The sequence below is a fragment of the Pandoraea horticolens genome (genome assembly GCF_902459555.1).
Lineage (GTDB): Bacteria > Pseudomonadota > Gammaproteobacteria > Burkholderiales > Burkholderiaceae > Pandoraea > Pandoraea horticolens.
This window is the reverse complement of the sequence record NZ_CABPSM010000003.1, coordinates 1-55,390: the sequence shown is the minus strand read 5'-3', so window position 1 is coordinate 55,390 and position 55,390 is coordinate 1. Positions and strand designations below refer to the sequence as shown.

The window sequence follows — 55,390 nt, the reverse complement described above, 5'->3', positions numbered from 1 at the left end:
CGACGCCCTCGAAGCGCGTCGGCGTCAGCTGCTCGACGCGCTCACCCAGATCCTGCCGCCGCATTGCATTCTGCATCGCCGCGAAGACACCACGCCTTACGAGTGCGATGGTCTCGCCGCGTATCGCCGCGTGCCGCTCGCGGTCGTGCTGCCCGAGTCCGAATCGCAGGTCCAGCGCATTCTGCAAGCCTGCCATCAGTTGGGCATTCCGGTGGTGCCACGCGGCGCGGGCACGAGCCTCTCTGGCGGCGCGATGCCCATCTCCGATGGCCTGGTGCTCTCGCTCGCCAAGTTCAAGAAGATTGTCGAGATCGATCCTTACGCGCGAACGGCGACCGTGCAGCCGGGCGTTCGCAATCTGGCGATCTCGGAGGCGGCTGCGCCTTACGGCCTGTATTACGCACCTGATCCGTCGTCGCAGATCGCCTGCACCATCGGCGGCAATGTGGCGGAGAATTCGGGCGGTGTGCACTGCCTGAAGTACGGCCTGACGGTGCACAACGTGCTGCGCGTGCGTGCCATCACGATGTCCGGCGAAGCGATCGAATTCGGCTCGCTCGGCCCCGATGCGCCCGGACTCGACCTACTGTCGGTCTTCATTGGCAGTGAGGGGATGTTCGGCGTGGTGACGGAAATCACCGTCAAGCTGGTGCCCAAGGCACAGACAGCGCAGATGATCATGGCGAGCTTCGACGATGTGGAGACCGGTGGCAACGCCGTGGCGGCGATCATCGCGGCCGGCATCATCCCCGCCGGACTCGAAATGATGGACAAGCCGGCTACGCAAGCCGTCGAGGAGTTCGTTCACGCCGGATACGACCTTGAAGCGGCGGCGATCCTGCTGTGCGAATCGGACGGCACGCCGGAAGAAGTCGCCGAGGAGATCATGCGCATCTCCCATGTACTGCGCACGTCGGGCGCGACACGCTTGCAGATCTCCCGCAGTGAGGAAGAGCGCCTGCGCTTCTGGTCGGGACGCAAGAATGCGTTCCCTGCGGCCGGACGCATTTCGCCAGACTATTACTGCATGGATGGTACGATTCCTCGCCGGGCGATTGGGACGTTACTCAAACGCATCGAAGGTCTGGAACAACAATACGGATTGCGCTGTATTAACGTCTTTCACGCGGGAGACGGCAACATGCATCCGCTCATTCTTTTCAACGGCAACGACCTCGACGAATGGCATCGCGCCGAAGCGTTCGGTTGCGACATTCTCGAAGCGTGCGTCGAACTCGGCGGCACCATCACGGGCGAACACGGCGTGGGCATCGAAAAAATCAACTCGATGTGTGTGCAGTTCTCGGCTGAGGAGCGCGATGCCTTCTTCGGCGTGAAGCGCGCGTTCGATCCGGTCGGGCTGCTCAATCCGGACAAGGGAATTCCCACGCGAGCCCGTTGCGCCGAATACGGCAAGCTGCACGTGCGCGGCGGCCTGCTGCCGCACCCCGACCTGCCGAGGTTCTGATATGCGCCCGCTGTCAGATTGGATGCCGCACGATTGGCGGCAGCGGCTGTACATCATCATCTTCGAGGCCGATACACGCGAAGGGCGGCTGTTCGACATCGCGCTGCTTATCGCCATCGTGCTGTCGGTACTCACGGTAATCGTCTCAAGCGTGCCTGCCGTGCAGGCTACGGCGTCGCTGCCGATGGCGATTCTCGAATGGTTCTTTACCCTGCTCTTTACGGCCGAGTACATCGCGCGGCTGCTGAGCGCGCATCGACCGCTGCGTTACGCGCTGTCGTTCTACGGCATTATCGATCTGCTCTCCATTCTGCCGACGTATCTCGCGATTCTCGTGCCCGAACTGCATGGGCTGATCGACGTGCGTTTGCTGCGTCTGATGCGCGCGTTCCGAATTCTCAAGCTCACGGCGTATGTGAACGAAGCCGGCGTGCTCAGCATCGCGCTCTACAACGCGCGCCGCAAAATCCTCGTGTTTCTCGGATTCATCTCGATCATCGTGGTGATCTTCGGCACGCTCATGCACATCATCGAGGGACCGGAGCACGGCTTCACCAGCATTCCGGTGGGCATCTACTGGGCCATCGTCACGCTCACGACCACCGGCTATGGCGATGTGGTGCCGGTCACCGGACTGGGCAAGGCGATCACTGGGTTCGTGATGCTGCTCGGTTACAGCGTGATTGCGATTCCCACGGGCATCATGGGTGCGGAAATCCATTCGGTCATGCGCAAGAATGCCATCACCACGCGCACCTGCCAGCAATGCCTTACCGAAGGGCACGACGCCAATGCGAGCTACTGCAAGCACTGCGGCAGTGAGCTGCCCCCCTATCAATCCGACACGCCACCGCCGCCAGAACCGAGCTGATGACCGACACGAACGACACTCTCGAGAACTTCCGCGCCGTCATCGAACATGCCACGGCACGCCGTGCACCGCTTCAGCTTCGTGGCGGCGGCACCAAGGCGTGGTACGGCCAACAGCGCGTGGGGGACGTGCTCGACACACGCGCCTACAGCGGCATCGTGGCCTACGACCCGGCAGAGTTGGTCATCACGGCGCGCTGCGGCACGCCGCTCGCCGACATCGAGGCGGCGCTCGCCGAGCGTAATCAGTTGCTGCCCTTCGAGCCGCCCTACTTCGGGCCGGGCGCGACGATCGGCGGTGCGGTGGCGGCCGGGCTCGCCGGGCCTCGCCGTAGTGCCGTGGGTGCCGTGCGCGACTTCGTTCTCGGCGCCAAATTGATGGACGGGCGCGGTCATGTGCTGAACTTCGGCGGTCAGGTGATGAAGAACGTCGCGGGTTACGATGTCTCGCGCATGCTCGCCGGTTCGCTGGGCACGCTGGGCCTGATTCTCGAAGTGTCGCTCAAGGTGTTGCCGCAGCCGTTTGCCGAACTGACGCTGCAATTCGAAATGAACGCCGTTGATGCCGTGCGCAAGCTCAATGAATGGGGCGGGCAACCGTTGCCGATCACAGGCAGTGCTTGGCGCAACGATTTGCTGGTGATTCGTCTGGCGGGAGCATCGGCAGCGATCAAGGCCGCGCGCGTGAAAATGGGCGGGGAGTTGGTCGACGCCATTCACGCCGCCAAGTTCTGGCACGCGATCCGCGAGCAGACGGACAACTTCTTCGCCGATGCGGGACCGGGCCAGGCGCTGTGGCGTCTGGCCGTGCCGTCGACCGCCGAACCGCACCGCTTACCTGGCAAACAACTCATCGAGTGGGGCGGCGCACAGCGTTGGTGGATTACCGACGCCGACGCGCAGATCGTGCGATCGGCGGCGCGGCAAGACGGTGGACACGCCACGCTCTTCCGCTACGGTGAGCCCGGCGTGGGTGTGTTCACGCCCCTGCCCGCACCGCTCATGCGCATCCACCGCAATCTGAAGTCGGTGTTCGACCCGGCGGGCATCTTCAATCCGGGGCGGATGTATCCGGAGTTCTGAGCGCATTCACGGCAATATGCGGCGGTATGCCGCGATGTGCTGCGATGTGCCGGGCCTTACCCTCCCGGCCGCTCAGCCATTCGTATCCAGCAAGCGCGAGACTTCCGTCGCCAGTGTGCGCACCGCCTTCTCGACCTCTCGCGTGAACGGCTGACCGCCGTTGATGCGCAGGAAGTGGTCGTAGCGCGACGAGTTCGAGAAAAGACTGCCCGGCGCGACACGAATCCCCTTGGCGAGCGCCGCATCGAACAGTCGCTCCGAACTGACGCTGCCCGGCATTTCCACCCACAGGCTTAGTCCACCGGCAGGCAATGTCAGACGTGTGCCCGCCGGGAAATGGGTGGCGATCGCCTCTGCCATCGCCGCCCGATGCTCGCGTAGCTGCGCCCGCAAGCGGCGCAGGTGACGATCGTAACGAGGGGAATCCATGAATTCGCCCATCGCGATCTGCGCGAGCGCTTCGTTCGGGCGCGTCTGCGCGTACTTGAGCATCTCCACTCGCCACTGCCACTTGCCGCCCGCGATCCAGCCGAGCCGCATGCCCGGCGCCATCGTCTTGTGCAGCGATGCGCAGTGAATCACGTTGCCCGATGTATCCCATGAGCGGATGGCGGCCGGAATATTGCCATCATCGCCCAGCGCCGAGTAAGTGTCGTCTTCGATGATCGCCACGCCGCGCGACTCCGCCCACTTCACAAGCTGCGCCTTGTGCGAATCGGGCATGACCGACCCGAGCGGATTCTGGAAATGCGGCACGACGATCACGGCCTTGATGTTGTCGTAGGTCTCGCTCGCCAATTGAAGCGCTTCGAGCGAGATCCCCGTCTGCGGACTCGTGGGAATTTCGAGCGCCCGCATGCCCATGCTCTCCAGTGTTTGCAGCAGCGCGTAGTACGTCGGCGATTCGACGGCGACCACGTCGCCCGCTGATGCCACCGCACGCAACGCGAGATTGACCGCCTCGATACAGCCGTGCGTGACGACGATTTCCTCGGGATTGATGTTCATGCGCGCTTCGAGCGCGCGCCGGGCGATCGCGCAACGGAAACGCGCTTCTCCGCCACCGGGCGGCGGCGTGCCGTAGAGCAGCGGGTTGTCGCGCAACGCCCGGATGGTGGCCTGCTGAAGTTCGTTGACCGGGTAGAGCGACGGGGAGCCATGGGCGACCGCGAAATTGACTTTGACGTCCGCCTGAAGCCCCCTCGCGAGGATCGACGACACGCGCTGATTGATGCCCACGTACTGCATCAGATCGGGCACCCACGGACGCGGCTCGGCCACCGGCACGAGGCTCGCCCGGGCAGGTGTGCGCACGAAGTAACCCGAACGCGGACGTGCCTCGAGCACCCCCTGCGCCTCAAGATGACGGCACGTCTGCAAGGCCGTCGACAGACTGACCTGATGCCGCTCCATCAAGGTGCGCACACTCGGCATGCGGTCGCCCGGCACGAGCGTGCCCGCCTCGATGGCGTGGCGGTAATGGTCGGCTAGCTGACGATAAAGCGGCGTGCGATCCTCCGAAGCCGCTGGCGACGGCGTGGCGGCGGGAGATGCCTTCGGGGTGTCCGCGATGAGCGGCTCGGTGTCCGGGGCGGCGAGCGTGGGAGTAACGGCGTCCATGCGCAGATGATCGGATATTGCACGCGACCATAACAGATACAGATTCGTTGAATCGGCATCGTAACAGATTGCCGGAAGCCGCTCTGTTACGCGCGAAACAGCGCAACTGTGTGCCTACCGGGAGCGTCTGGCGACCGATACGCTGTACCCATCTGTTCAACACCCCGGAGCCCCTCATGGCAAAGCCCCAGTCGCCCCTCTTTTCCTCCGATTCGACGCGGGTACGAGATATCGGCGACGCCAGGCGCGCTGACTGGCCTCTGTCCTCGCCACGCGTCGCCTTGCCTGCCAACGCCGAAAGCGGCTCGCCTGCCCGGCTCCCGTCACACCTCTCGTTAGCACACGGGCAATCGTTTTACGCCTATATGGGCCTTGGCACGGTGCTCCATATCGAACGCGGGGATGTTCTGCTTACGGCAGCGCCGCGCTGGCTGGCGGCGAGCTTTTGGCGGAGCACCGTCCCGCTCTCAGCCGGACAGGTTCACGTTGTCGAGACCTCCGGCTGGGTGACGTTGAGCGCTGGCACGGGTGCCCGCATCGCCCTGCGTGAAGCGGCAGACGACTCCGCTCGTCCTGCCGCACTGCGCTCGCATGCCGCCCGTCTGCGGCAAGTCATTCGTTAACATTTCGGGTTTTGAGCCAGCCTGCCCGCCTGAGGACAGCCTGACGCGGACATCTCGCTCAGGCCGGCAGCAGCTTCTCGATGTCCGCACGGATGGCTTCGGGTTTCGCCGTCGGCGCATAACGCGCCACCACGTTGCCCTGCGCGTCGACGAGAAACTTCGTGAAATTCCACTTGATTGCCTTCGTCCCCAGCACGCCTCGCTTTTCCTGTGTGAGATAGGCGTAGAGCGGTGCGGCGTCCGGCCCTTTGACGTCGACCTTGGCGAACATCGGGAACGTGACGTGAAAGCGTAGATCGCAGAAGCTGCGAATGGCCTGTGCGTCGCCCGGCTCCTGCTTGCCGAACTGGTTGCACGGAAACGCGAGCACCTCGAAGCCGCGCGGGCCGAGTTGTTCGTAGAGCGTTTGCAGACCAGCGTACTGCGGCGTGAAGCCGCACTCGCTCGCCGTGTTGACGATCAGCAGCACCTTGCCACGGTACTGCGACAGGCTGACGGTTTCGCCCGACAGCGTCTGGACTGAAAAATCGTACACATGCTGCGAATTCGCGCTCATCTGTGGCTCCCTGTCGATGTTGGCACCGCAAAGTCTGCCACAAGCCGCGTGTCGTGACCGTTCGGCGTGCGTCAGGCGCACCGAACAGCGCAAACGGCGCGGGTAGCACCTCGTTTTTTCCGGGGTAGCACCTCGGGCGCAGGCACAGCTATAATCGTTGACCTGCAACGCCGTTGCAACGCCCCCCGCGCCAACGACACCGCCCTACAGACGCCCTACCGACGCCCGAACCTGCCTCATGTCGACCATCGCAGCACACCTCGACGACGTCCTCTCCCGGATCGCCCGTGCCACTGCCGACGCCGGCCGCCCGGCGGGTAGCGTGCATTTGCTCGCCGTCTCGAAGACGTTTGGCGCCGACGCCGTGCGCGAAGCGCTCGCCGCCGGACAGCGCGCTTTCGGCGAGAACTACGTGCAGGAGTCGCTCGACAAGATGGCCGCACTCTCAGGAGAGACGGTCGACGGCCAACCGCTCGAGTGGCATTTCATCGGCCCATTGCAAAGCAACAAGACGCGGCCGGTGGCGGAGCATTTCGACTGGGTGCATTCGGTCGATCGACTGAAGATCGCCGAACGACTGAGCGCCCAACGGCCAGCGAACCTCCCGCCCCTGCAAGTCTGCCTGCAAGTCAACATCAGCGGCGAAGCGAGCAAGAGCGGCGTCGCGCCTGCGGATGTGCCCGCGGTCGCGCGCGCCATCGCCGCCCTGCCGAATCTGCGATTGCGCGGCCTGATGGCAATTCCTGAACCCGAAGACGATCCGGCTCGCCAACGCGCACCGTTCAAGGCCGTACGCGAGTTGTTCGACGCGCTGCGCGCCAATGGACTAGCCCTCGACACGCTGTCGATGGGCATGTCAGGCGATCTCGAGGCGGCGATTGCCGAGGGTGCGACAATGGTGCGTATCGGCACCGCTATTTTCGGTGCGCGCGATTACGGCCCCCGGGCCTGATCGCGGCGCGCCCCGGCGGCGAGCGCCTCGTGACGGCTCGCCGCAGCAAGAGGTAATGACATACGCAACGCAAAGGATGGTTATGAGAATTGCATTCATCGGCGGCGGCAACATGGCCAATGCCCTGATCGGCGGACTCGTCAAGCGCGGCACTGCCCCGCGCGACATTCTCGCGATCGACGTCAACGAATCGACCCGTGAAAGCCTCGCCAAACAGTATGGCGTCGAGACCGCCAGCGCCCCCAATGATCGCCTGCGCGATTACGACACGCTCGTGCTGGCTGTCAAACCGCAAGTCCTCAAAGACGTCGCGCAAGCCCTCCAACCGCACCTGAACGGCCAACTGGTCATCAGCATTGCCGCGGGCATTCGTGCGTCCGATCTGGCGCGCTGGCTCGGCGGCCATAACCAGATCGTGCGCTGCATGCCGAACACGCCCGCACTGATCGGCATGGGCATCACCGGTCTGGCCGCGCTCTCGGGCGTCGATTCCGACCAGCGCAAGCGTGCCGAGAATGTGCTGGGCGCCGCAGGGCAAATCGTCTGGGTTCAAAAAGAAAGTCAGCTCGACGGCGTGACGGCGATCTCGGGCAGCGGTCCGGCATACGTGTTCTATTTCATCGAAGCGCTGGAGCAGGCAGCTCAGGAACTGGGCTTCACGCCCGAGCAGGGACGCCAGTTGGCCATCGCCACGTTCACCGGGGCATCGCAACTGGCCGCGCAATCGAGCGAGCCGGTGAGCGTGCTGCGTGAGCGCGTGACGTCCAAGGGCGGCACGACGTTTGCCGCGCTTAGCTCGTTCGAGCGCGACGCCATCAAGGCAGCCATCGTGCGCGGCGTCCATGCGGCGAACACCCGCGCCAAGGAACTCGGCGACGAGTTGGGCGACGCCTGACACACGCCCTTCAGACGCAGCAAAGACAAACGGCCCGCATGCGGGCCGTTTTGTTGGGTATGTTTGCCTGACGATGCGTGAGCGTGACGCAGAGGATGCTGCACCGGCGCTTATGCCGTCAGCAGGTAATGTCCGGCAATGCCCGCGAATACGGCGGCACCGAGCCAGTTGTTATGGCGGAACGCCGCGAAGCACGGCATACGCTCGCGTCCGCGAATCAGGAAGTAATGGTAAATGGCGAAGCTCACCGCCACGGCCATGCCCAGCCAGAACGGCCAGCCGAAGCCCAGATATACGCCGACGCCCGTCTGAATGCCGAGTGCGCCGGCGTAACAGAGCATGATCGCCAGCACGTCGAAGCGTCCGAACGTGATCGCCGACGTCTTGATGCCGATCTTCAGGTCGTCGTCGCGATCGACCATCGCATATTCGGTGTCGTACGCCACCGACCAGAACACATTCGAGAGCAGCAGCACCCATGCGACGACCGGCACCTGATCCTGCACGGCAGCAAAAGCCATCGGAATGCCGAAACCGAACGCTACGCCGAGATAGGCCTGCGGAATCGCCAGAAAGCGCTTGGTGAACGGATAGGTGCCCGCGACGAACAGCGCGGGAATCGACAGCCACTTGGTCAGCGCGTTGAGCGGCAGAATCAGCAGGAAGCTCACGAGTGCGAGCGTCGCAGCCACGGCGAGCGCTTCCCATGCACGAATGCGTCCCGACGTGATCGGACGCTCTTTCGTGCGTTTGACGAACCTGTCGAAGTCGCGGTCGGCGTAATCGTTGATGGCGCAGCCCGCCGAGCGCATCAGGAACGTGCCGAGCGTGAAGATCGCAAGCAGCAGCAGGTCGGGATGCCCGTTCGATGCGATCCACAGCGCCGCGAGCGTCGGCCACAGCAGCAGCACGGTGCCGATCGGCTTATCGAGGCGAACGAGGCGGAAATAAAGCGGCAGGCGTTGAGCAAGCAACATGGGCGTTACACAGAAAGACTTGTGGCGACATTGTAGGCCACGGGCCGAAGGCTCGCCAATCGGGACGCGCCAGTCACCCGTTGCGTCACCATATCCAGAACATCAGCAGCCAGAGCCAGTTGACTAGCGCCAGCGCCGCCACGACACCCGCCATGCCGGCCAGACGGCGCCCGAACGAGCGTGCGTGACGGCCGGTCACGCGCCAGCCCAGCCACAGGCTCCACAGCGTGGTCGCGGCGAGAATGGCCGCCCGCACGTCGTTGGCCCAGTACACCGGCAGATGCTCGGCACGCAACAGGCTGATCGTCGTGGCCGACAGGCCGATGAACACCCCGGCCCCGGCGATCGGAATGAGCGACTGCACCAGATGATTGAATCGCGACGTCTGCCACGGTCCCATCGCCCGGTTGGCCAGCGCGAAGAGAATCGTGAAGGCCAGGCCCAGCAGCAGGCCGTTGCCCAGGATGTACGTGACGACCATGCCGCCGTCGAGCCACGTGAAGACGTCGCTCTGATCGGGGTAATTGGTGAACACGAACCACGGGGCGTTCGTCTCGAACGGCCACATGATGTTGTGATCAATGAGCCACGTGGCCAGCATGGTCTTGGTGGCGACGAACCACGGATTCACCGTCCAGTGGAACGCGCCGATGGCCACGCCAAGCAGACCGTACATGACGAGCACGCTGTCCCACACGCTATTGTTCTCGGTCGCACCGAACTTCACGATCTCTTCGCTCGGCGAGCGGCTTGTGAGTTCGATGGCGTCGCGATGCCCGGCGCAACGCCCACACATATGGCACTGCGCCCCCCCCTTCATGTTGCGCAGCGGCACGAGCGGCGCGCAGTTGATCGGCATGATCTTGTGGCCGTTGGTGTGATACGACCGGCGCCAGGCGTCTTCGTTGACCTTGAAGTGGAACGGCGCCAGACGCGCCAGCAACGAGAATACGCCGTTGACCGGGCACAGATACTTGCACCACACACGCTTGTCGCGCCCATAGAAATAGCCGATCACCATCGCGCCGACGGTCGAACCGCCGAGCACCAGCAGCACTGCCTTCGGATATTGGTAGACGCTGACCATCTGACCGTAGAGGGTCGTGCCGGCGAAGGCCACGAACGGCCAGCCGCCCCAGCGCATCCAGCGGGGAATGGCGCGCCCGCGCCCATGGCGGCTCGCGAATTCCGAGAGCGTGCCTTCCGGACACAGCACACCGCACCAGACACGGCCCATGAGCACCATGCTGATGAGCACGAACGGCCACCAGATGCCCCAGAACGTGAACTGCGCAAAGACAGTGAGGTTATCGAGGATGTGTGCCGTTTCGTCAGGCAACGGCATCATGACCGGCACGCAGATGAGGAACGCATAAACCAGCACGACGCCCCACTGCACGCCACGTATCAGCTTGCCGTGGTGTTGCATCCAAAGGCCCAGTCGGGCCAGTCGATTCGGGACAGGTATGGCGATGCTCATGCTCAACTCGTACGTCGGGGGATGACCTACCGGCTGACGGCGCTTGTCGATTCGGCGGATCTTGCGGATCCTGCCCGGACGCTTCCGTTCAGACCGTTGTGGCGCAGCGGCAGGGACGCATTCCCTGCCGCTGCGCATGACCCGCTCAGGCGGGTTTGATTTGCCTGGGCGAAGCGCCTGCCCGTTTGAGCAGCGCCCACGTGAATATCCAATACACAGCGTACACCAACAGATTCATGCCGGCCGGATGCGCGCGATACCCCGTCAGGGTGGCGACGAGGCTGCCGAACGGGCTGGCATCGTCAAGAATCGCGGAAGTATCCCACAGTTGATCGACCAGCGCCGGTACCAGCTCGAGCGAGATCAGACGATCAAGCCCCGACTCGAGCAGCCCCGCCGCCAGGAACAGCAGCATGATTTCGGTGACGCGGAAGAACAGGCGCCACGAGAAGATCTTTCCGCCCAACTGCAACAGCCAGAACGTGAAAAGCGCCAGCACGAAACCGATCAGCACCGCGAGCCACATCGACAGCGGCACGCTGCCTTGCTGGCCGAAGCCGATGCCGTACAGAAAGATGGCCGTCTCGCTGCCTTCGCGGGCAATGGCCAGCGCCACCAGCACGAGCACGCCCCACCATGTGCCCCGATCCTGGTTTTTCTGCAGCGACGATTCCATGTCGCGCTTGAGCGTTCGCCCGTGACGCTTCATCCAGAAGACCATCTGCACGATCAACACACAGGCGATCAATACCATGGCGGTCTGGAAGTAATCCTGCGCATCACCCGAAAGCACTTCGGTGAAACCGACCAGTGCGGCGCCCAGCGCCGCGGCCGCTGCGATCCCGAGCGCGACGCCGGTCCAAAGATAGGGCAGGCCACGCTTAGCACCGTGCTCCGGGTTCGCCAGCCAGGCATGGAGAATGCCGACAACCAGCAATGCCTCGACGCTTTCGCGCCAGACGATGAACATGACCTGACCCATCGTGTGATTCCTCTCGTGATGCGTGTCTTACCGTGTGACTGAAACGACTTCCGCATGGCTTACTTGGCGACGATCACGCCTTGCGCCTGCTGATGGAAATCGTCGAAAAACTTGTACTCGCCCGGCTGCAGCGGTGAAATCACCACAAACGACTGCGCGCCCGGCGCCAGCACCTTTTCCTTGCGCAGTTGCAGACTTTCAAACTCGACGGCATTCGTTCCGGTGTTGTGCACCTCGATCTTGATGCGCTTGCCGGCCGGCACCTCGATGCGCGCCGGGTTAAGCTTGCCGTTGTTCATTTCCAGCCTGAAGGTGGGCAAGTCGTCGGCACGAGCAAGCGACACGCCGCCCAATGCCAACAAAGTCACCACCAGGGCCGCCATCGTGGCCAGCAGGCGCGCGATGCGCTGATTCATCCTTGTGCTCCAAACGAAAACAGCGCTGGCCCCAGGCCAACGCTGAATCAGGGTTATGCAGGCTTAGTAGCCACCCTTCTTGCCAATACCCGAGAAAGTGAAATCGGCTTCCTTGGTAATCGGCTTGAACCACGGACCCACGCCCGTTTCCTTGTCGACGTGACGGCCGAAGCACCACGGGCCCATGCCGCCATGCGTAGCGTGCGCGCCAGCGGCTGCCGTGCCGCCCATCTTGCAACCGAACTCCTGCAGCGTGCCCGGCGCGTTGACGACCATCGTCAGCTTGTACTTGCCGACGCCCGCCAGCTTGACGTTATCGCCATAGTGCGGACCATCGCTCGCGACCATCGGCATCATCAGGCCTTTGACGGCGGCGCCATCCGGCTTGCCGTCCTTCATCTTTTGCAGCTCGTACGTGATCTCAAGCCCCGGAATCCAATCGCCTTCGGCATAGCCGTTCGGGTTCTTGGCAATCGCATGAATATCCGCCTCGAGGTGGATGTCCGACTTGGCGGCATCGTGCATCATGCCGGCCGGTTCCATCGTGACCGGCTGGAGATACACCGTATTGATTTCCATGCCCGCCGCATTAAACGGTTTGCCAATGGGAAACTCGGCAGCCTGAGCCAGGGTAGCCGCACCGGCAAGCAACACCGCTGCCACGAGGGATTTCACACGCATACGCACTCCAGATGGATGAGGAAGTTAATGCAAACAATTCTCAATAATTTTAACACCTTCGCCACTGTCAGACAAACGTGCGAAGTCAAGGCGAGACGGGGATAAGCGGGAAATTCGAGGGGTGTGCGAGCACCGGCGGGGTCGCACAGCAATTCTTAGTGGCCGTTTACGGAAAATTACCGGCGGCAGAATTGCACGATTTGCCGGAGATTTTGAGTCCCGTGGGCACATAGCGGCCTTGTCATCCGCCGTCATCGGCGCATGCCACCGCGCGACACCTTGGCGACCACGTGCTGGTAACAAAGGAACCGGTCGAACCAACGCGGCTGACGGCCCTGCAACGTTCAAGGCAGCACACCGCCCCGATCGATTTTCCGGGCCAGCACGACCGACGTCGTGGTGCGGGCCACGCCGTCGATCTCGCCGATGGTATCGAGCAGTCCGTCGAGTTGGTCCGGCGACGCGGCGTGCAGCCAGGCCACATAGTCGAACTCCCCGCTGACGGTACACAGCAAGTGAACCTCGGGCATCTTGTTCAGACGCCGCATCACGTCGCGCCCTGAGCGCGGCTGCACGCTGATGCCCACGCAGGCCTGCAACCCGCCGCCTGCGGCATCCTGTCCCAGTCGCACGGTGTAGCCGGCGATGACCCCGGCCTGCTCGAGCCGGCCGATGCGGGCCACCACGGTGGTGCGCGCCACACCGAGGCGGCGCGCCAGATTGGCCGTACTCTCGCGCGCATTCACACGCAACAGCGCGAGCAGGTTACGGTCGAGTTCGTCGAGTGCCGTCGTAGACAACGTCATCAGACTTCGTCCTTTGAGTCATCGCCGCCATGGACCATCACGCCGCGCTGGATACGCTCGCGCCTGATCTCCTCATCCCGATACCGCATGTCCGGAGCGCGCGACGCCGCGCGCTCGCCGCAGTCGTTGATCTGTTGCATGTTTTTCCGTCGAGAGATGCCGGGTGAGGCAAAAGACCGGCAAAGCGCGATTATAAAACCATGCCGTCGTGTCAGACGGCCCGTCGTCTCCCACAATAAGAGATACGATGACGAGCCTGTAAAACCCGCTGCCATCAACCCATCGTTGAGGTCGCCTCACGCAATCCACAGTGCCCCGCCCCACGGTTCAAACTCCCTTTACCCCTTGTCCAGTCAAGGCTATAGCCAAGGGTATCCCCCCAACGGCCGACTATTGACAACGCTGATTGGCGATGCGCAAAATCACATCACTTATATGACGACGTACAAGAAAGACCCACCACGGCGACTGCGGACGTCATAACCGCGACGGAAGCGGCGTGGCGCGTCGGCCCCGAACGTCACCGGAGACAGGCGTTTGTCATGCATTTCTCGTTGAATTTCGCCCCACTGGTTCCTTACTGGCCTGTTTTCCTCGAAGGCGCGTGGCTCACGCTCAAGATGACCGTACTTGCGGTCGTGATCGGCACCGTCGCGGGCACGTTGGTCGCCTTTGCCAAGCGCAGCCGCCACCGATGGCTCGTTCGCCTTTGCAACATCTACATCGAGTCGGTACGCAACACCCCGTTTCTCGTTCAGATCTTCCTGCTCTATTTCGGTCTCGCCAGTCTCGGCGTGCATATGCCGACGTTTGCGGCCGCCGTCATCGCGATGGTGATCAACATCGGTGCTTACGCGGCGGAGATCATTCGCGCCGGACTCGAATCGGTGCCGCGCGGTCAGATCGAAGCCGCCGAGTGTCTGGGGCTATCGAAGTGGCGCATTGCGTGGCACGTCATGCTGCAACCGTCCATCGAGAAGGTGTACCCGGCGCTGACCACCCAGTTCATTCTGATGATGCAGGCCTCCGCCATGGCCTCACAGATTTCCGCCGAAGAACTGACCGCCGTTGCCAACACCGTGCAGTCGGACACCTTCCGCTCGCTCGAGACGTACATCGTCGTGGCCGCGCTCTACCTCGGGCTGTCGCTGCTGGTGAAACTGGTGGCATGGGCCGCCGGCGAGTACTTCTTCAAGCGCCGCCGTACCGTGCGACGCGCCGCAGCGCAGGCGGCTCAGGCCTCGCGTCGCCGTGCCGCCGCCTCGCGCGCGGCCAATCCGAACGCGACGGACACCTCGGGCAGCAACACTGCGCAACGGAGCGCCTCATGATCGGCAACTTTTCATGGACCTATTTCGGGTATCTGGTGCAGTCCATCGGGTGGACGCTGGTGCTCTCCCTGATCGCGTTCGTGCTGGGCAGCGCAGGTGGCTTCCTCGTGATGCTCGCGCGCATCTCGCCGCGCCGCTGGTTGCGACTGCCCGCGCGGGTGTTCATCGAAGCGATTCAGGGAATTCCGCTACTGATCCTGCTGTTCATCGTCTACTTCGGGTTGTCGGTGTACGGCTTCGAGCTGCCCGCCATCGTGGCCGCCGCGCTTGCGCTGATGGTCTACACCAGCGCCTATCTGGGCGACATCTGGCGCGGCTGCGTCGAAGCGATGCCGCGTGCACAGTGGGAGGCTGCCGAGTGCTTGTCGTTCTCGCGCTGGCAAACGCTGCGTCTGGTCATCATTCCGCAGGCCGTGCGCCTGTCGCTGCCGCCGACCATCGGCTTTCTCGTGCAGATCATCAAGATGACGTCGCTGGCGTCGGTCATCGGCTTCGTGGAACTCACGCGTGCCGGCCAGATCATCAACAACTCGATTTTCCAGCCCTTCCTCGTGTTCTCGCTGGTGGGGGTCTTTTATTTCGTGCTGTGCTACCCACTCTCGCGCTGGAGCGCATCACTGGAGGACAGGCTCAATGTCGGCAATCGTTAAGGTCAACCAGATTCACAAACGCTTCGGCGACAACCCGGTGCTCAAGGGAGTGTCGTTCGAAGTGGAGCGCGGCAAGATGGTCGCGATCATCGGCGCGAGCGGCTCGGGCAAGAGTACGGCACTGCGTTGTATCGACCGCCTGGAAACCATTGACGAAGGCTCCATCGAAGTGTGCGGCATTCGTGTGGAAGATCCGCAAATCGACCTGCATCAACTGCGTCGCGAAGTGGGCATCGTCTTCCAGAGCTACAACTTGTTTCCGCACCTGAGCGTGCGCGAGAACATCATGCTTGCACTGCGACACGTGAAGCGTCTGGCGCGCGGCGAAGCGCAGGAAGTGGCCAAGCGTGTGCTCGCGCAAGTGGGCCTCTCCGATAAGGCCGACAGTTATCCCGAGCAACTCTCGGGCGGCCAGCAACAACGTGTGGCCATTGCCCGCTCGCTCGCGATGTCGCCGAAAGTCATGCTGTTCGATGAAGTGACGTCGGCGCTCGATCCGCAACTCACGGGCGAAGTGCTGCGCGTCATGGAAGACCTCGCGGCCGACGGCATGACGATGCTGCTCGTCACGCACGAGATGGCGTTCGCCAAGCGCGTGGCCGATCAGATCATCTACATGCATCAGGGCAAGGTGTGGGAAGTTGGTCCGGGCGAAATGCTCGACAACCCGCAAACGCCCGAACTGCGCGCATTCCTCGCCAACGGGCTGTAAGCACGCAGTCACGACAACAACGTCAATCCAACAACGTCAATCCAAGGAGACCACCGCATGAAACTCAAGACGTTCCTCACCCAGGCCTGCACCGCCGTCCTGCTCGGTGCGATGGCGCACGCCGCTTTTGCCGATCAGCTCGACGACATCAAGAAGGCGGGCAAGATTCGCGTTGCGATCGCCATGGGCACGCCGCTGTACTCGTTCGCCGACGCCAATCTGCAACCGGCAGGCTCGGACGTCGACACGGCCAAGCTGCTGGCGCAGGATCTGGGCGTGAAGCTCGATATCGTGTCTGTGACGAACGCCGCGCGCGTGCCGACGCTGCAAGCGAACCGTGCCGATATCGTGGTGGCCGATCTCTCGATTACGCCGGAACGTGCACAGGTGATCGACTTCTCGATTCCATACGCCGTCATTTCGATCATCGTCGGCGGGCCGAAGAGCGTGAGCATCAAGGGTTACGACGACCTCAACGGCAAACGCATCGGCCTCACGCGCGCGACCGTCAACGATACACTCACCACGCAAAACGCCAAGGGTGCACAGATCGTTCGCTATGAAGACGACGCCACGCTCATCACGTCGATGGTGACGGGGCAGGTCGATATCTTCTCGAGCACGCCGTCGAACCTCGGCGAGATGATCAAGCGTGCACCGGACAAGAACCTCGAACTGAAGTTCGCGCAGAAGGAATTCGATCTTGGCATCGCACTCAACAAGAACCAGCCCGCGCTCAAGGACTGGATCAACAACTGGGTGAAGACCAACCTGAAGAACGGCAAGCTCAACGCGATCTACAAGAAGTACCACGGCCGCGATCTGCCGGACAGCGTGACGAAAGGCGCGGCGTAATATCACCGTCACCGCACGCGAACGGCCGTTAGCAAGACAAGCGCTGACGGCCCTTGCAGACTCACAGCGGCAAACTCACGACGCCGGCGACGCGTCACTGGCGACGCTGACATTACGCATTGCACGTCGGATCGCCAGTGCGCGCCCGAGGAAAATGCCGCTGAACGCGCCGTACGACAGGCAAATCCACGCGGCGAATCCGCCGTTCGACGTCAGGTCGGGATGGATTGCCAGCGCGACGGCCACACTGAACTTCAGCGCAAAGATCGCCACCATCCAGACCGGAGGCAGCCAGCTGCCCGACACTTGCACGCGACGCGTCGCAGGCAGCCGACTCACGTGCCCCCACCATCCCAACGCCGAACGCAGCACAGCGGCAATCACCACCGCACTCGCCCATGCGATCAACGCCGGCGCGTGCGTCGTGAAGGTATTGGCCGCACCGTAGGCGGATACTGCCGTCATGGCTAAAGGCATCGCGAGCGCCGCCCATAGCGGCTTTTGCTGCGTCCGTGTCGCCGACAATCCGAGCGCGACCAGCGCGACGAACAGCCACCAGACCCAAAAGGGAACGTGAGAGAGAAAGGCGAATGACATGGGGAGGCTCCGTGAACCGGCATGCACGTATGCGACGCCCGAAGCATCGCGCGGTACTGTCCCAGTGTGCGAGCCATCTGCGACAAACGGTGACCGGGCGTCGCGAACTGCGCGCATGACGGTGCGAACGCACGCCGCCCCGGTTCGGCATCCTGCGCGCTCGAAGCGCCCAACCTCCGCGCTCACGACACGCTGTCGCACGACGCGGGGCGGGAACCACTGGCCGTGCCCGGCGGAAAGCGGTAACTTAGCGGTTTGCCGTGACAACTGCCGTTACAACATATCCCCCGACTTTCCACCCTCCAATGATTGCCCGCTCTACCCCTCTTTGCATGCTGGCCCATCGTCTTGCCCCCGCTGCGCGCCTGCGAATCGGCACGTTGACGTTTGCGCTCGCCACGTTTGCCGCATCGGCCTTCGCCGCACCGGATATCGACGCCGGCAAGGCGCTGTTCACCTCACGCTGTGCATCGTGCCATTCGGTCGGGCCGATGGCGGCGTCCGGCTTCGGCCCGCAACTCAACGGCCTCGCCAATCGGCGCGCGGGCAGCCTGCCGGACTTCGATTACTCGAAGGAAATGAAGCAGTCGGGCATCGTGTGGGACGACAAGACGCTCGCCGCCTTCATCGCCAATCCCGGCAAGACCGTGCCTGGCACAAAGATGCGCTTCTGGGGCATTGGCAACGAACGCAAGGTCGCGGATCTGATCGCCTACTTACGCACGTTCAAGTGAGGTGAGACGGGGCGGTAATGCGTGGGGACATTGACCTGCGAGTAGTCGGAAGGCGAGTGCCTTCAATTCAGACCGCCCGTATGCGGATTTAGCGCCGATTTCAAGCACCAGACCCTGACCATCAACGGCGCGAAGATATACGTGCGCGTCGGCGGCCACGGCCCTGCCGTCGTATTGCTGCACGGCTATGGCAAGACCGGCGACATGTGGGCGCCACTCGCCGCAAATCACACGGTGGTCGTCCCCGATCTTCACGGCCGAGCAGCCTGAACGCGTGACGAAGCTCGTACTCATGGACGCACCGATTCCCGGTGTCGGCCCGTGGGAGGAAATCTTGAAGAGCCCGCTACTCTGGCACTTCCGTTTCGGTGGGCCGGATATGGAGCAGCTGGTCAAGGGCCGCGAGCGTATTTACCTCGATCGCTTCTGGAACGAGTTTTCGGCGGACCCCAAGAATTTCAGTGAAGCTTCGCGTCGGCATTACGCAAAGTTCTATGCACTGCCCGGCGCGATGCATTCGTGATTTCGAAGGTGCTGAACTTTCCGGCGTCCGCTTCCGCTCACACCCAGAAACCCACAAAGCAAGGCCCACGGAAGCGAGAATCGCGAAAAACGATGCGAGCGCCTGCGCCCATCCAGCCGCGTCCCCCGTTCCCAAACCCTGCACGCACTTCAACATTGCAACGCCAGTTGCGCCACACGATGCGATGTCCGCCCTCCCTGCGCCTCCTTTAACGTGAACGAGTCGGCGTATGTGCTGTACACAAACACAGTATCAAATGGCATAGATGCCAACACTCCCCTCCGGCACTTCCGGTACACCACATGCCCGATACATGCTCGATGTCGAGCACAATATCGTGTGCGCGACGGACTGGGCGGAATGGTGTAAGTGGATGGCCGAGCCGCTGTGCCCGCGCTAGGTCACAGTCGTACCGCCGACCAATGCCTGTGCATTCACCTTCTTCGCAGGGATGCCGGACGAGCAAGGCGCGCACTGAGCGATTCATGCAAGTGCAGATGGCGAGACTATGCGACAGTCAATCGTGATCGCAAAATTTCTATCCTCTGAAGCCATGAATCGAGTTTCCAGCACTGAAGCCACGCGCTCCCAGCCCCCAGTGACTGCGTCAACGTCGGCGCAGCCTCGACAGAATGCACGGCCGCCGACTGCGCTGGCCGCCAATGTGCACGTGGTGCATCAGGCCGATGAGCGATCCGGCATGCCGTCGAGCTCGACCCAGCGACCGCTTTCCCCCGCAACACTGGAAATCACCTCGAACAGCGGATCGGAAAAGCGTTCAGCACCACAAGATGCAAGCAGTGGAAAGGATGCTGTTTCCATGCCGCCCCCGGCCAAAATCCCTCGACAAAAAACTGGCGCGTCAGGCGGGAAAGCGAAGATCACCGACGCCATGTTGCAGACGTGGAAGACCCTCGGCCAGGCGGGAATTGGGGCTGCGGGTGGGCTCAGTGGTATGGCCAAGCGGAACAATGTCCCGGCTGGGACATTGAGAAATTACCTTCGCGCGGACGGCCGCCTGACCCAGCATGGCGAAGACCGGCTCAACCCGGGCAGGAAAGCGAAGATCACCGACGCCATGTTGCGGACGTGGAAGACCCTCGGCCACGAGGGGATTGAGGCTGTGGGTGGGCTCGACGGTATGGCCAGGCGGTGCAATGTCCCGACTGCAGTACTGAGAAATTACCTTCATGCCGACGGCCGCTTGACCCAGCTCGGCGAAGACCGGCTCAACCCGGGCGGGAAAGCGAAGATCACCGATGCCATGTTGCAGACGTGGAAGGCCCTCGACCGGGCGGGGATTAAGGCCGCCGGTGGGCTCGAAGGTGTGGCCAGGCGGGACAATGTCCGGGCTGCGGCACTGAAAACTTACCTTCGTGCCGACGGCAGCCTGACCCAACTCGGCGAAGACCGGCTCAACCCGGGCGGGAAAGCGAAGATCACCGATGCCATGTTGCAGACGTGGAAGACCCTCGGTCGGGCGGAGATTGAGGCTGCGGGTGGACTCGAAGGTGTGGCCAGGCGGGACAATGTCCCGGCTGCGGCACTGAAACATTACCTGTATGCCGACGGCCGCCTGACCCAGCGCGGCGAAGACCGGCTCAACCCGGGCAGGAAAGCGAAGATCACGGACGCCATGTTGCGGACGTGGAAGACCCTCGGCCAGGCGGGGATTGAGGTCGCCGGTGGGCTCGACGGTGTGGCCCGGCGGAACAATGTCCCGGCTGCAGCACTGAAAACTTACCTGCGTGCCGACGGCAGCCTGACCCAGCGCGGCGAAGACCGGCTCAACGCGAGCGCGAAAGCCAAGATCACCGACGCCATGTTGCGGACCTGGAAGGCCCTCGGCCAGGCGGAGATTGAGGCCATCGGTGGGCTCGACGGTGTGGCCAGGCGGGACAATGTCCCGGCTGCGGCACTGAAACATTACCTGCGTGCCGACGGCAGCCTGACCCAGCGCGGCGAAGACCGGCTCAATCCGGGCGGGAAAGCGAGGATCACCGACGCCATGTTGCGGACGTGGAAGGCCCTCAGCCGGGCGGAGATTGAGGCCGCCGGTGGACTCGACGGCGTGGCCCGGCGGGACAATGTTCCGGTTGCGGCACTGAGAACTTACCTTCGTGCCGACGGCAGCCTGAGCCAGCGCGGCGAAGACCGGCTCAACCGGGGCGGGAAAGCGAAGATCACCGAGGCCATGTTGCGAACGTGGAAGGCCCTCGGCCAGGCGGAGATTGAGGCCGCCGGGGGGCTCAACGGTGTGGCCCGGCGGGACAAGGTCTCAGTTGCGGCACTGAAAACTTACCTGCGGGCCGACGGCCGCCTGACCCAGCTCGGCGAGAAACGATTCCTCCGCAAGGCTGGCGCGCAGCCTATATGAACGGCAATGTTCTCAGGGCGGTTGAGACTGATCGCCCGGTTCACGCCGGCCCGAGCTATCGAGCGTATTTCGCGCAACGTGGTGCCGTGCTCGTGATCCTGCTGTGTAGTGGCGACAAGTCGACGCAGGCAAAAGATATCAAGCGCACCAAGAAGCTGACTGACGAGTTGGAGAACTGAGAAATGAAACTGAGTGAATTGAAATTGTTTGACGCCGCAGAGGCGTTCAAGGACGACGAGGCAATCCGGCATTACCTGTCGCTCGCGTTTGAAGGCGGGGACCCGCGTGAGATTCAGCGAGCCCTCGGCGCGGTCGCCCGTGCGCGGGGAATGAGCGCGTTAGCCCGAGCGTCGGGCATCGCTCGGGAGGCGCTGTATCGCGCACTCTCAGATACCGGCAATCCTGAGTTCGCGACCATCTTGAAGGTCGTCAGTGCCCTCGGACTACACCTCACGCTGACCACGCACCCCGACGCGAATGAGGCGGCGACGGCATAAGCCGTCGCCCGATGCGGCTATCGCGGCCACGGTCTTACTGTGCCGGATGGCACAAGTCGTAAGCGCGGGCAGCACGACACCTTCCGCCCAAGCCCGCCACACGTCGTAATCTGCTGCGCCTGGCTCGTTGGGAATCTCGCAGTCAGCAGCTAGTGCGCTATCGAGCGGCGGCTTGCTTTGCGGCAGCAACAGCTTCGCCTAGAAACGCACGGTACTAATAGGTAAGGGTTCCGAAACGGTCATGGCCGTCGAAGTCATTCCACTCGAAGCCAAACTCATCAAGCCACAAGCGATAGGCAGCCAAGTCTGTGGCGACTGGTGCTAAAGAGCCGGTGTTGCACGGCCGAAGCTTTGCTCGGTCTAGCAAGTAAAGGCTTGCCTCGACCCAAGGACTACCGTCGGCAGTCAAAACCACAGGTGAATGAGGAATCGAACCTGCAACACCCTTTACAACAATCTGTCGGAAGCAAGAGGACTTCCCGAACCTTGCGTTGGTAGCTGACTTTGACCGTGTTTGACGCGCCACTCTCGCTGACGCGAGTCGGACGGAATATTGGGATTATCTCTCGACGCTGCACTTGCGTTTCGGACATGGCCTCGCTCCAATAGGCCGATGTCTAGATGGTGCCGGGAGCGGGAATCGAACCCGCACACTCGTTAGAGTAGGGGATTTTAAGTCCCCGGCGTCTACCAATTTCGCCATCCCGGCAGAGAGCGGACATCAGCTAGCCTGATGTCCATCTTACCCAAACATGAAGACTCCAAAAAGCCTGGAAGAACATGAAAGTAGCGGATTTTAAGTCCGCTATGCTTACCAATTTCATCATCCCGGCAAGGGCACGCATTCTAACATCCCCCACCAAGAAACGTCAGTTGGGTATTATGGGTGTATGCGCACTCTGCGCGCGCCAACGGAGATCGATCCATGCTGGAGAATCTCGACCGTATCGCTATGTCGCTTGACGCCATCGAAGCCGCCGCCCGTGACGTTGCCCTGGAATCTCCCCAGAACGCACAAACTCTCTACACCGCGCTCATGGAAATTCGCAACGCCATCGCACTCGTCGCCCAGGAAGTGGTGCGGCTCGAACACGAATTCCACGGCCCCATCGGCAACGGGTGATCGTGGCGCCCCTGCGGCGCGCCCGACCAGACACGCTGATGCGTTCGACCGTCGCGCGCAGTCCTCGTGACGCTGCGATGCCCCCCGTATGTGCACGACACCGACTCCACCGGCTCTCCCTCCCGCCCCGTCCCCATGTCAGCCGATCCTGATCGTCACGCCAGTTCGACGTCTCACGCCTCTGACGACGCCAACACTTCTCCACACCTCGCTTCCCCTGCACACCGCCCCACCTGCTGGCAATTGGCCTTGGCCTTCGGCGCCGTCGGCGCGACAGGCTTTGGCGGCGTGCTGCCGTGGGCGCGTCGCATGGTGGTCGACCAACGCCGCTGGCTGACCGACCGTGAATTCGCCGAACTACTGCCACTCGCCCAACTGCTGCCCGGGCCGAACGTCGCCAACATCGCCACCGTATTGGGACGCCGGTTCCAAGGAGGGCATGGCGCCGCCTCAGCCGTCGCCGGTCTCTACTTCTGCCCGACCATCGTCATCATCCTGATCAGCTTCGCCTACGCGCGATGGGGGCAAACCGCGCTCGTCCAGCACCTCCTCTCCGGCCTCATGCCGGCCGCCACCGGGTTGGTGATCGCCACCGCGGTGCGCCTGCTCGCCGGACTGCAACGGCACTGGAGCACGCTGACCTTCGCTGGCTCAGGCCGCCCCCGGCCCCAATGGCATAGCCGTGACGTTGATCGGCCTGCATGCCGCCGGACTGCCCGGCGCGCTGACCTCCACCCTCGCCAAATGCATGCCAAGTTCGCTGCTGGCCTATCTCGTCGGCGGCTGGATTGACCGGCACGAGCAGTCACCGTGGGTGCTCGCCGTCCGGCGGGGCCTCGCGCCAATCACCGTCGGGCTGCTCGCGGCCAGTAGCGCCTTGCTCGCGCGCGAAGTTGACGTCAACGTCGCACATGCACTCGTGACGCTCGCGGCCATCGTCGTCACGCTGAGCACCCGCTGGAACCCGTTGTGGCTCATCGCCGCCGGCAGCCTGCTCGGCCTTACCGGCTGGCTGATGTAGGACGTTTTCCCGCCCATCCCGGACGCCGCCCGCAGTTACGAACCGTCACAGACGGAGCCGGGCAACGGGTCTACAATAGGCAGCACGTTTCACAACACGGTGTGTCCCATGACCCTCCCCTGTTGTACGTCGCAAGCCGAGGCGCCCTCCGGCACCTCCCAGAACACCACCCGCTCGCGCACTGCACGCGACGGCCCGCCGGTTCACGTACCGACGGCGCCGGCCCCCCTGCACGTCCGCTACGACACCGTACGCGCCGCGTCGGTCGCCTTTGCACAAGGTCTCTCGGACGCCGACGCCACCGTACAGTCGATGCCCGACGCGAGCCCCATCAAGTGGCATCTCGCCCACACCACCTGGTTCTTCGAGACCTTTCTGCTCGGTGAGCCCGGCGCCTTGTCCGGCAAACGCTACCGCCCCTACGATCCGCGCTTCACCTATCTCTTCAATTCATATTACGAAGCCGCCGGTCCACGCCATCCACGCCCGCAACGTGGCTTGCTCACGCGGCCCACGCTCGACGACGTGCTGCGCTACCGTCAACACGTCGACATCGCCATGCACGAGTTGCTATTGCATGCCGACCCACCGGCCGACGTCTGCGCGCTCATCACCCTCGGTCTGCATCACGAAGAGCAGCATCAGGAACTGATGCACACCGACCTGCTGCATCTCTTCGCCCAGAATCCGTTGCGCCCGGCACATCGTCTTCCATCGTCTGTCTGCGAAATCGCCCCGCCACTGCAATGGATAACGCACGACGCCGGGCAGCATCGCATCGGGCATCCGGGCGAATCCAGCGGCCATTTTGCGTTCGACTGCGAAACCCCCGCGCACGATGTGTTGCTCCGCCCCTTCGCCATCGCGTCACGTGTGGTGACGAACGGCGAGTGGCTCGCGTTCGTCGAAGACGGCGGCTATCGCACGGCGGGCCTCTGGCTGTCCGACGGCTGGGCGACGGTGCAACGCGAGGGTTGGGGGCATCCGCTGTATTGGGAATGGCACGACGGTGAATGGCAATCCATGACACTCGCCGGCATGCAACCGGTCGACCACGACGCGCCCGTGCGGCACATCAGCTACTTCGAAGCCGACGCCTTTGCTCGCTGGGCGGGCAAGCGTCTGCCGACAGAACAAGAGTGGGAGGTGGCGGCCAGCACCGCCTCATCCGCACAGCCGGCGATGGCGCAATGCTATGGCCCGGTCTGGCAGTGGACGGCCAGTCCGTACGTCGCCTATCCCGGATTCCGGACGGCAGCGGGGGCCGTCGGCGAATACAACGGCAAGTTCATGTGCGGACAGTTCGTGCTGCGCGGCGGCTCGCTCGCCACGCCGCCCGGGCACGCACGTGCCACGTATCGCAATTTCTTCTATCCGCATCAGCGCTGGCAATTCTGCGGCCTGAGGCTCGCGGAGGACCGCTGATGTCGCAAGCTACCCAAGCCACGGCGTTCGTTTGTCCGTCACTGCCGGAAAACGCTTTCGCCACCGATGTTCTCGCCGGCCTCGGCCACACCCCGAAGTCGCTGCCCAGCGTCTGGCTCTACGACCAGCGCGGCAGCGAACTGTTCGAAGAAATCACCGGTCTCGACGAGTACTACCAGACGCGCACCGAAACGGCACTGCTCGGCGAGTGCGCCGCCGCTATTGCCGATGTCGTTGGACCGGACGCCATCGTTGTCGAGTTCGGCAGCGGCTCGAGCCGCAAGACGCCCCAGTTGCTCGATGCCCTCGTCACCCCGCGCGCGTACGTGCCGGTCGACATTGCCGGCGACTTCTTCGACGACGCTGTCGCCACGCTGGCACGCCGCTGTCCCGGTATTCCGATGTTGCCCGTGCGCGCCGACTTCACCCGGCCGTTTCATCTGCCACCGCAGTTGCAAGACACGCAGGGACCGCGCCTCGGCTTCTTCCCCGGCTCGACGATCGGCAATTTTGCCCCTGGGCAGGCGGCCGCATTTCTCGCGCACGTCGGCAAGATGCTCGGCCCGCACCGCCGGATGGTCGTCGGCGTAGATGCTTGCAAAGACCCCGCCGTGCTATTGCCCGCCTATGACGACGCACGCGGCGTCACCGCGCAGTTCGATCTGAATGTGCTTGCGCGCATCAACCGCGAGCTCGACGGCGACCTGCCGCTCGACGCCTTTCGCCACGAAGCCCGCTTCAACGCGGCGGCAAGCCGTATCGAGATGCATCTGGTCGCACAGCGGCCTTTCCAGGCGAACGTGCTGGGCCATCGTTTCATTTTCATGACAGGCGAATCCGTCCACACTGAGAACTCCTACAAATACGGTCAGACGGAATTCCGTGCCCTGGCAAATTCGGCGGGATGGGACGTGGAACGCGTCTGGCTCGACGCTCGCTCGCGTTTCGCCATCTATCTGCTGCGCCCCGCTAACGGCGGCTGATCCAGCCGCTTCGCCCTGCGCAGAGACGGCGTTAGCCATCCCCGGTCTGATCCACGTACGCCCCCCTGCGCGCGTCACGCGTTCATCGCCTGTGCGCCGTCCGTCCGGCATGACAACCGGGATTTTTTGGCCGGTATCGCTAAAGTTCTGGCATCGTTGTGCCGTTGATGCATGCAGACACCTGCTGTGCGGCCTGCGAAACGTGAATTCTGACGGGCGCGGCGGCAGCGCGGCGATTCATTGGCAACGGAAACGCTAGAATCGCCGCCATAAACGCCCGAGGATCAGGCACACCGGAACGCCGGTGCGTATTCCCTCCAGGCCATCTTCACAGCGCGCGGCCACGACCGCAGCGCACCGTTGACACGACGTATCGCTGCACATGATTTCACGCGCAATGGGGATGCACGTGGCACGAGCTTCGGCGGTAGCGCCTGCAGCTCGCGGCACTCACACAGACGCTCGACTGGCAGGCGTGCACTCGCACGCCCCGTGGCTTCACGCCATCGTCGCCGCGTCAGGGAGCCCGTCACGATGAGCCGCATTTCGCTGACGCTCTCCGACTCCGTGCTGGCCGATTTGCAGAAGGACTTCGACGCCTTCGTGCGCATTTCCGCCGCCGTCGACCGTCACTTCACGCCACCGCCTTTCGACGACTTCCTGCGCGCCCGTCTGCTCGACAGCACCGTACCGCTCACCGAAGCCGCCGTCGCCCAACTGCTCGCAGGCGGTCACTACGCATGGGCCAAGCGCACGTTCGACAAGCAGTTCCCGGATGTCGTCTCTATCATCCTGAATCAGGCGCGTCAGCACGGGTTCCATTTCGTGTCCCGCCCCGAATGGACGCGCGAAGACATGTCGCGTCAGGCCAGCCACTGGGCCGAAGGCATTGTGCGGGAAGCGAAGGGCGAGGAACGTATCGTGGAGTCGCTCGCCGGGCAGATCGTCAGTTCGGTGCAAGACCTGCGCACGCTCGAAGCGACGTTGCAGACACCGGCATGGCGCACCGCTTCGGTGCTGCGCGAACGCGTATTCGAAGCCAAGCGCAGTGTGGAATCCGCCCGTGCGCTGCAAGCGAGAGAAAAACTCGGTGAGTTGCGGGCGCTCCTCGATCTGGCCGTGATTTACGGTTCGGTCAGCGCTCAGGAATCCGAACAGTTACTGGACTATCTGCGTGTCCTGCGTCCCGAGTTGTTCAACGACGATCCGAGCGTCTTCGAGCGGTTTGCCGCGTGGCTGCGGCGTCTGCTGACGCCGGACATGCCGCGCCCGGCAGCCGCGCAGGAAGTACCGCCGCCCGCCGCGAGCGTCGATGCGTCGCATCCGAACGCCGACGCCCTGCAATCCCCCATCACGCGCTGACGGCCGGGCGACGCCGATGCGCTCGCCCCCTACCGCCGTCCGACGCAGCACTCACCGGTTGAAGATCAACGCCACGCCTGCGCTTGCGATCAGCGCGCCCCACCAGGCGCCTGCCGCCGGGCGCTGCCGGGTGCGAAGCCACAACAACGGCAACACCATGACCGGCGTGGTCGCGGAGAGCGTCGCAATGACGCCGGTGTTGCCATGCCCCATGCCGTAGAGCAGCAATGTCATGCCGACGGCCACACCGACGAAGCCCGAGGCGGCCGTGAGCGCCAGTGCGCCCGGCGTGAAGGCCGAGAAGACGGCACGTCCGCGCCGCGCGGCGACAATCGTGAGCCCCAGCGCCGATACCCCGACGCGCACGGCGGACGCCCCCACCGGATCGACACCTACCGCCATGACCGGCTTGGCGATCAACGTGCCAATGGAATGACACAGCGCCGCCGTCAGGCCAATGGCGACGCCCACCCGCACGTCGCCGCGCACGGACTCCCAGTGGTGCGCGTCCTCGCGACGCCCGCCGAACGCGATGGCCAGCGCCACCCCCGCCGTCACGAGCGCCACGCCTGCCACGGCACGCCAACCGAGCGCCTCGCCGAGCCAAAAATAGCCGAGCACGGCGGTCATCGGTGCGTTCGTCGCGAAGATGATGGAGTTGCGGCGCGGCCCGAGGCGGCCTAGCGAGGTGTAAAGAATCGTGTCGCCCACCAGAATGCCGATCAGCCCGGACGCCGTGAGCCGCAGCCATTGCACCAGCGTCAGCGACGGCCAGCCGCGCAGCACCGCCAGTGCGATGAGCAGCATCGCGAAGACCAGCAGCATGCGGGCATAGTTGAAGGGGAAGGAACCCGCCTGGCGCACAGGCGTGATGGCGATCATGCCGCTGCAGGCCCAGCAAAGGGCGGCGCCGAGCGCGGCGAGGTAGGCAAGTTCGGTTGTCATGGTCAGGGGGCGGACGGCGCAGGGCCGCAACCGCCCCCACCGTTGGGACGCCATTATACGAGTCACATGCCCCATTCGGGGGCATAGCTCCGGCACTGACCTCAGATATCTTCGTCGAGACGATGCAACGCGTCGAACATCTCGCGGTAGGCCGCCGCAACGCCGTAGGCGCCGCGCAACATGCGCAAGCGCGCCGCGACGTCGGGCTCACCGGCTTCCTCCACCCATTGCGAGAGTAGCGAAGTGCCGCCGCAAACACTCGCATCGTGCCGCGCATGGGCACAGACCGCCGCGAACCCTTCGGCAGCCGACGGATACCGCTGCGCCAGCGAATCGAATTGCGCCTCGATCTCGCTGGCTGCGCGCACCGTTGACGGGGCCTGACTCAGCGCGCAGCAGCCGACGTAAGTCGGCATATCGCCCGCTGCGTCGATGATGAAGTCGATCAGCGCGTGGGTCGAATCGAACGCGCCGCTGTCGAGAAACGTGCGGGCCGTCGGGCCGCAGCGCAGAAGCCCGGCAGCGAGCATCGTCGCCTGCCCGCGCTGCTCGCGATACTGACGAAGCAGCAACGGCCGCAGGGCCGCATCGGTGCAACGCTCGACAGCGATGCGATTGTGGACGTCGGCCCCGGCGGCGCGATGGTAGTGCTGCGCGAGAAACGCCAGCACCTGAATGTCGCTCGACTCGCCGGCCAGAAACCGGGCCCAGAACGGTGCGGCGAAAATGCCGCGCACCCAGTCATCGCAGATCCTCCCGAATGCGGGGACGATATCGCACTGTGTCGCGGGCAACACATGCACCAGCGATTCGTCGACGAGTGTGGCAAGCCATGTGCCCGGCACGGGCGCTTCGGCGAGCAACAAGCCATGCCGCAGACGATCGAGCCAGACAGCAATGTCGGCAGGCGCGCCGTGCAATGTGCACGACACCTCGTGCGACGAGATGGTGACGGCCTGGGTGTCACTCGTCCACCGCGCGTGCGGCGACACGATGCCCCATACCGCCTTGGTGGACGCCTCCGGCGTGGGGCGCGAGCCGGGGGTGGCGCCGGCGACCGATGACATGATCGAGGCACTCATCGGACGATAGCCCCGAGCAACGTCACCCACGCGGGATCGACGCGTCGCACGACCTCCACACGAAGCGCCGCCGCCCCGTCGTCCAACGACAGGCCGGGCACGCTCTGCATCGCGTCAGCGGCGCAGCGGCATGCGGCGCGCCCCTTGCCGCGCGACGACGGGCGTGTTGCCTTGTCGGGGGGACGCGCGGCGCGATTCCCCGCAGGCAGTGCGCGTCCTTGCGCTCCGGTGGGTGACTCAAGCACGACGGGAAGAAAAGGAAAAGGTGACGGCGGCGCATTGGACGGCATGTCGGCTCCTTTCGAAATACGGATGACGCAGTGCAAAGACTGCCGCACAGGCCGTTCATGCCATGCCGGGTATGAACGCAGATGCCTGCGGGTCAAACGTCTACATTAGGAATCCCTCACGGGGTCGGAAAAGAACGGAGACTCTAGAAGTGCGCAGACAACGTTGTCATATCGCCGTCATATCGCGCCCCCGTCACAACGCCGGTTTGACGAAAACCACCGGCAACCCCCTGAGAGATAGCGAAGGTTCAGCATCGGTCGCCATCGTGAACGGCAAATGCCTACATTCGCTCTCCAACAGACAATTTTGAGACTATTCCCAAGAACCTGAGGCATCGCTGCGGAGACACGCCGTCAGGTCAGGGCGCTCTTCTCGTATCGGCGTTGCCGCACCCCCACCTCGCGGCATCAGCCAGTCGCTCAAAGTGAACTAAGAGTTACCCCAAAAATGCGCCTCGCCGGGTACAAACACGCGAATTCGCCCCTACGCTAGGGCATTCAGAGTTCAGACGCAGAGATGCTACGTATGCCCGACGCCCTTTCCCCGTCCCACTCGGCAGACACGCCTGGCGCCGCCAAGCCTCATGCCAAAACCCGTCTTCGCGGAGCCCTCGGTCTGGTCGAGTGGCTCGGCAATGCACTGCCGCACCCGGTCACGCTCTTTGCCCTCATGACGGTAACGGTCATCACACTGTCGTCGATCAGCGCCTGGTTCGGCGTTTCGGCGGCTGACCCGCGCCCCGCCAACGCAGGCGACGTCATGACCGTGACGAATTTGCTGACCGGCACCGAACTCGTGCGCTGGGCCAGCACCGTGACCATGAACTTCACGAGCTACGCCCCATTGGGGACGGTGCTGGTCGCCCTGCTCGGCATCTCGATTGCCGAACATTCCGGCCTGCTGTCGACCGCGCTTCGGGCGCTGGTGGTTGCCGCGCCGCGTCGTTGCATCACCATGGCGATCGTCTTTGCCGCCGTGATCTCGAACGTGGCCTCGGATCTCGGCTATGTGGTGGTTCTGCCGCTGGCCGCCATGCTCTTCGCGACGATGGGCCGGCATCCGCTCGCCGGTCTGTCGGCGGCATTCGCGGGCGTGTCCGGCGGCTATGGCGCCAATCTGCTGCTCAGCACGTCGGACCCATTACTGGGCGGCATTACGCAAGGTGCCGCGCAGCTTCTCGCCCCGGAATACAGCGTCAGCGCGGTTGCCAACTGGTACTTCATGGCCGCCAGTTCGTTGCTCGTCACGCTCGCGGCCACCTGGGTCACCGAACGCATCATCGAACCGCGCCTGGGCACCTGGCATCCGCAGGACGGCGACGCGCAGGCGCTGTCCCCGGACGCGCACACCCACCGCCCCATCGCTCCCGCAGAGCGTCGCGCACTATGGGCCGCACTCGGCTGCATGCTGGCATGTGGTGTCGCCTTGTTCTCGATGGCGTGGCCCGACAGTTCGCCGCTTCGCGATGCGGCCGGCGAATACGGCAGCCGTGCGCCGCTGTTCGGCAGCGTCGTGGCATTCATCGTGATCTTCTTCGCGCTGCCGGGGTTGCTCTACGGTGTGATGACTGGCGCGTACCGAAACGACCGCGACGTGATCGCCGCCATGTCGAAGACATTGGGCAGCCTTGGCCAATACCTCGTTCTCGTATTTTTCGCTTCGCAGTTCGTCGCCCTGTTCGGACGCAGCGGATTGGGCACCATTCTCGCAATCAAGGGCGCGGGCTGGCTCAGCGGCGTGGCCGACAACGGGCCGCTGTTGTTCATCGGACTCATCGTGCTTTGTGCCACGGTGAACCTCATGATCAGTTCCGGCATGGCGCAATGGGCGCTCATGGCGCCTATCATCGTGCCGATGATGATGTTGCTCGGCTATGCGCCGGAAGTGGTGCAGGCGGCGTACCGGATCGGCGATTCCGTCTCGAACATCGTCACACCGATGCTGAGTTACTTCGCGCTCATTCTCGCGGTAGCAACACGCTACCAACGCGATGCCGGCGTGGGAACGTTACTCGCCCTGATGTTGCCGTACGCCATCGTATTCACGATCGCATGGACGGCATTCTTCTGCCTTTGGGTATTCGGTCTGGAGTTGCCGGTCGGGCCGAACGCGCAGCTTCGATACACAGCCCACTGAATGCCGCGCTGGGATCGCTCACTTAGGTCGCTTACTTGAAGTACCATAATTGTTTCCGATGGTGCTCCCAGGAGCGACTCTCATGCCTCTCTATCAGCGTCTGCCCATCTTTGTTTTCGAGATCGAAGCCTGCGAGAACCTGAAGTTCATCACGATGGCGATTCGCTTCAACCTGGATCGCAACGGCCAGCATCTGTCGCTGGTCGATTGGCAGCGTCTTCCGCAAGACGCGCGAGAAACGCTGGCGTCGTGCCGGCCGGGTGACGAGGATTTCGCGGCGCGTCTCGATGAGATTGCCCGCGAGCATCTCGGGCACGCGGTCGAGCGCATTGTCGACCCCGCTCCCACCGCGTGGCAGGATTCGAATGCGCTGCCGCCGGGGCTGCTCAAGCAATGCGAGTTGGCCGACCTGCTGCCGCCCGATGTCGGCGACTGGGCCACGCTCACCCCATTTCGTCGCTATGTGCTCACGAAGCTCTCGCGACGGGACACACTCAACCACTGCTTCGTCCCCGCCATGCTCGAGTTCGGACTGGCGCAGACGCAAGCCGAACTCTGAGACACACCCTGCGGGGAGCCCCCGTCCCCCCGCCGCCGGATCAGGTCACCGGCGCCGGGTTGAACAGCGTCAGCGCGTTGTGCAGCCCCCACCGCTCGGCCCAGGTCTTTTCTCCGCTCGCCACGGCGAGCATCCGGTGAAAGAGTTGCCAGCCGATGTCTGCGATGGTGGCGTCGCCCGTCGCGATGCGGCCCGCGTCGATATCCATCAGATCGTGCCAGCGGCGCGCCAGATCGGAGCGCGTAGCGACCTTGATGACGGGCACCTCCGCCAGTCCGTATGGCGTTCCCCGGCCGGTCGTGAAGACGTGCAGATTGATGCCTGCCGCGAGTTGCAGCGTGCCGCAGATGAAGTCGCTCGCCGGGGTCGCGGCGTAGATCAGTCCGCGCTGGTGTGCCCGGTCGAGTTTCGCACCGGGAGCCACCACACCGTGAATCGGCCCGGTGCCGGACTTCACAATCGACCCCATCGCCTTTTCGACAATATTGGACAATCCGCCGCGCTTGTTGCCGGGCGTCGTGTTGGCGCTGCGGTCTACGCGTCCGCGCTCGAGATACGCGTCGTACCACGCCATCTCCCGAATCATCGCTTCGGCGACTTCCGGCGTGGCCGCGCGTGAAGTGAGTTGGTCGATCCCGTCGCGCACCTCGGTCACTTCGGAGAACATCACCGTCGCCCCCGCGCGCACGAGCAGATCCGTTGCAAAGCCCACGGCCGGGTTCGCAGTGACGCCGGAAAACGCGTCGCTGCCACCGCACTGCACACCCACGATCAATTCGGATGCCGGCACCGTTTCGCGCTGCCGCGCGTTGAGCCGTACCAGATGCGTGTGCGCCATGGCGAGAATCGAATCGATCATCGACAGGAAGCCGACGTGCGCGTCGTCTTGCAGACACACGGTGTCGGGCTTTCCGTCAGCATCGGCACTGCCGATGGGAATGCTCCCCGCCGGCAGCAGACGCTCGGGCTGGAGCTTCTCGCACCCAAGACTCACCACCATCACTTCGCCGCCGAAATTCGGGTTCGTGGCGATGTTGCGCAACGTGCGGATCGGCACGATGGCGTCCGGGGCATCGATGGCGACGCCGCAGCCGTAGGTATGCTCGAGCGCGACCACGTCGTCGACATTCGGATACTGCGGCAGCAAGGTCTCTTTGATGCGTTTGACGGCAAATTCGACCACCCCGGCCACGCACTGCACCGTCGTGGTGATCGCGAGGATATTGCGTGTGCCGACCGAACCGTCAGCGTTGCGATAACCCTGGAACGTGAAGCCGTCGAGCGGCGGCAACGCCGCGGGCACCCGCGTGCTGATCGGCAGACGATCCAGCGACGGCGCCTCGGGCATGGTGAGATTGCGCTCGTTGACCCAACTGCCGGCGGGCAACGCCCGCGCGGCATAGCCGATCACCACCCCGTAGCGAATCACCGCCGCCCCCTCGGCCAAGTCCACCAGCGCGACTTTGTGCCCCTGCGGCACGGCGTCGACTAGCGTGAGCCCGCCCGCAAATCGGCTACCGGCGGGTAAACCACCGTCGTTCACGACGATGGCGACGTTGTCGTCCTCCTGCATCCGGATGTAGCGCGGCACATCCTTCGCCGCCTGTCCCGGTCCCGGTTCGCCCGCCACCGTGCGGGCCGTGTCCATCGTCGATGCCATGTTGCTCACTCCCCCTGCTGTCCTGATGGGACGCAACACCCGCACTTTACTCATGCGTGCGATTTGTCGCGCTCCTCAACGCATTATCCGAATCACCTGCTGCTGTCGTTGACGTTAGCTCAATCACCCGTCACTTATGCGTCATCATACATCTAGATCCCCCATTTTGGGCATAGACAAAGGGCTTCGACGGAATCGGGAGAAACCTTCTTCGTCCCTTTTGCGGGTTTATCCCACTCCCATTCGGACAGTCACCCTCTTGTTCGGTCCGACCACATGTTATACGATGACATATAACTTAGCGCCAAGCGCGGGTTGAGCACCTTTTTCCCTCATCGAATCCGGCCCTGCGGCCGACAGGAACTCTTGAAATGACTGAACCTCAAGAACTCAAGCAGATCGTCTCCGACGGCTTGTTGTCTTTTCCCGTGACCGACTTCGACGCCAACGGCGACTTCAATGCCCGCGGTTACGCGGCCCGTCTGGAGTGGCTGGCACCGTTCGGCGCAACGGCGCTCTTCGCCGCAGGCGGCACGGGCGAGTTCTTCTCGCTCACGCCGCAGGACTACAGCGCAGTCATCAAGACAGCGGTCGACACCTGCGCGGGCAAGGTGCCGATTCTGGCCGGCGCCGGCGGCCCGACGCGTCTGGCCGTCGAGTACGCGCAGGAGGCCGAGCGCCTTGGCGCCAAGGGCGTGCTGCTCATGCCGCACTACCTGACCGAAGCCAGCCTGGATGGCATTGCCGCACATGTCGAACAAGTCTGCCGTTCGGTGAGGATCGGCGTGATCGTCTACAACCGCGCCAATTCGAAACTGGGCGCCGACGAGCTGGAGCGTCTTGCCGAGAAGTGTCCGAACCTGATCGGTTTCAAGGACGGCGTGGGCGACATCGAGCGCATGGTGCAGATTCGCCGCCGCATGGGCGAGCGCTTCTCTTATCTGGGCGGCCTGCCGACGGCCGAGGTTTATGCTGCGGCCTACCGAGCACTGGGCGTGCCGGTGTACTCGTCGGCCGTCTTCAACTTCATTCCGAAGACGGCAATGCGGTTCTATCGCGCCGTGTGCGAGAACGATCAGGAGACGATGGGCCGTCTGCTCGACACGTTCTTCCTGCCGTATCTGGAGATTCGCAACCGTCGCGCGGGCTACGCCGTGAGTATCGTCAAGGCGGGCGCGAAGCTCGTCGGGCACGACGCCGGTCCGGTGCGCGCACCGCTGACCGACCTGCTGCCGGACGAACTCGACGCGCTCAATGCCCTGATCCGGCAAGTGGAAGGCTAAGGAGAATGCACATGCAGATCACGGGCGAGATGTTAATCGGCCGCACCGACGTGCGCGGCAGTGCGGGAACGCTCGAGGCGTTCGATCCGTCGCGCGGCGAGCGCCTGACACCGGCGTTCGGCGCAGGCACCGTGCAGGATGTCGAGCGTGCGTGCGAATTGGCGAGGGCCGCGTTCGATCCGTTTCGCGCCCTGCCGCTGGCCAAACGCGCCGAGTTTCTCGAAGCGGTAGCTCAGGCGATTCTCGATCTGGGCGACGCACTCATCGAGCGTGCCCACGTCGAAACCGGGTTGCCTGCCGCCCGCCTGCAAGGCGAGCGCGGACGCACAGCCGGTCAATTGCGGATGTTTGCCCGCGTGGTACGTGACGGCCACTTCCTCGACGCCACCATCGACCCCGCCCAGCCCGCGCGCGAACCGCTGCCGCGCAGCGATTTGCGTCTGGCGAAGATCGGCCTGGGTCCCGTGGCAGTGTTCGGTGCGAGCAACTTCCCGCTGGCGTTCTCGGTAGCGGGTGGCGACACGGCGTCGGCGTTCGCTGCGGGCTGCCCGGTGATCGTCAAGGCACATTCGGCACATTTGGGCACTTCCGAACTCGTGGCACGTGCCGTTCGGTCGGCCGTGCAGAAGCTCGGCCTGCCCGAAGGGGTGTTCTCGCTGCTGGTCGGCGAGCGTGCGGTTGGCGAGGCGCTCGTCGCGCATCCGGCAATCGCCGCCGTAGGCTTCACGGGTTCGCGAAATGGCGGCCTCGCACTGCAACGCATCGCGCAGGCGCGCGCTGTGCCGATCCCCGTGTATGCCGAAATGAGCAGCATCAACCCCGTCTATCTGCTGCCCGAAGCACTGGCCGCGCGCGGCGACGCCATTGCCAGGGGTTTCGCCGATTCGCTGACGATGGGTGTGGGTCAATTCTGCACAAACCCCGGGCTGGTACTCGGCATCGCCAGTGACGCGCTCGAGCGATTCTGCCGTAGCGCCACCGAAGCGCTCGCAGCGAAGGCCGCAGGCACAATGCTGACGCCGGGCATTCATCAGGCTTACGAGAAGGGCGTAGCGCGACTGGCCGGCGAGCCGAACGTGTCGGTGCTCGCACGCGCTCAGGCGGGCAGCGGATGTCAGGGGCAAGCCGCCCTTTTTCGCACGACGGCAGCCGAATTCCTCGCCACGCCAGCGCTGCATGACGAAGTCTTCGGCCCTGCGTCGGTCGTCATTGCCTGCGATACGATCGACGAAATGATCTCGATCACCGAGCGTCTTGAAGGCCAGCTCACGGCCACGCTGCAACTCGATGCAGGCGACACCGCGACGGCACGCCGCCTGCTGCCGAGTCTGGAGCGCCGCGCCGGGCGCATCCTTGCAAACGGCTTCCCGACCGGTGTCGAGGTGTGTCATGCGATGGTGCACGGCGGCCCCTTCCCGGCCACGTCGAATGCGATGTTCACGTCGGTGGGCGCGAGCGCCATCGACCGGTTCCTGCGTCCCGTGTGCTATCAGGATCTGCCCGATACGCTGTTGCCCGAAGCGCTGCAAGAAGGCAATCCGCTCGGTCTGTGGCGACTTCGCGACGGCGCATTGTCGCAATCGTGATATCGGCGCACGCTCCGACACCACGCGCGCAAGCATAGCCATGAGAAACGCCCTCGGATTCGAGGGCGTTTCTCATTGGGGCGACGTGTCAGAGAGGCGGCGAAGCAACGATGAAGTGACTACGAAGCCGAATGCCCTCGTGTGATTTCCGGCAGCATCAACAGGCCGTACAGTGGTGCGACAGGCCCATCCGACAGCGCCTTGGCCACGGCTTTGAGATCTACCGAACCGGGTGCGCCGATGAGAGCGTAACCGATCTGTCCCTTGCGCCACGTCACCACCCCCATCTGGTCGATCTTTTGCTCCGCTACCCCCTGATCCGGACGCGGATCTCGCAGTACGCACAACGCAACCGGATCGCCCGTCTGCGGCAGATACACCATCTGCACGAGCGCCCGGTCCTGCCAACGCAGACGTTGCACGCGCTTGAACGTCAGCCCTTGCGAGCGCAGATCGGGAACATTGATATCGAGTTTGTCGTTTTGGCGAATATCGCTGACGGTACGCTCAGTGTCGCTCTCGTCCACCCGAACCGATGCGATCGTGTCGCGCGCATACAGTTGCTGATACTCGGCGGCAGCGCGCACCCAAGTCGTGCCTTGCGGCGACTTCGGCGGCGGTGGCGCCGAGGCCGTCATCAGCCCTGCGCTGCCTGCCCCCGACTTGTTCAGCCCGCCTGGCGCCAACGACAGCGTGAAGGCGGTCGCCGCCACGCCAGCAACAAACGCCGCAGCGAGCCACCATGCACGCACGCGCCGTCCGGCAGGGGCATCGTTGGCGGCGGGCAGGTTATGCGCGTCATCGACACGAATGGACGCAGCAGACTCGAGCGGGATCACGACGTCGGCGGTCCTGCCCTCCGCCACCATCTGCTGCAGCGCATGGGCACGCAGCAGGGCTTCGAGATTCGCGCTAAGACTGTCAGGCACCGGCGGAATCACCTGCGCGGCGAACGTCTCGCGATACGGCAGACGCGACGCGCGCAGCGACTCGACCGCGTCGGTCAATTCGGGCGACGCGATCATCGCCGCTTCCACTTCCTCCCGCTGCGCAGCGGGAAGGGTTTCGTCGACGTACGCGAGCAGGCGGATATCGTCTTCGTTCATCACGCGTCCTCCTCGCATGTGCCGGAGGCGGGGCCGGCACCATCGGCACCACGGGGTTGCCTTGCCGGGTGACGGAACTGGTCGCCAATCGTACGGCGTGCGCGCGACAGGCGACTCATGACCGTGCCGATGGGTACGTCGAGCACGAGCGCCGCCTCCTGATAACTGAGCCCCTCCACGGCCACGAGCAGCACGACGAATCGCTGCGCTTCGGGCAGACGATCGACGGCACCGAACACCTGGCGATAACTCGCCAGATCTTCCGGCGTCGACGCCTGAAGATCGGGGATTGCTTCGACATCGGCGTCGTCCCACGCCAGACTGCCGCGCGAACGAACGCGGCGCGCGCGGATCTCGTTGATCCACGTGGTATGCACGATGCTGTACATCCAGCTCAATGCCGAGGTGCCCGGCTGCCATTGAGGCACGCGCTCGAGCGCGTGCACGCAAGCGCGTTGCACGAGATCCTCGGCATCGTGGCGGTCGCCCGTAATGCGCAGAGCGAACGCCCAGAGGCGTGGCAGCAAGCCCGGGAGCAAACTGGGCAAATCCTGACCGGTCATCGGCGAATTTCCTGGCGGAGGGTGCTTGGCGGCAAGCCAGTCCGAAGCATCGCCAGCGGATACCGCCAGCGTCTGCCGCAAAATTATACTGAGCCGCCGCGACTTTGCATCCTGGCGCGAGGCCGGCCGGAACGCCAACACCCTCTGCTCCCCGTTAATACTGCCCGCGCCCTCGCTCAGGGCTTGACGACGTGCCACACGTCCTTGAAGCCGTCGCCCTTCTTATCGCCCGGCGCGGCATCTTTCGTGAACAGGTAGACCGGTTTGCCCTTGTACGCCCATTGCATCTTGCCGTCGTCGCGCGTGATGACGCTGTAATCACCTTCGGCCTTCGCACCCGGCGCGGCCATCACCGGCGGCCAGGCTTCGGCGCACGCCCCATTACAAGTGCTCTTGCCGCTGCCGGCCACATCTTTGTCGAACGTGTAGACGGTACGGCTATGACCATCGACCAGCATGCCGCCCATGGCCTTGAGCGAGGTCTCGGCGTGCGCGGCAGCAGCAGCGAAAAGACCTGCGGCGGCCACGACGGCGGTAAGCATGGCGGACATCGATTGACGTTGGTTCATGACTTTGGCTCCTGAGAGAAATGTCGGTGACGACACTCTCAGAACGCCTGGGCCCCGCGCCTTATTCCATCGAATTCGATCGATATTTTTTTGTTGCGGCGCAACAATCGGGCCAGACAGCCAGCGCCGCGCATACTGACGCGCGGCGCCCGCACGGCTTACGCGTCCTTCGGCGCTTCCTTGACGCGGCTCACCAACTGCGTCGGACTCACGAACTGAAGCGCGATGAGCACCCACAGCAGGGTGATGGCCATGTAGATCATGGCCATCGCGTCGATGGACTGTGGCGCCCGTACGCCGGTCGAGAACACCGCGTAGTAGAGCGCAACGACCAGCGTCTGCGTATCGGGCCCCGCCGTGAAGAACGTCAGTTCGAACATGCCGATGGTGCGCACCAGCGTCAGCAGTCCCGCCGCGAGAATGCCCGGCACCAGCAACGGCAGCAACACGTGACGGAAGTACTTCTGCGTGTTCGCGCCGAAGATACGTGCGGCGGCTTCGAGATTCGGGTCGATCTGCTCGATGAACGGGGTCATCACCAGAATCACGAACGGCAGCGACGGCACGAGGTTCGCGAGAATCACGCCCGCGAGCGTGCCCCCCAGCCCGACCTTGTAGAGCACCGTCGCCATCGGAATGCCATACGTGACGGGCGGCACCATCATCGGCAGCAGAAAGACCAGCATCGCGAGCCGCTTGCCGGGGAACTGCACCCGCGCCAACGCATACGCCGCCGGCACACCCAGCGCAATCGACAGCAGCACGACGGCCCCCACGACTTCGACGGTCACCCACAGCACCTGCGCAAGCTGGAAGTCCTGCCATGCCTGCGCGTACCAATGCAGCGTGAAGCCTTCAGGCAAGGGGGTGCCGAACCAGCGCGTAGCGAATGAGTTCATCGTGACGGTGGCGATCATCAGCCCGACGTTCACGAGGAAGAAGATCATCGCGCCCCACACCAGCGCGCGCCAAAGGCGCGAGCCCGGTCCTTCTCGACGTATCTTGCGACGTGTCCCGCTCGCCACTGCGGCTGGACTCACGGGCGAAGGCGTCGTCATGAAATCTCCGTTCTGCGCGGCCAGCGTTCCGGCCAAAGGCTTATCCGTACCGCTCATCCCTTACCTCCCGTGGTGGGACCACTGTAGAACGCCCGGCGTGCGCCGAGCATGCCCGCCACGATCAGCAACTGGACGAAGCCCATCACAATGGCAACGCATGACGCCAGCGAGTAGTCATAACTCTCGAACGCCGCTTCATAGGCCGCAATCGACACCACTCGCGTGGCGCCTGCCGGCACACCGAGCAGCACGGCCGACGGAAACACCGAGAAGGCCTGCACGAACGACAGGCATGCCGCCATCGTCAGCCCCGGCACCAGCAACGGCAGATAGATCAACCGGAATTGCTGCCATGGTCCGGCGCCGAGCGTGCCGGCCGCGCGTGCGAGCGTCGGATCGATGCCTGTCACGTACGACAGAATCAGCAGGAACGCGAACGGAAAGCCCGAGATCACCAGCGAGATCAACACGCCCCAATAGTTGTGCGTCAGACGCACCTCGTCGCTGTACAAATGCAGTGCGTGCAGCGCCTGTGGGAACCAGCCGTTCGGACCGTAGTACGTCAGCATGCCGTCGGCGATGAGCACCGTGCCGAGCGTCACCGGCACGACGAGCAACATCGTCACGAATTTCGATGCGCGCGTGCTCTTGCGCAGCGCGAAGGCGGCCGGCACCGATGCGCCCACGTTGATCAACGTCGCGGGCACCGCGAGCTTGAGCGTGATGAGCACCGTCGGCCACAGCGTCGGTTCCGTGAAGAACTTGAGATAGTTCGCGAAGACACCGCCGCCCTCCATCGGCTGGAACGACAGGAACAGACCGTAGGCGAACGGGTACACGAACATCCCGATCAGGCACACGAGCGCCGGCGCAACCAGCCAGCCCCGGCCGTCGAAGCGCGCCGCCGGGGTCAGCGACGAGGCAGTCGTGGCCGCACTCATGCGCGTTCCCCGGCGTAGACGAGCGTGCGGTCGGCCGGCACGTGAAGCGGCACACGTTCGCCGACCGCATAGTCGCCGGGCAAGCGCGCATAAAGCGGCCCGAACGGCGACGCCACGCGCAAAAGCGAATCGCGGCCACCGTACTCGACGGTTTCCACAACCGCTTCGAACGCGTTGTCGTTCGCGGCCTGGGCGCGTTCGAAATCGTCGGGACGAATCGCTACGCTGACCTTGCCTTCGCTGCCCGGCGACTCCATGAGCACGCCGTCGAACGACGCGCCGCCGCACGACACACGCGCATGATCGCCCTGCGCCGACGTGATCGACACGTCGAGCACATTGCGATAGCCCATGAAGCGCGCCACATGCAGATTGCGCGGACGGCAGTACACATCGCGCGGTGCGCCGATCTGCTGCACCACGCCCTCTTTCATCACCACGATGCGGTCGGCCATGGACAGCGCTTCGTCCTGATCGTGCGTGACGTAGATGGTTGCACGATCGAGCTTGCCGTGAATGCGACGGATCTCGGCGCGCATCTCGATGCGCAGCTTCGCGTCGAGGTTCGAGAGCGGTTCGTCCATCAGCACGACGGGCGGCTCGATCACGATGGCGCGAGCAATCGCCACGCGCTGCTGCTGCCCGCCCGAGAGCTGGCCCGGCAGCTTGCGCTCATGCCCTACGAGTTGCACGAGTTGCAACGCTTCCCGGGCGCGCTTCTCGATCTCGGCGCGTGACACACCGCGCATACGCAGGCCGAAGCCCACGTTCTCGAGCACGCTCATGTGCGGAAACAACGCATAGTTCTGGAAGACCATGCCGAAGCCGCGCTTCTCGCTCGGCAGCACGTCAATGCGCTCGTCGTCGAGCCAGATCGCGCCGCCGGTCAGCGGCGTGAGTCCGGCAATACAGTTGAGCGCCGTCGATTTGCCGCACCCCGAGGGGCCCAGCAGGGCGATGAATTCGCCTCGCTCGATAGTCAGGTCCAGGCCGTTCAAGGCGGCCACGGACTGTCCCTCCGCGTTGGTGAAACTACGCGCGACGTTATCGAGACGCAGGTGTTGAAAGTTGTGCTTCATACGCGACTCCGATGACTCCGGTCACTTCGATTTCAGCGAGCCGATCTCGGCGTCCCATTTCTGGAACGCCGCCACCATCGCCGTCGCGTCGAGCGGCACGGCATGCGGGAAGTCGGCAATGAGTTTCGCGTATTCCGGCCGGCCGTACTTCGCGATCACTTCCTGGCTCTTCGCCGGGGCGGCGGACAGCGGCACGTCCTTCACCGCAGGGCCCGGATAGAAATAGCCGTCGTCATACGTGAGCGCTTGCTGTGCCGGCTCGAGCATGAAGTTGATCAGCTTGACGATGACGTCCATCTTCTCTTTCGGCACGCCCTTGGGAACAACGATGTAATGCGCGTCGTTGACCCACGTGAACTTGTCGAACGATTGCACCTTGAACGTCGCCGGCACGATGCCCAGGGCACGCGGATTGATGTCCCAGCCCGTGACGGTGAGCGTCATGTCGCGACTGCCCTCACCCAATTCCTTCATCACGGCCGACGTGCCGCCCGGGTAGTACGGAATGCACGCGTCGAGCTCCTTCAGGAACGCCCACGTCTTGTCCCAACCCTTGACCGGGTCGTGCGGATCTTTGTCGCCCAGCAGATACGGCAAGCCCATGAGGAACGTGCGGCCCGGCCCCGAGTTGGCCGGACGCGCATAAATCAGCTTGCCCGGATTCGCCTTGCACCACGCGAGCAGTTCGGCGGGCGTCTTCGGCGGGTTGCTGACCTTAGCCGGGTTGTATTCGACGAGGGGGCCTGCCGGCATGAACGTCACAGCCAGGCCGTAGCCCTTCGAGAGTTCCTGCATGGCGCGCACGTTCGGCGCGTATTTGTCGAGCACGCCCGGAAACTTCGCGCTGTAGTCGGGCAGCAGACGCTGCCAGAGATTTTGCTGGATACCGGCCGCAAGAGCGTCGGTCCCGGTGAGCACGATGTCGATATCCGAGCGCCCGGCCGCTTGCATGGCCTTGATCTTGCCCGGCAGTTGCGGGGCAGGCGCGTTGGTGAACGTGATCTTGGAGACCAGATCCGGGTACTTGTCGCGGAACGCCTCGAAGCCCTTCTGCGTGAGGGCGAGGTTTCCTGCGACGTCGACGATGTTAAGCGCGACCGGCGCAGCAGTAGCGGTACTCGCCATGCTTCCCAGTGCGGCGGCACATGCCAGTGCGCCAAGCGCGTGTTGCCAGAATCCCCTGCGGCTAAAGACCATGTTGTCTCCTCTTTAGAGTTGAATTTCTCGTAAGTCATCATATGACTCGAATGGCTAATTTGCAATCGTGAGACGTGCCGAACCGCCTCAGAGATTTCCCTAGGAAAGCGAAATACTCACGCCAAACCCCACTATTTAAGGCGATTCCATGAGAACCCTCAATCATTTATCAGGGATTACACCGATAGAGAGACGCCCTGCGCGTCACCTAAATTACGCCCAGTCATACGATGACGTAAAAGTTACCTCAACAAACGCATATTGCGTATTCGTCCGTGACCTGTGTCTGCGGAGAAAGGGAATCAGCCACCGTGAAAATCCATCGCATCACGATCACCCCGATTGCTTTTCGCGACCCGCCGCTGCTCAACGCCGCCGGTATTCATGAGCCCTACGCGCTGCGCTCGATCATCGAGATCGAGACCGATAACGGGCACATTGGGTTGGGCGAAACGTATGGCGATGCGCCGGTTCTGGCATTGCTCGAAAACACCCGCTCGCATCTGATCGGGATGGACCCGTTCGACACCAACGGTCTGCGCGAGCGCGTGGCGGCAGTGGTGCGTCAGGGTGTTCACGGCGAGCGCGTGGAATACGAACTCGCGCCGGGCACCGACCCACGCAAGGACGTGGAGAAGATCTATTCCGCGTTCGAAGTCCCGTTCCTCGACTTGCAGGCGCGTCATCTGGGCATTCCGCTCGTCGAATTGCTTGGTGGTGCGGTGCGCCAGGAAGTGCCGTACAGCGCGTACCTCTTCTTCAAGTACGCGCAGCACATCGACGCACCGGCGAGCGGCTATGCGCCCGACGGCTGGGGCGAAACGCTGAGTGCCGAGCAACTCGTTGCGCAAGCTCGCACGATGATCGACACCTACGGCTTCGGCAGCATCAAGCTCAAAGCCGGTGTGCTCGATCCTATGGAGGAAGTGAAGTGCCTCAAGGCACTCAAACGCGCATTTCCGAACAAGCCGTTGCGCATCGACCCGAATGGCAACTGGTCGCTGCCCACGGCGATTGCAATGGGACGCGAACTCGCAGGCGATCTCGAGTACTACGAAGACCCCACCCCCACGCTCGAAGGCATGGCGGAATTGCATCGCGCCACGGGCATGCCCCTCGCCACCAACATGGTGGTCACCGACCTGCGGCAATTCCGCGAGAACGTACGTCTGAACGGCGCGCAGATCATCCTTTCCGATCACCACTACTGGGGCGGATTGCGCGACACGCAACTGCTCGCACGTATGTGCGAGACGTTCGATCTCGGCTTGTCGATGCACTCGAACTCGCACCTCGGCATCAGCCTGATGGCGATGACGCATCTGGCCGCGAGCGTGCCGCGTCTGTCCTATGCGTGCGACACGCACTACCCGTGGCAAGCCGCTGACGAGGAGGTCGTGCGCGGCGGAAAGATCACCATCCGCAATGGCGCGGTCGCCGTGACGAAAGCGCCGGGACTCGGCCTCGAAATCGATCAGGACCAGTTGGCCAAGCTGCACGAACAGTACCTGCGTTGCGGACTGCGCACCCGCAACGACGCAGTCCAGATGCGCAAATACCAACCCGGCTGGAGCGGCAAGGCACCCCGTTTTTAGCACCAGTGAGCACGCAGCAACGTTTCAAGCGAAGTCCAACAAAACACATCACAAGAGGAGAAGTCGTGAGACATTCGAAACTGTTTGCCGGGCTAGTGTTGGCCGGTCTCGCCGCCGGTGCCGTACCGGCGTTCGCGCAGTCGAACGTGACGCTATACGGGATCGTCGACGATGCACTGACTTACAGCAGCAACCAGAACGGCAAGTCGAACACCTACCTGCGTAACGGCAACCTCGCGGGCAGCCGTTGGGGCCTGCGAGGCACCGAAGATCTCGGCGGCGGCACCAAAGCGCTGTTTCAGCTGGAGAACGGTTTCGACGTCAACAGCGGCGCGTTCAGTTCGTCGGGCGTGATGTTCAACCGTCAGGCATTCGTCGGCCTGAAGAACGACCAGCTCGGCACGGTCACTATCGGGCGTCAGTACTCGCCTTACTATCTGATGGTCGGCACCATCGGCCCCACCTCGTACGTGACGGGCGCAACCGGCGCCCACCCGGGCGATATCGACGGTCTCGACACGACCATCCGCATCAACAACTCGGTGACGTACACCTCGCCGCTGCTGTGGGGGGTGACGGCCAGCTTACAGTACGGCGTCGGCGGTCAGGCCGGAGCCTTCAGCAAGGGCAACACCTATTCCGGCGCGCTGCGCTACGACGGTGGCCCGCTCTCGCTGGCAGCCGGTTATCTGCGCATCAACAACGTCGGCGGCACCGGCGCGAGCTGGAACGGGGCATCGACGGGCACACCGGGCGCGTCTGCCGTCAATCAGGGCTACCTTTCGGCCGACGTGCTGCAACACATCGCCGTGGCGGGTATTTACACGATCGGCAGCGTGACACTGGGCGCGAGCTACAGCAACGTGCAGTACAAGCCGGGCGCCGCGTCGCTGTTCCACGACACGGCGATCTTCAACACGGCGGGCGTGCATGCGTCGTGGATCGTCGCTCCGCAATGGCGTCTGGCGGCAGCGTATAGCTACACGGCCGCGTCGAAGGCCAACGGCATCACCGATTCCGCCACCTACCATCAGGTCTCGCTCGCGCAGGTGTATTCGCTCTCGAAACGCACGTCGCTGTACGCGCTCGAGGCGTGGCAGCACGCCAACGGCAAGTCGCTCGGGGCCAATGCCACGAGCATCATCAACGCGGGTCCGGTGGTCGGCGACTCGCAGAACAGCACGCCGTCGGCAACGAGTTCGCAGTTCGTCGGCATGTTGGGGATTCGCGTCGATTTCTGACGTCTGTCCGCCTGTAGCAAAGCTGTCCGGATCGGTGCGTGACCGATGCCGCTCCGGACAGTCATGAGTGGTCGCGAGAAGTCGCACGAGGTTGTGCTTTTGGCCGCCGATGCCCGGTCGTTATTGGGGGGGTGGCATTGGCGGTCGATTCTTATCGGTTGTCGTATGTATGTGACGGTCGATAAGGTAAACTGAGGGCGTTTTTTGTCACCCTCCATTCCCACGACGCCATGTCCATGACCAGCCCCTTGCCCGCACGTCCTCGCCGCAAGTCTCGCAGCCTCACGGAAGAGGTGGTGAGCGCCTTGTCCGAGCAGATTCGCAGCGGCACGTTCCGCCCGGGCGACAAGCTGCCGACCGAGTCGGCCATCATGGAAAGCCTCGGGGTGAGCCGCACCGTGGTCCGCGAGGCGATCTCCCGCCTGCAAGCCGCTCAACTGGTGGAGACGCGTCACGGCATCGGCACGTTCGTGCTTGAGGCCCCGCGCGAGAACTCTCTGCAGGTCGACACCAACAGCATTCTGACGATGCTCGACGTGATGGCGATTCTCGAATTGCGTATTTCGCTGGAGACGGAAGCGGCGGGGCTGGCGGCAAATCGCCGGACCGATACGCAACTCAAGCTGATGCGTCAGGCGCTGGACGACTTCGAGATGCACGTCCGTCAACGCACCGGCAACGCCGTGACCGCCGACGTCGCCTTCCACCTGCAAGTGGCGAGCGCAACCGGCAACCGATATTTCCACGATATTCTCGAACAACTCGGCAACACGATCATTCCGCGTACGCGTGTGAATTCCGCCGCACTGGCCGACGACGATCAGGTGTCGTATCTCAATCGCGTGAATCGCGAACACGAAGACATCTACAACGCCATTGCACGACGCGATCCGGAAGCGGCCCGCGCAGCGATGCGCACTCACCTCACCAACAGCCGCGAGCGCCTGCGCCGCGCGCAGGAATCGGCCAGCCCGCAGGGGTAGGCCGCCGAACGCCGGCTGCATCGGTCCGTCAGTCGTTCGCATGAGTGTCGCCGCCCCATGCCGCGAAGTAGTATGAGCCCCAGTCTGTGCGCCAAACGGCGGCCGAGACGCCGCCGTCGGACACAAGGTACGCAACATGACACGGGGACACCCACATCACCATGACACGTTTCGCCGCACGTTCACGACTCTGCGCAGGGTCGCTTTGCGCCTTCCTTCTGGCGATGCCTTTCTCCGGCATCCCGACGGCCGTTGCCGCGACCGGCGAGGCCGTCGCTGAGGCGCCCCCATCTGCTGCGGCCAACGATCCCGCGCCGGAAATCGTGTCCATCGTGGTGCCGGGTGCGGGCACCTTCGGCGGCGATATCGCCATGCACACCGAGCTTTACAAACCGACAGGCACCGGACCATTCCCGGTGCTCATCTTCGAGCACGGACGCGCCTCCGATGCCCTGGTGCGGGCGAAGCTGAACCAACCGATTCCCAAGGGGCACGTGCGTTACTGGCTCGCCAAGGGCTTCGCCATCGTCGCGCCGGTTCGTGTTGGTTACGGCCAGACGGGGGGGCCGGATCGCGAGAACTCCGGCGCCTCGTTCGACATGCACGGCAGGTGCACACGCCGCCCTGACTTCGAGAAACTCGGCAAGGTCACGGCGCAAGCGAATCTCGCCGCGGTGAGTTGGGTTCGCGCACAGCCGTGGGCCGACAAGGCGCGCATCGTGCTCGAAGGTCGCTCGGTCGGCGGCTTCACCACCGTGGCGACGGCCGCAACCAACCCACCCGGCGTGATCGGCTACATCAACTTCTCGGGCGGCGCGGGTGGCATGCCCGAGCGCGCGCCGGGACACAGTTGCGATCCAGAGCAGATGCAGACCGTCTACGGGGAATTCGGCAAGACGACGAAGATCCCCGGCCTCTGGCTCTACGCACGCAACGATCAGTACTGGGGTTCCGATGCCCCACAGCAATGGTTCGATGCGTTTGCCGCAGCGGGCAGCCCCGCGCAGTTCATTCACACGGAAGACTTACCCGGCCACGACGGCCATCTGCTGCTCTCCTATGGCGGGAAGATGTGGTCGAGGCCCGTTGACGCGTTCGTCAAACAACTCGGCTTCTGAGCCGACGGCGTTCAATCGCGTGTGACGGGCTCGCCGACATCGATGCGATTGCCGTCCGGATCGGCGAAGACGAAGCATCGCAGTCCGAAGTCTGCATCGCGAATGCCTTGACGATGCGGACATCGTGCGCTTCCAGATGGGCGCATAGCGCGGTGGCATCGGCCACCATCCTCCCCCGACCTCACGGAAGGAGGGGATTCGCCCTCACGAGGGCAAGGCGGGAAACACTTTTAGACGGTTGCCAGAACCAGACGCGCGGGTGTCGCACCGATATGCAGACCGTCGGCGCGGTTCTCGAGATAACGCTGGTTCAACTCGTCCGGGGTCCACGTGTTGCTGTGGCTAAAACCAAGTGTGATCAACGTCTCGGCCAGCGCCGCAGGGTCGAAGAAGCTCTTCCACGGCTCGCCCCGCGCCGCGAATTGCGCCGTCAACTGCTCCATCGCGATGCGCATACCCGGAGGCAAGCTCGACAGCGGCATCACATATTCGAACAGCACTGCGCTGCCTTTGGCGCAGCCGGCGATGAAGCGCAAGGTTTCAATGACGGCGGCCTCGTCGAGATACATCGTCACGCCCAGCCAACTGAAAATGGCGGGGGCATCCGCATCGAAACCGGCACGCGCCAACCCCTCCGCGAGTCCGACGCTCTCAAAATCGACCGGCACGAAATGCAGCGACGGCGGTACTGCAATGCCAGTATCGCGCAAGCGCGCCTGTTTCCACTGCTGCGTCGCCGGCAGGTCGACCTCGAAGAGACGACCCGGTGCATCGGGATGCCGGTACGCACTGGTATCAAGTCCCGCGCCGAGGACCACGTACTGGCGAATACCCCGTTCAACCGCCTCGGCCCACACATCGTCGGCAAGCCGGCTGCGTGCGACCACCGAGCTACGCATTCCCACCGACGTCGGATGACGGAACCTGTCGATATCGTCGCGCAATGCCTGTGCTTCGGCCGCACCGAGGATGGTCAATGCGACCGGGTCTTCAAGCACCAGCGGCCGATCGAGCAGTTGATGCGCGGCCCGCTGCGTTGCCACCATCAACGCACTCGGCTTGGGTCCCGCGTTAGCCGGTGTCATGTCGTGACCAACGATATAGGCCTTGTGCAGATAGGCCAGCAGCGAGTCGTCGAGGCCGACGCCCAGTTGCAGGTCCGGTTCGCGCATCAAGGCGTCGCGCACGCGTGCCTCCAGGACGGCGTCATCTCCACAGAAGCTCTCGCGAAACAACTGCTGCCAGCGCTCGACGATTGCCTGCACCGGTGTGGCGCCCGCGTCGACGCCCGCGTCCCTATGTGCCCTCAGTTCGGCCACCAGCGCTGGCCATGCCCGATTTTTCAAGGTGGCGAACTGGCGACGCCGCACCTCTTCCGCCTGCGCCGGGCTGAGGTACTTGGCAAGCAGTGCACAGCGCGCGTGCGTGAACACTTTGTCGATCCATGCCAACATCTCCGCCGTAATACCGGCGATTTGCTGGGCGCGCGGCTCGCCAAGCTGCATCATCGTCAGCTTGGTGGCGAGCGCCGGGTCGTTGCACGTCATTCGGATCACGAGCCGAATCCAGCGCCACGCCAGCGCCTGAGCCGCGCCGCTTTCGGCCGGCAGCGCTTGCTGCACGGCACAGCGAACCTCATCGATGAGTTCACCCCATGCCGGATCCGTAGGCGGGACCGTATCCGGCCCGGATGCAAGCAGCGCATCGAGTTCGTCGTCGTCAAGGTGCTTTTGATACATGTTCACGAGCTCCAGAGTGTTCAGCCAGCCGGTCGCCGTGGCCTCGCCGCCGGCGGCAATCATGTCGACGATGTATTGCAAGTGGCGACCAAGGCGCTGCGCGCGCAACGCCTGCTCGTTTAACTCTGCAATCTGGCGCTGCAGAATCTGTAGCGGTACACCGGCCTGTTGGCCGTCAAGGCTGGCCTTGATGTCGGGAAGCGAATACCCGAACCGTTTCAGTGCCTCGATACGATGCAGCCGGATCAGGTCGTCTCGCCCATACAGACGCGCGCCACCGTCGGTGCGCTGCGACGGTGACAGCAACCCGATTGCGTCATAGTGATGCAGGGCCCGAACGCTCAGTCCCACCTTCTTTGCCAGTTCGCCGATTTTTAGTCGCATTGCCTTATCAGTCGTCGGTATCAACGATAAAAGCTGACGTAGCGTCAGGTGCAAGCAAAACTGGCCCGTCCATGAGGGCGTTGGGAGGCACGCCATTGATGGCTGTCTTCCGGGCTTTCATGCAGATATTGCTGCTGGCGTTTGCCGCTGAACCCATCGTCAGCATTCCTGCGGTTTGAAAGTTGGCGCGTCCGAATTTCAGTCGTTATTGACCGGAATCCGGTGACTGCGGCATGCTACCGCCACGCCGCCGGGACCAAATGATGACATGAAGGAGACTCGCCTTGTATGCGCTCCGGCGTCTCGCCTCTGGGTGACACGTGATTTCTCGACGCGACTAAAAAGCGACATGAATAATGGAAAATGACGCCCCCCGTTACTTGGCCGGCAAGGCCGTTGCAATCTTGCTTGCGTTGACGTGTGGCGCATGCTCGACCAATGACCGTCCGGCATCTGCGCCCGTTCAATACGACTCGCAATCCTCCTTTCCCGGCACCGAATGGCAGCGCACGGCGCCTGCAACGCAGGGGTTCTCGCAAGAGGGCATCGATAAGGCTATCGGGTATGCAAAACGGGAAGGCTCGACGTCCGGCATGATCGTCCACCATGGGATGGTCGTGGCGGAATGGGGAGACGTATCGGCAAGATCGAATCTCTATTCGGCGCGCAAGAGCCTCATGAGCGCACTCATCGGCATCGCAGTCGCGCATGGACAGATCCATCTTGACGCCACGCTCGCCCAGTTAGGCATTGACGACAACGCCCCGTCACTGTCACCGACGGAAAAACAGGCCACGGTCCGGATGATGCTGCAAGCACGCTCGGGGATCTATCATCCGACCGTGTATGAGACGGCGGCGATGCAAGCCGCAAAACCGCCCCGCTACAGTCACTCGCCGGGCGAGTTCTGGTACTACAACAACTGGGACTTCAACACGGTCGGCGCAATCTACCGGCAGGCCGCAGGCAACGATATTTTTACGGCGCTGAAGCGAGAGATTGCCGACCCTATCGGCATGCAGGATTACCGGCCATCGGATGGGCACTACGTATCGGGCGAACCCGCCACACGCTACCCCGCGTACCCGTTAGATATGAGCACACGTGATTTCGCCCGCTTTGCTTTGCTATACCTGCACAACGGACGCTGGCGCGACAGACAAGTCGTTCCAGCGGCGTGGGTGGCCGAATCCACTCGCCCCTATTCGAATACCCCCACGGGCGGCTACGGATATATGTGGTGGACTAGCACGCCGGCAGATGGACCTCGCGGCCCCAACGCAGCACTGGAACGTGCCACCTATTGGGCCGACGGTCATTTGGGTCAGTACGCAGTCGTCGTACCCTCGCTTGATCTAGTGGTGGTAAGCCGGGTTGATTCGCGGCTGACCTCAAAGCACGTTGGACAGCTAAAGATGGAGAGATTGGTCTGGCTGATCGAAGCCGCGGGAAATGCTACGGGCATTGGCCCTGAGCCAGGAAAGACACCAGCGGTGTAGCGGGCCGGTCTCGGTTCACAGCGCTCGCGGGCAATCGGATTGATTTCGATCCCGGTTCGGCCGGCCGGATTTCTACAGATCCGCCATGCATTCGCCGTGGCCTGCAATAGGCTACCGTGCCAGCCAGAACACGCCGAGGCAGAGAGCGGCAATTCCTACGCTAATCGGAGCGCCCACAACACATCGAGTACGTGTTGCGTGGAACGTTCGACGTACCCTGCGCGATGGGCAACGCCAAGGCGACGCCACAACGCAGGACGCAGCGAACGCATGGCAACGCGCGGGTCGGACGAAGGCGTCGTTGCCTCATGGGGCAACAGCGCAGCCCCGTAACCTGCCGCGACCAGACTCTTGATTGCATCGTTGTAGTTGAGCTGAATGCGCGGCACAGGATGGTGCCCGCCAGTAGCAAACCACTCCGCAGTCAGACGCGAGAGAGACGTGGTGGCGTCATTAAGAATGAGAGGCTGAGCCGCGAGCCACTGAGGTGTGATGCGCGCCGGACACCGCCAATGTGCCGGCACGAAGGCCATGACGGGATCTCGACGCCAAGGCTTGACCACGAGCCCGGCCGCCGGGGGCTGAGGCAGAGCAACCAGCCCGACATCCAGCGTTCCGTCGGCCAGCCGGGTTAGCGTTTCATGTGAAGTGAGCACCGCAATCTGAATGTCGATCGCGGGATGGCGTTGGCGCAACACTTCGAGCGCTTGCGGCAACAGATGCGCGATCGCGCCGGTCGATGCCCCGAGCCGCACGCGTCCGGCCAGCCCTTGCACCTGGCGGTGAACATCATCCAACGCCTGCTCCGCGTCGGCCAGCAGTCGACGCGCGCGCCCTATCAACATCTCGCCTATCGCCGACGGGCGAACATGTCCACGCTTGCGTGACAGGAGCGGTGCCCCAATGCGGTCTTCCAGTTCGGCAATGTGGAGGCTGACCGTGGGTGGCGCCAGGTGCAGCGCGCGCGCTGCGTCGACGAATGAACCACGGTCGGCAATCGCGACCAGGGTACGCAAGCGGTCCAGGCTGATCTCTCGCATGTCGGCGTCCAGCTTCAGAAATACTGAATGTTAGCATTATGAAATTCAACTTTAACTATTCTAACGGCGCGCGGAAGATAGGGGCTCTCTACGTGTTATGACCCAGTCACCGGAGTATTTCGCGCATGAACTCTCCCGTTGTTTTCATCGACGGCGACCAAGGCACCACCGGGTTGCAAATCCATGAACGGCTTCGCGATCGAAGCGACCTGAAGCTGTTTACGCTTCCCGCGGCGGAGCGCAAGGATCCGAAGCGGCGCGCCGAAGCCATCAACGCCTGCGACATCGCCATCCTCTGCCTACCCGACGACGCCGCGCGCCAGGCGATCGCTACCATTGCCAATCCCGCCGTCAGGGTCATCGACGCGAGTTCGGCCCACCGCACGCAACCGGGCTGGACATACGGTTTCCCTGAGATGGTGCCGGGACAGGCGGAACGCATCGCGAACGCACGTCGAGTCACCAATCCCGGTTGTTATCCGACCGGTGCGATCGGCCTGCTGCATCCGCTGCTAAAAGCCGGGCTCATACCAGACGACTACCCGGTCAGCATTTACGCGGTGTCCGGCTACTCCGGACGTGGGCGTGCCGGCGTGGAAGAACACGAGGGGCCAGGTGCAGTCAACGCATCGTCATACACGGTATATGGCCTGGAACTCGCACATAAGCACACCCCGGAGATTCAGCAGCACGCCGGACTCGCGCAGCGTCCAGTCTTCGTCCCTGCGTATGGCTCGTTCCGCCAGGGCATCGTGCTGACGGTGCCCTTGGAGTTGCGGCTGCTGGCTCCGAATGTGGACAGCGGCATGCTGCACGCATGTCTCGCACACCACTATGCAGACTCGGCCCACGTACATGTCTTGCCACAGCACGAATCGAGCGTCTTGAAGCACCTGGATCCGCAGGCACTGAACGGTACGAACGACATGCGCTTGAGCGTATTTTCCAACGTGGAACACGGGCAGGTTCTGTTATCTGCGGTGTTCGATAATCTTGGCAAGGGCGCATCCGGGGCTGCGGTTCAGAACCTGAACTTGATGCTCACGCAGTAATACGGGCCGATGGCTTGCGCTGACGTTCGGCTGCCACACACACCAACGATCGTTGTCGATCTGGTCGGTGGCCGTCGAACGTCGCTTTCCGGTTGCGCTTTCTCTCGGTCTTCGAACGAATTTAGCTGGACGCGCCCAACAGCGCATCAACGGTCGTCACAGTGCAGTATTCAGCGTCAAGGTTGGCTAGCGACATCGCGTGGACATCCTCGGCGCTTCGTGCCGTGCCGTTCCAGTCGGTCCGGGCAAACGTGAAGCAGCCGTCGGCAACGAGCCACGTTTGAAAACCCAAGTTACCGGCCATGCGAACCGTTACCTCGATTGAATTATTCGTGATGACGCCTGCCACGACCAACGTGTCATGGCTCCCAACGCGAAGCCGATCTTCCAGATCAGTTCCGATGAATGCGCTGTTCGTCCGTTTCGGGATGACCGGCTCACCGGCCATGGGTACGACCTCGGACTTGAATTCATGCCCCGGCTGCCCCGGCCGGTAGTGAGAATTCGGATTCGTGGAATCGTGCCGAACGTGCCATACCGGCCAACCTTGGCTGCGCCAGTGAACAAGCAATCGGCTGACTTGCCGCTCGGCGTCAGGGTTATTTCGCTCTCCCCAACTCGGATGATCAATCGCCTTTTGCAAATCGATCAGCAGGAGTACGGTACCGGCAGGCGGAAGTGAGGAGCCCATGTTTGCGGATAAATGGATTGTTCGAATCGATCCGGCGGGGACTGCGTCGGACCGGCAGATATGGCGTTGCAGGCCACTGAGTTTCCAGGCTTGCCCCCCATCTTGGGCGGCATCGGGGCCATCCACATGATTCACAAGGGTCGAGGCTTGCCCCCCAAGGGAAGTTGTCCGTCTCTGGCTGAGCAATTCTATTCCCTGATCGCATAACCGTAGCACCGCTTACCGCGACAGCCCCCATCCGGCCGAGCGCGTCGCGCACTGAGCGATTCATGCAAGTGCAGATGGCGAGACTATGCGACAGTCAATCGTGATCGCCGAAATTTCTATCCTCTGAAGCCATGAATCGAGTTTCCAGCACTGGAGCCACGCGCTCCCAGCCCCCAGTGACTGCGTC

The 55,390-nt window shown here is 63.4% G+C and carries 55 protein-coding genes, 1 tRNA gene and 1 pseudogene (1 of these 57 cut by a window edge); 31 read left to right on the top strand and 26 right to left on the bottom strand.

Annotation, left to right across the window (positions count from 1 at the left end; translation table 11 throughout):
- The 3 genes in view from PHO31112_RS06940 to glcE are tightly spaced (at most 1 nt apart) and all read left to right on the top strand, a layout consistent with a single transcriptional unit that may run on beyond the window.
- Positions 1-1,468 carry the 3' portion of an FAD-linked oxidase C-terminal domain-containing protein gene (locus PHO31112_RS06940; RefSeq protein ID WP_174995591.1) on the top strand. Its footprint begins 68 nt before the window's first position, so only the last 1,468 of its 1,536 coding nucleotides appear in the window; its start codon lies beyond the left edge, outside the window; it ends in the stop codon at positions 1,466-1,468.
- A gap of 1 nt (position 1,469) precedes the next feature.
- Entirely contained in the window at positions 1,470-2,339 is an 870-nt protein-coding gene (locus tag PHO31112_RS06935) for an ion transporter (RefSeq protein ID WP_150619839.1), read from the top strand.
- Complete coding sequence (gene glcE / locus PHO31112_RS06930) at positions 2,339-3,421, top strand: glycolate oxidase subunit GlcE (RefSeq protein ID WP_150619838.1); 1,083 nt, start codon at positions 2,339-2,341, stop codon at positions 3,419-3,421. The genes PHO31112_RS06935 and glcE overlap by 1 nt, the downstream gene beginning before the upstream one ends.
- 72 nt (positions 3,422-3,493) lie before the next feature.
- Here glcE and PHO31112_RS06925 read toward each other — a convergent pair whose 3' ends face one another.
- On the bottom strand, positions 3,494-5,041 hold the full coding sequence (locus PHO31112_RS06925; RefSeq protein WP_246177815.1) for an aminotransferase-like domain-containing protein: 1,548 nt from the start codon (positions 5,039-5,041) through the stop codon (positions 3,494-3,496).
- A gap of 176 nt (positions 5,042-5,217) precedes the next feature.
- Between PHO31112_RS06925 and PHO31112_RS06920 the strand changes: the two genes are divergently transcribed.
- Positions 5,218-5,664 (top strand): hypothetical protein, encoded by a 447-nt coding sequence (locus PHO31112_RS06920; RefSeq protein WP_150619837.1) that lies wholly within the window; start codon positions 5,218-5,220, stop codon positions 5,662-5,664.
- A 58-nt stretch (positions 5,665-5,722) separates the two neighbouring features.
- Here the strand turns inward: PHO31112_RS06920 and PHO31112_RS06915 are convergent, their stop codons facing one another.
- Positions 5,723-6,220: a glutathione peroxidase gene (locus tag PHO31112_RS06915; protein ID WP_150619836.1), complete on the bottom strand. Its 498-nt coding sequence runs from the start codon at positions 6,218-6,220 to the stop codon at positions 5,723-5,725.
- A 238-nt stretch (positions 6,221-6,458) separates the two neighbouring features.
- On the opposite strand from PHO31112_RS06915, the gene PHO31112_RS06910 reads away from it, so the two are divergent.
- Entirely contained in the window at positions 6,459-7,172 is a 714-nt protein-coding gene (locus PHO31112_RS06910; RefSeq protein ID WP_150619835.1) for a YggS family pyridoxal phosphate-dependent enzyme, read from the top strand.
- A gap of 82 nt (positions 7,173-7,254) precedes the next feature.
- Positions 7,255-8,067 (top strand): pyrroline-5-carboxylate reductase, encoded by an 813-nt coding sequence (gene proC, locus PHO31112_RS06905; RefSeq protein ID WP_150619834.1) that lies wholly within the window; start codon positions 7,255-7,257, stop codon positions 8,065-8,067.
- Positions 8,068-8,177: 110 nt separating this feature from the next.
- Here proC and ubiA read toward each other — a convergent pair whose 3' ends face one another.
- The 7 genes from ubiA to PHO31112_RS27105 form a co-directional block, all read right to left on the bottom strand.
- A complete protein-coding gene (gene ubiA, locus PHO31112_RS06900) occupies positions 8,178-9,044 on the bottom strand; it encodes a 4-hydroxybenzoate octaprenyltransferase (RefSeq protein WP_150619833.1) in 867 nt (288 codons plus the stop codon).
- 85 nt (positions 9,045-9,129) lie between these two features.
- Positions 9,130-10,524: a 4Fe-4S binding protein gene (locus PHO31112_RS06895; protein WP_150619832.1), complete on the bottom strand. Its 1,395-nt coding sequence runs from the start codon at positions 10,522-10,524 to the stop codon at positions 9,130-9,132.
- A 145-nt stretch (positions 10,525-10,669) separates the two neighbouring features.
- Positions 10,670-11,506, bottom strand: coding sequence for an FTR1 family iron permease (locus PHO31112_RS06890; protein ID WP_150619831.1), 837 nt, complete (start codon positions 11,504-11,506; stop codon positions 10,670-10,672).
- A 59-nt stretch (positions 11,507-11,565) separates the two neighbouring features.
- Positions 11,566-11,922 (bottom strand): cupredoxin domain-containing protein, encoded by a 357-nt coding sequence (locus tag PHO31112_RS06885; RefSeq protein ID WP_150619830.1) that lies wholly within the window; start codon positions 11,920-11,922, stop codon positions 11,566-11,568.
- A 63-nt stretch (positions 11,923-11,985) separates the two neighbouring features.
- Positions 11,986-12,603, bottom strand: a complete 618-nt coding sequence (locus tag PHO31112_RS06880; RefSeq protein WP_150619829.1) for an iron transporter — start codon at positions 12,601-12,603, stop codon at positions 11,986-11,988.
- A gap of 344 nt (positions 12,604-12,947) precedes the next feature.
- Complete coding sequence (locus PHO31112_RS06875; RefSeq protein WP_150619828.1) at positions 12,948-13,409, bottom strand: Lrp/AsnC family transcriptional regulator; 462 nt, start codon at positions 13,407-13,409, stop codon at positions 12,948-12,950.
- On the bottom strand, positions 13,409-13,549 hold the full coding sequence (locus PHO31112_RS27105) for a hypothetical protein (RefSeq protein WP_174995585.1): 141 nt from the start codon (positions 13,547-13,549) through the stop codon (positions 13,409-13,411). Before PHO31112_RS27105 ends, PHO31112_RS06875 begins: the two co-directional genes overlap by 1 nt.
- Before the next feature lie 402 nt (positions 13,550-13,951).
- Between PHO31112_RS27105 and PHO31112_RS06865 the strand changes: the two genes are divergently transcribed.
- The 4 genes from PHO31112_RS06865 to PHO31112_RS06850 are packed head-to-tail and all read left to right on the top strand — an operon-like array spanning position 13,952 to position 16,957.
- Positions 13,952-14,740 carry an amino acid ABC transporter permease gene (locus PHO31112_RS06865; protein ID WP_150619826.1) on the top strand — a complete coding sequence of 263 codons (789 nt, stop codon included), beginning with the start codon at positions 13,952-13,954 and terminating at the stop codon, positions 14,738-14,740.
- The gene (locus PHO31112_RS06860; protein ID WP_150619825.1) at positions 14,737-15,390 is read left to right on the top strand and encodes an amino acid ABC transporter permease; all 654 of its coding nucleotides are present in this window, start codon (positions 14,737-14,739) and stop codon (positions 15,388-15,390) included. Before PHO31112_RS06865 ends, PHO31112_RS06860 begins: the two co-directional genes overlap by 4 nt.
- Positions 15,374-16,102: an amino acid ABC transporter ATP-binding protein gene (locus PHO31112_RS06855; protein ID WP_150619824.1), complete on the top strand. Its 729-nt coding sequence runs from the start codon at positions 15,374-15,376 to the stop codon at positions 16,100-16,102. The genes PHO31112_RS06860 and PHO31112_RS06855 overlap by 17 nt, the downstream gene beginning before the upstream one ends.
- Before the next feature lie 57 nt (positions 16,103-16,159).
- Positions 16,160-16,957: a transporter substrate-binding domain-containing protein gene (locus PHO31112_RS06850; protein ID WP_150619823.1), complete on the top strand. Its 798-nt coding sequence runs from the start codon at positions 16,160-16,162 to the stop codon at positions 16,955-16,957.
- 75 nt (positions 16,958-17,032) lie between these two features.
- On the opposite strand, the gene PHO31112_RS06845 is transcribed toward PHO31112_RS06850, so the two are convergent.
- Entirely contained in the window at positions 17,033-17,554 is a 522-nt protein-coding gene (locus PHO31112_RS06845; RefSeq protein WP_150619822.1) for a DUF6622 family protein, read from the bottom strand.
- 332 nt (positions 17,555-17,886) lie between these two features.
- Here PHO31112_RS06845 and PHO31112_RS06840 point away from each other — a divergent pair, with 332 nt between their 5' ends.
- Positions 17,887-18,288, top strand: a complete 402-nt coding sequence (locus PHO31112_RS06840; protein ID WP_150619821.1) for a c-type cytochrome — start codon at positions 17,887-17,889, stop codon at positions 18,286-18,288.
- A gap of 87 nt (positions 18,289-18,375) precedes the next feature.
- Positions 18,376-18,808 (top strand): annotated as a pseudogene (locus PHO31112_RS06835) (alpha/beta fold hydrolase); the annotation flags it as partial.
- A gap of 681 nt (positions 18,809-19,489) precedes the next feature.
- Here the strand turns inward: PHO31112_RS06835 and PHO31112_RS27100 are convergent.
- Positions 19,490-19,633 carry a hypothetical protein gene (locus tag PHO31112_RS27100; protein WP_174995589.1) on the bottom strand — a complete coding sequence of 48 codons (144 nt, stop codon included), beginning with the start codon at positions 19,631-19,633 and terminating at the stop codon, positions 19,490-19,492.
- Here PHO31112_RS27100 and PHO31112_RS06830 point away from each other — a divergent pair.
- Genes PHO31112_RS06830 through PHO31112_RS06820 form a run of 3 tightly spaced genes read left to right on the top strand, consistent with a single transcriptional unit; the run spans position 19,632 to position 21,685 of the window.
- Positions 19,632-21,188, top strand: a complete 1,557-nt coding sequence (locus tag PHO31112_RS06830; RefSeq protein ID WP_150619820.1) for a hypothetical protein — start codon at positions 19,632-19,634, stop codon at positions 21,186-21,188. The genes PHO31112_RS27100 and PHO31112_RS06830 overlap by 2 nt on opposite strands.
- Complete coding sequence (locus PHO31112_RS06825) at positions 21,185-21,367, top strand: type II toxin-antitoxin system RelE/ParE family toxin (RefSeq protein ID WP_150619819.1); 183 nt, start codon at positions 21,185-21,187, stop codon at positions 21,365-21,367. Before PHO31112_RS06830 ends, PHO31112_RS06825 begins: the two co-directional genes overlap by 4 nt.
- A gap of 3 nt (positions 21,368-21,370) precedes the next feature.
- A complete protein-coding gene (locus PHO31112_RS06820; RefSeq protein WP_150619818.1) occupies positions 21,371-21,685 on the top strand; it encodes an addiction module antidote protein in 315 nt (104 codons plus the stop codon).
- A gap of 622 nt (positions 21,686-22,307) precedes the next feature.
- Here PHO31112_RS06820 and PHO31112_RS06815 read toward each other — a convergent pair.
- Positions 22,308-22,394: transfer RNA gene (locus tag PHO31112_RS06815), tRNA-Leu, on the bottom strand.
- Positions 22,395-22,610: 216 nt separating this feature from the next.
- On the opposite strand from PHO31112_RS06815, the gene PHO31112_RS06810 reads away from it, so the two are divergent.
- The 6 genes from PHO31112_RS06810 (at position 22,611) to PHO31112_RS06785 (ending at position 27,599) form a co-directional block, all read left to right on the top strand.
- Complete coding sequence (locus tag PHO31112_RS06810; RefSeq protein WP_150619817.1) at positions 22,611-22,808, top strand: hypothetical protein; 198 nt, start codon at positions 22,611-22,613, stop codon at positions 22,806-22,808.
- Between the two features lie 135 nt (positions 22,809-22,943).
- Entirely contained in the window at positions 22,944-23,600 is a 657-nt protein-coding gene (locus PHO31112_RS06805) for a chromate transporter (RefSeq protein WP_246177813.1), read from the top strand.
- The gene (locus PHO31112_RS06800; RefSeq protein WP_174995587.1) at positions 23,491-23,829 is read left to right on the top strand and encodes a chromate transporter; all 339 of its coding nucleotides are present in this window, start codon (positions 23,491-23,493) and stop codon (positions 23,827-23,829) included. Before PHO31112_RS06805 ends, PHO31112_RS06800 begins: the two co-directional genes overlap by 110 nt.
- A gap of 108 nt (positions 23,830-23,937) precedes the next feature.
- Entirely contained in the window at positions 23,938-25,254 is a 1,317-nt protein-coding gene (egtB, locus tag PHO31112_RS06795; RefSeq protein ID WP_150619815.1) for an ergothioneine biosynthesis protein EgtB, read from the top strand.
- Complete coding sequence (gene egtD, locus PHO31112_RS06790; protein ID WP_150619814.1) at positions 25,254-26,237, top strand: L-histidine N(alpha)-methyltransferase; 984 nt, start codon at positions 25,254-25,256, stop codon at positions 26,235-26,237. The genes egtB and egtD overlap by 1 nt, the downstream gene beginning before the upstream one ends.
- Positions 26,238-26,771: 534 nt before the next feature.
- Positions 26,772-27,599, top strand: coding sequence for a DUF4088 family protein (locus tag PHO31112_RS06785; protein WP_150619813.1), 828 nt, complete (start codon positions 26,772-26,774; stop codon positions 27,597-27,599).
- A gap of 51 nt (positions 27,600-27,650) precedes the next feature.
- On the opposite strand, the gene PHO31112_RS06780 is transcribed toward PHO31112_RS06785, so the two are convergent.
- The 3 genes from PHO31112_RS06780 to PHO31112_RS06770 all read right to left on the bottom strand — a co-directional run bounded on the left by PHO31112_RS06780 (position 27,651) and on the right by PHO31112_RS06770 (position 29,916).
- A complete protein-coding gene (locus tag PHO31112_RS06780; protein WP_150619812.1) occupies positions 27,651-28,544 on the bottom strand; it encodes a DMT family transporter in 894 nt (297 codons plus the stop codon).
- Positions 28,545-28,645: 101 nt separating this feature from the next.
- Positions 28,646-29,611, bottom strand: a complete 966-nt coding sequence (locus tag PHO31112_RS06775; RefSeq protein ID WP_150619811.1) for a hypothetical protein — start codon at positions 29,609-29,611, stop codon at positions 28,646-28,648.
- Positions 29,612-29,622: 11 nt separating this feature from the next.
- Entirely contained in the window at positions 29,623-29,916 is a 294-nt protein-coding gene (locus tag PHO31112_RS06770) for a hypothetical protein (protein ID WP_150619810.1), read from the bottom strand.
- Between the two features lie 526 nt (positions 29,917-30,442).
- On the opposite strand from PHO31112_RS06770, the gene PHO31112_RS06765 reads away from it, so the two are divergent.
- Positions 30,443-32,053, top strand: coding sequence for an AbgT family transporter (locus PHO31112_RS06765; RefSeq protein WP_150619809.1), 1,611 nt, complete (start codon positions 30,443-30,445; stop codon positions 32,051-32,053).
- Between the two features lie 82 nt (positions 32,054-32,135).
- Positions 32,136-32,612, top strand: a complete 477-nt coding sequence (locus PHO31112_RS06760) for a nitrate reductase associated protein (RefSeq protein WP_150619808.1) — start codon at positions 32,136-32,138, stop codon at positions 32,610-32,612.
- 40 nt (positions 32,613-32,652) lie between these two features.
- Here the strand turns inward: PHO31112_RS06760 and garD are convergent, their stop codons facing one another.
- Positions 32,653-34,260: a galactarate dehydratase gene (garD, locus tag PHO31112_RS06755; RefSeq protein ID WP_150620090.1), complete on the bottom strand. Its 1,608-nt coding sequence runs from the start codon at positions 34,258-34,260 to the stop codon at positions 32,653-32,655.
- Between the two features lie 383 nt (positions 34,261-34,643).
- Here garD and kdgD point away from each other — a divergent pair, with 383 nt between their 5' ends.
- Positions 34,644-35,555, top strand: a complete 912-nt coding sequence (gene kdgD, locus PHO31112_RS06750) for a 5-dehydro-4-deoxyglucarate dehydratase (protein ID WP_150619807.1) — start codon at positions 34,644-34,646, stop codon at positions 35,553-35,555.
- Between the two features lie 11 nt (positions 35,556-35,566).
- The gene (locus tag PHO31112_RS06745; protein WP_150619806.1) at positions 35,567-37,141 is read left to right on the top strand and encodes an aldehyde dehydrogenase (NADP(+)); all 1,575 of its coding nucleotides are present in this window, start codon (positions 35,567-35,569) and stop codon (positions 37,139-37,141) included.
- 119 nt (positions 37,142-37,260) lie between these two features.
- On the opposite strand, the gene PHO31112_RS06740 is transcribed toward PHO31112_RS06745, so the two are convergent.
- The 7 genes from PHO31112_RS06740 to PHO31112_RS06710 form a co-directional block, all read right to left on the bottom strand.
- Positions 37,261-38,247, bottom strand: a complete 987-nt coding sequence (locus tag PHO31112_RS06740) for an anti-sigma factor family protein (RefSeq protein WP_150619805.1) — start codon at positions 38,245-38,247, stop codon at positions 37,261-37,263.
- Positions 38,247-38,810: an RNA polymerase sigma factor gene (locus PHO31112_RS06735; RefSeq protein WP_150619804.1), complete on the bottom strand. Its 564-nt coding sequence runs from the start codon at positions 38,808-38,810 to the stop codon at positions 38,247-38,249. Before PHO31112_RS06735 ends, PHO31112_RS06740 begins: the two co-directional genes overlap by 1 nt.
- Before the next feature lie 176 nt (positions 38,811-38,986).
- Positions 38,987-39,379: a COG4315 family predicted lipoprotein gene (locus tag PHO31112_RS06730; protein ID WP_150619803.1), complete on the bottom strand. Its 393-nt coding sequence runs from the start codon at positions 39,377-39,379 to the stop codon at positions 38,987-38,989.
- A 158-nt stretch (positions 39,380-39,537) separates the two neighbouring features.
- Positions 39,538-40,437 carry an ABC transporter permease gene (locus PHO31112_RS06725; protein ID WP_246177811.1) on the bottom strand — a complete coding sequence of 300 codons (900 nt, stop codon included), beginning with the start codon at positions 40,435-40,437 and terminating at the stop codon, positions 39,538-39,540.
- A 53-nt stretch (positions 40,438-40,490) separates the two neighbouring features.
- A complete protein-coding gene (locus tag PHO31112_RS06720) occupies positions 40,491-41,378 on the bottom strand; it encodes an ABC transporter permease (RefSeq protein ID WP_150619801.1) in 888 nt (295 codons plus the stop codon).
- The gene (locus PHO31112_RS06715; RefSeq protein ID WP_150619800.1) at positions 41,375-42,457 is read right to left on the bottom strand and encodes an ABC transporter ATP-binding protein; all 1,083 of its coding nucleotides are present in this window, start codon (positions 42,455-42,457) and stop codon (positions 41,375-41,377) included. Before PHO31112_RS06715 ends, PHO31112_RS06720 begins: the two co-directional genes overlap by 4 nt.
- Positions 42,458-42,478: 21 nt before the next feature.
- Positions 42,479-43,582 (bottom strand): ABC transporter substrate-binding protein, encoded by a 1,104-nt coding sequence (locus PHO31112_RS06710; RefSeq protein WP_246177867.1) that lies wholly within the window; start codon positions 43,580-43,582, stop codon positions 42,479-42,481.
- A gap of 383 nt (positions 43,583-43,965) precedes the next feature.
- On the opposite strand from PHO31112_RS06710, the gene PHO31112_RS06705 reads away from it, so the two are divergent.
- The 4 genes from PHO31112_RS06705 to PHO31112_RS06690 all read left to right on the top strand — a co-directional run bounded on the left by PHO31112_RS06705 (position 43,966) and on the right by PHO31112_RS06690 (position 48,591).
- Positions 43,966-45,249: a glucarate dehydratase family protein gene (locus PHO31112_RS06705; protein WP_150619798.1), complete on the top strand. Its 1,284-nt coding sequence runs from the start codon at positions 43,966-43,968 to the stop codon at positions 45,247-45,249.
- A 65-nt stretch (positions 45,250-45,314) separates the two neighbouring features.
- Positions 45,315-46,490 (top strand): porin, encoded by a 1,176-nt coding sequence (locus PHO31112_RS06700; protein WP_246177809.1) that lies wholly within the window; start codon positions 45,315-45,317, stop codon positions 46,488-46,490.
- 236 nt (positions 46,491-46,726) lie between these two features.
- On the top strand, positions 46,727-47,473 hold the full coding sequence (locus PHO31112_RS06695) for a FadR/GntR family transcriptional regulator (RefSeq protein ID WP_010808208.1): 747 nt from the start codon (positions 46,727-46,729) through the stop codon (positions 47,471-47,473).
- A 161-nt stretch (positions 47,474-47,634) separates the two neighbouring features.
- Entirely contained in the window at positions 47,635-48,591 is a 957-nt protein-coding gene (locus tag PHO31112_RS06690) for an alpha/beta hydrolase family protein (protein WP_246177806.1), read from the top strand.
- Positions 48,592-48,821: 230 nt separating this feature from the next.
- On the opposite strand, the gene PHO31112_RS06680 is transcribed toward PHO31112_RS06690, so the two are convergent.
- Positions 48,822-50,714, bottom strand: a complete 1,893-nt coding sequence (locus PHO31112_RS06680; protein WP_150619797.1) for an SAM-dependent methyltransferase — start codon at positions 50,712-50,714, stop codon at positions 48,822-48,824.
- Positions 50,715-51,070: 356 nt separating this feature from the next.
- Between PHO31112_RS06680 and PHO31112_RS06675 the strand changes: the two genes are divergently transcribed.
- The gene (locus PHO31112_RS06675) at positions 51,071-52,213 is read left to right on the top strand and encodes a serine hydrolase domain-containing protein (protein WP_150619796.1); all 1,143 of its coding nucleotides are present in this window, start codon (positions 51,071-51,073) and stop codon (positions 52,211-52,213) included.
- A 155-nt stretch (positions 52,214-52,368) separates the two neighbouring features.
- Here the strand turns inward: PHO31112_RS06675 and PHO31112_RS06670 are convergent, their stop codons facing one another.
- Positions 52,369-53,253: a LysR family transcriptional regulator gene (locus PHO31112_RS06670; RefSeq protein ID WP_150619795.1), complete on the bottom strand. Its 885-nt coding sequence runs from the start codon at positions 53,251-53,253 to the stop codon at positions 52,369-52,371.
- Between the two features lie 125 nt (positions 53,254-53,378).
- On the opposite strand from PHO31112_RS06670, the gene argC reads away from it, so the two are divergent.
- Entirely contained in the window at positions 53,379-54,305 is a 927-nt protein-coding gene (argC, locus tag PHO31112_RS06665) for an N-acetyl-gamma-glutamyl-phosphate reductase (RefSeq protein ID WP_150619794.1), read from the top strand.
- Between the two features lie 121 nt (positions 54,306-54,426).
- Here argC and PHO31112_RS06660 read toward each other — a convergent pair whose 3' ends face one another.
- On the bottom strand, positions 54,427-55,122 hold the full coding sequence (locus tag PHO31112_RS06660) for a cysteine hydrolase family protein (RefSeq protein WP_246177804.1): 696 nt from the start codon (positions 55,120-55,122) through the stop codon (positions 54,427-54,429).
- Positions 55,123-55,390: the final 268 nt, after the last annotated feature.

Excerpts from the sequence above, each read along its gene's own strand:
- PHO31112_RS06765 (WP_150619809.1), top strand. The coding sequence starts at position 30,443 with ATGCCCGACGCCCTTTCCCCGTCCCACTCGGCAGACACGCCTGGCGCC.
- PHO31112_RS06740 (WP_150619805.1), bottom strand. The coding sequence starts at position 38,247 with ATGAACGAAGACGATATCCGCCTGCTCGCGTACGTCGACGAAACCCTT.
- PHO31112_RS06775 (WP_150619811.1), bottom strand. The coding sequence starts at position 29,611 with ATGTCATCGGTCGCCGGCGCCACCCCCGGCTCGCGCCCCACGCCGGAG.
- kdgD (WP_150619807.1), top strand. The coding sequence starts at position 34,644 with ATGACTGAACCTCAAGAACTCAAGCAGATCGTCTCCGACGGCTTGTTG.
- PHO31112_RS06695 (WP_010808208.1), top strand. The coding sequence starts at position 46,727 with ATGACCAGCCCCTTGCCCGCACGTCCTCGCCGCAAGTCTCGCAGCCTC.
- PHO31112_RS06710 (WP_246177867.1), bottom strand. The coding sequence starts at position 43,582 with ATGGCGAGTACCGCTACTGCTGCGCCGGTCGCGCTTAACATCGTCGAC.
- PHO31112_RS06875 (WP_150619828.1), bottom strand. The coding sequence starts at position 13,409 with ATGACGTTGTCTACGACGGCACTCGACGAACTCGACCGTAACCTGCTC.
- PHO31112_RS27100 (WP_174995589.1), bottom strand. The coding sequence starts at position 19,633 with ATGGAAACAGCATCCTTTCCACTGCTTGCATCTTGTGGTGCTGAACGC.
- PHO31112_RS06805 (WP_246177813.1), top strand. The coding sequence starts at position 22,944 with ATGTCAGCCGATCCTGATCGTCACGCCAGTTCGACGTCTCACGCCTCT.
- PHO31112_RS06910 (WP_150619835.1), top strand. The coding sequence starts at position 6,459 with ATGTCGACCATCGCAGCACACCTCGACGACGTCCTCTCCCGGATCGCC.
- egtD (WP_150619814.1), top strand. The coding sequence starts at position 25,254 with ATGTCGCAAGCTACCCAAGCCACGGCGTTCGTTTGTCCGTCACTGCCG.
- glcE (WP_150619838.1), top strand. The coding sequence starts at position 2,339 with ATGACCGACACGAACGACACTCTCGAGAACTTCCGCGCCGTCATCGAA.
- PHO31112_RS06770 (WP_150619810.1), bottom strand. The coding sequence starts at position 29,916 with ATGCCGTCCAATGCGCCGCCGTCACCTTTTCCTTTTCTTCCCGTCGTG.
- PHO31112_RS06725 (WP_246177811.1), bottom strand. The coding sequence starts at position 40,437 with ATGACGACGCCTTCGCCCGTGAGTCCAGCCGCAGTGGCGAGCGGGACA.
- PHO31112_RS06880 (WP_150619829.1), bottom strand. The coding sequence starts at position 12,603 with ATGCGTGTGAAATCCCTCGTGGCAGCGGTGTTGCTTGCCGGTGCGGCT.
- argC (WP_150619794.1), top strand. The coding sequence starts at position 53,379 with ATGAACTCTCCCGTTGTTTTCATCGACGGCGACCAAGGCACCACCGGG.
- PHO31112_RS06920 (WP_150619837.1), top strand. The coding sequence starts at position 5,218 with ATGGCAAAGCCCCAGTCGCCCCTCTTTTCCTCCGATTCGACGCGGGTA.
- PHO31112_RS06760 (WP_150619808.1), top strand. The coding sequence starts at position 32,136 with ATGCCTCTCTATCAGCGTCTGCCCATCTTTGTTTTCGAGATCGAAGCC.
- PHO31112_RS06935 (WP_150619839.1), top strand. The coding sequence starts at position 1,470 with ATGCGCCCGCTGTCAGATTGGATGCCGCACGATTGGCGGCAGCGGCTG.
- egtB (WP_150619815.1), top strand. The coding sequence starts at position 23,938 with ATGACCCTCCCCTGTTGTACGTCGCAAGCCGAGGCGCCCTCCGGCACC.
- PHO31112_RS06680 (WP_150619797.1), bottom strand. The coding sequence starts at position 50,714 with ATGCGACTAAAAATCGGCGAACTGGCAAAGAAGGTGGGACTGAGCGTT.
- PHO31112_RS06675 (WP_150619796.1), top strand. The coding sequence starts at position 51,071 with ATGGAAAATGACGCCCCCCGTTACTTGGCCGGCAAGGCCGTTGCAATC.
- PHO31112_RS06845 (WP_150619822.1), bottom strand. The coding sequence starts at position 17,554 with ATGTCATTCGCCTTTCTCTCTCACGTTCCCTTTTGGGTCTGGTGGCTG.
- PHO31112_RS06860 (WP_150619825.1), top strand. The coding sequence starts at position 14,737 with ATGATCGGCAACTTTTCATGGACCTATTTCGGGTATCTGGTGCAGTCC.
- PHO31112_RS06850 (WP_150619823.1), top strand. The coding sequence starts at position 16,160 with ATGAAACTCAAGACGTTCCTCACCCAGGCCTGCACCGCCGTCCTGCTC.
- PHO31112_RS06885 (WP_150619830.1), bottom strand. The coding sequence starts at position 11,922 with ATGAATCAGCGCATCGCGCGCCTGCTGGCCACGATGGCGGCCCTGGTG.
- PHO31112_RS06890 (WP_150619831.1), bottom strand. The coding sequence starts at position 11,506 with ATGGGTCAGGTCATGTTCATCGTCTGGCGCGAAAGCGTCGAGGCATTG.
- PHO31112_RS06925 (WP_246177815.1), bottom strand. The coding sequence starts at position 5,041 with ATGGACGCCGTTACTCCCACGCTCGCCGCCCCGGACACCGAGCCGCTC.
- garD (WP_150620090.1), bottom strand. The coding sequence starts at position 34,260 with ATGGACACGGCCCGCACGGTGGCGGGCGAACCGGGACCGGGACAGGCG.
- PHO31112_RS06895 (WP_150619832.1), bottom strand. The coding sequence starts at position 10,524 with ATGAGCATCGCCATACCTGTCCCGAATCGACTGGCCCGACTGGGCCTT.
- PHO31112_RS06745 (WP_150619806.1), top strand. The coding sequence starts at position 35,567 with ATGCAGATCACGGGCGAGATGTTAATCGGCCGCACCGACGTGCGCGGC.
- PHO31112_RS06840 (WP_150619821.1), top strand. The coding sequence starts at position 17,887 with ATGCTGGCCCATCGTCTTGCCCCCGCTGCGCGCCTGCGAATCGGCACG.
- PHO31112_RS06720 (WP_150619801.1), bottom strand. The coding sequence starts at position 41,378 with ATGAGTGCGGCCACGACTGCCTCGTCGCTGACCCCGGCGGCGCGCTTC.
- PHO31112_RS06855 (WP_150619824.1), top strand. The coding sequence starts at position 15,374 with ATGTCGGCAATCGTTAAGGTCAACCAGATTCACAAACGCTTCGGCGAC.
- PHO31112_RS06825 (WP_150619819.1), top strand. The coding sequence starts at position 21,185 with ATGAACGGCAATGTTCTCAGGGCGGTTGAGACTGATCGCCCGGTTCAC.
- ubiA (WP_150619833.1), bottom strand. The coding sequence starts at position 9,044 with ATGTTGCTTGCTCAACGCCTGCCGCTTTATTTCCGCCTCGTTCGCCTC.
- PHO31112_RS06810 (WP_150619817.1), top strand. The coding sequence starts at position 22,611 with ATGCTGGAGAATCTCGACCGTATCGCTATGTCGCTTGACGCCATCGAA.
- proC (WP_150619834.1), top strand. The coding sequence starts at position 7,255 with ATGAGAATTGCATTCATCGGCGGCGGCAACATGGCCAATGCCCTGATC.
- PHO31112_RS06670 (WP_150619795.1), bottom strand. The coding sequence starts at position 53,253 with ATGCGAGAGATCAGCCTGGACCGCTTGCGTACCCTGGTCGCGATTGCC.
- PHO31112_RS06735 (WP_150619804.1), bottom strand. The coding sequence starts at position 38,810 with ATGACCGGTCAGGATTTGCCCAGTTTGCTCCCGGGCTTGCTGCCACGC.
- PHO31112_RS06690 (WP_246177806.1), top strand. The coding sequence starts at position 47,635 with ATGACACGTTTCGCCGCACGTTCACGACTCTGCGCAGGGTCGCTTTGC.
- PHO31112_RS06730 (WP_150619803.1), bottom strand. The coding sequence starts at position 39,379 with ATGAACCAACGTCAATCGATGTCCGCCATGCTTACCGCCGTCGTGGCC.
- PHO31112_RS06820 (WP_150619818.1), top strand. The coding sequence starts at position 21,371 with ATGAAACTGAGTGAATTGAAATTGTTTGACGCCGCAGAGGCGTTCAAG.
- PHO31112_RS06780 (WP_150619812.1), bottom strand. The coding sequence starts at position 28,544 with ATGACAACCGAACTTGCCTACCTCGCCGCGCTCGGCGCCGCCCTTTGC.
- PHO31112_RS06830 (WP_150619820.1), top strand. The coding sequence starts at position 19,632 with ATGCCGCCCCCGGCCAAAATCCCTCGACAAAAAACTGGCGCGTCAGGC.
- PHO31112_RS06785 (WP_150619813.1), top strand. The coding sequence starts at position 26,772 with ATGAGCCGCATTTCGCTGACGCTCTCCGACTCCGTGCTGGCCGATTTG.
- PHO31112_RS06715 (WP_150619800.1), bottom strand. The coding sequence starts at position 42,457 with ATGAAGCACAACTTTCAACACCTGCGTCTCGATAACGTCGCGCGTAGT.
- PHO31112_RS06865 (WP_150619826.1), top strand. The coding sequence starts at position 13,952 with ATGCATTTCTCGTTGAATTTCGCCCCACTGGTTCCTTACTGGCCTGTT.
- PHO31112_RS06915 (WP_150619836.1), bottom strand. The coding sequence starts at position 6,220 with ATGAGCGCGAATTCGCAGCATGTGTACGATTTTTCAGTCCAGACGCTG.
- PHO31112_RS27105 (WP_174995585.1), bottom strand. The coding sequence starts at position 13,549 with ATGCAACAGATCAACGACTGCGGCGAGCGCGCGGCGTCGCGCGCTCCG.